The organism is Acidovorax radicis N35, from assembly GCF_000204195.1.
GTDB classification, from domain to species: Bacteria; Pseudomonadota; Gammaproteobacteria; order Burkholderiales; family Burkholderiaceae_C; genus Acidovorax; species Acidovorax radicis.
Genome location: NZ_AFBG01000021.1, coordinates 113,021 through 166,375 on the forward strand (window position 1 = coordinate 113,021; position 53,355 = coordinate 166,375).

Here is a 53,355-nt window from a genome sequence, read left to right on the forward strand (position 1 = left end):
CCTGCCAAAGTTTCAGCAACGTGATTTCGGCGCACAATTGTGAACACCGTCCACAAACCATAACAAAGAGAATGGACGGTGTCCACGTTTCCATCGTCCATGACCGTAACCAACCGCAACACGCCGACCCTCCGCAGCACCTACCGCCATGGCGACCTGCGCCGCGCCCTGCTGGAGGCCGGCATCGATCTGGCGCGCCAGGGCGGCCCCGATGCCGTGGTGCTGCGCGAGGCCACACGCCGCGCGGGCGTGGCGCCGAATGCGGCCTACCGCCATTTCGCCAACCGGGACGACCTGCTGGCCGCCGTCCGCACGGCGGCCCTGGCGGCCGTGGCCGAGGCCATGGAAGCCGAACTGGCCCAGGTGCCCACCACCGGCACACCCACCGCGCAGGCCCACGCCAAGGTGCGCGCCGTGGGCGCGGGCTACCTGCGTTTTGCGCACGCCGAGACCGGGCTGTTCCGCACCGCCTTCGGTGGCCGCTTCACCGTGCAGCACGACCCCGACCCCGCCATGGGTGGCGCCACCGGGCTCAACCCGTTCCAGCACCTGAGCGCAGCGCTCGATGACCTGGTGACCGCAGGCGCCCTGCCGCCCGCGCGCCGCCCCGGCGCCGAATACCTGGCCTGGTCCACCGTGCACGGCATGGCATTGCTTTCCATCGACGGACCATTGCGGGGCACGCCGCAGCAGATGCTGGATGGCCTGGGACAGCGGCTGCTCGATATGGTGGAGCGGGGTTTGTAAGAAAACCCGAAGCCTTTTTGCCCACTAGCGCTTATTCATAAAGCGCCTATAGCTATCAAATAAATAGCAAATGTGGTCAGGCGTCACACCACCCCCAACCCATAAAGCTGCGCTGTGGCCCTCACCCGTGCCACCAGCGCGCGGCGCAACGCAGCAGGCCGCAGCACCTCCACCTGCGGGGACAGCCGCATGAGTTGCCCGCAGGCATGCTCCACCGATTCGATGGGAATGGTCACGGCCACGCGACCGTCCTTGCGGCGGGGCGACGGGGCGGCCGCCACCGCGCGTGCCACGGCACGGCTGAGCGCGCGCAGCCCTTTGAGCCCTGATGGCGTGGCCAGCAGGGCGGCCTCGCCGGTGTAGAGCCCCGCTTCAAAGCGCTGGATCGACTGCGCCCAATAGCCGGCCAAGTCAAACCGCGCGGGGCGGCGCACCGGCGTGGCCAGCGTCGTGGCCGCCCGGATGTTCGACACGCGGTAGGTGCGTGGCCCGCCCTCCGCAGAAGCGGCCGCGCCCGCAGGCACAGCCACCAGGTACCAGACCCCTGCCTTGAGCACCAGGCCCAGCGGGCTCACCGTGCGCTCCACCGTGTCGGCCCAGCTTTCGTAGCGCATCGCAACCTGGTGCCCGCTCCACACGGCGGCGGCCACGGTAGGCAGGTGCGGCGTGGGATCGCTCTCGCGGTACCAGTCCACCGGGTCGAGGTGCAGGCGGGTGCTCACGCGCTGCGCGTCCTCGCGCCACGACGCGGGCAGCGACGACAACAGCTTGAGCCGCGCCCCCTCCACATCGCCGCCCAGGCCGAGTTCCTGCGCGGGGCCGGGCAGGCCACTCAAAAAGACGGCCTGCGCCTCCGACGGTGTGAGCCCCGTGAGCGTGGTCTTCCAGCCCGGCAGCAGCGCAAAACCGCCATGGCGCCCGCGCTCAGCGTAGATCGGCACACCGGCCGCGCTGAGCTGGTCCACATCGCGGTACAGCGTGCGCACCGAAACCTCCAGCGCCTGGGACAACGCCTGTGCGCTCATGCGGCCCTGGGTTTCGAGCAGCATCTGAAGGGAAAGCAGGCGGCTGGCGCGCATGGGGGGTCAGTTTGTGTGGTGCGGCTAAGAGTTTTTAGCCGCTTGAGGCAATGGCGAAAGATAGCGCAAATACCTGCCATAGGTTGGCAGGTATTGCGGCGCAGACTGCAGCCTGACTGTTGAAACCACCCCACCAGGAGCCCGCATGCCCTACACCGCCATGGCCACGCGCCACACATCCGTCCCCATCACTGCCGCCGCCGTCGTTGCCGACGACTGCCCCATCGTCGAACTGCGCCAGTACACGCTGCACGCGGGGCAGCGCGATGTGCTGATCGACCTGTTCGACCGCGAGTTCGTGGAGACCCAGGAGGCGCAGGGCCTGCGCGTGCTGGGCCAGTTCCGCGACCTGGACCGGCCTGATCAGTTTGTCTGGCTGCGCGGCTTTGGCAGCATGGAGGCGCGCCGCCAGGCGCTCGAAGCCTTCTACCGCGGCCCCACCTGGGCCGCGCACCGCAACGCCGCCAACGCCACCATGGTCGACTCCGACAACGTGTTGCTGCTGCGCCCCGCGTGGCCTGGTGCGGCAGGCGCGCTGCCGCAGCACGCGCGCCCCGCGGCCGGTGCCAGTGGCTCGGCCCCGGGCGTGCTGGCCGCCACGGTGTTCCACCTGCACGAGGCCGCCACACCCGCGCTGCTGGACTTCTGCCGCCACCGCATGGCCCCCACGCTGCAACGCGGTGGCGCGCGCCACGTGGCCTGGTACTGCACCGAGACCAGCGCCAACACCTTTCCCCGCCTGCCCGTGCGCGAGGGCGAACACGTGCTGCTGGGGCTGGCGCTGTTCGGCCGCGAGGCCGCGCTGGAGGCTTTCACCGACAGCGCCGCATGGGCGCGCGGTGTGGCGCCGGGCCTTGCACCCTGGTTGGCCCGCGCGCCCGAAATCCACCGCCTGCAGCCCACCGCCCGCTCTGCGCTGCATGCCTGACGTCCCCCCGCTCGCCTTGCCGATGAAAGAACCCGCCATGACCACGCCGAACCTCATCACCATTCCCTCGCCTGCCGCAGCCCCCAGCGCCGCACGCGACTTCGACTTCCTCCTGGGCCCCTGGCGCATCCGCAACACGCGCCTGGTGCACCGGCTTCAAGGCTGCAACGACTGGGAAGTGTTCGATGCCACCGGCACCGCCCACGCCCTGCCTGGCGGCATCGGCAACTGCGACGACTTCACGCCCCTGGCCTGGAAGCCCGGCTTCGTCGGCATGACGCTGCGTGTGTTCAACCCGGTATCGAAGCGCTGGAGCATCTACTGGCTCGACAACGCCACGGGCGGCCTGGACCCGGCCACCGGCCTGCTCCAGCCACCCGTGGTGGGCGGCTTCCAGGACGGCGCAGGCCTCTTTGAAGGCGAAGAAGTGTTCGAAGGCCGCCCGGTGCGCGTGCGCTTCGAATGGTCGCAAAAGCACAGCGGCGCGCCGCGCTGGCAACAGGCGTTTTCGGACGACGGCGGCACCACCTGGGAGGTGAACTGGGTGATGGAGTTTTCGCGCCCGGCGTAAGCCTCGCAGCACGCAATCAGGTCGTTCAGTGCGCGGCCGACATCACCTCGGCCAGCCAGTCCACGAACACCCGCACGCGTGGCGAAAGCTGGCGGCTGTGCGGATACAGCACGGACACCGGCATGGGCGCGGGGCGAAACGGCGCCAGCACCTCGCACAGGCTGCCATCGGCCAGCCGGGGCGCGATGTGGTAGCGCGGCACCTGGATCAGCCCCAGGCCCGCGGCGCAGCAGGCGTGGTACGCATCGGCATCGCTCACGGCCACGGGGCCCTTGAGCTGCACGCTCCTGGCCACGCCATCCACAATGAAGTCAAAAGGCAGCGGCTTGCCCGTGCGCTGCGAGAGGAAGTTGACGGCGCGGTGCCCGCGCAGCGCATCCACCGTGGTGGGCGTGCCATGGCGCGCCAGGTACTCGCGGCTCGCGCAGGTCACCTGCGGCAACAGCGCCACACGCCGCGCCACCATGGTCGAGTCGCGCAGCTCGCCGCCGCGCAGGACACAGTCCACGCCTTCGCGCACCAGATCCACCAGCCGGTCACCCATGCCGATCTCCAGTTCCACATCGGGGTAGCGCATGCAGAACTCGCCGATGCGCGGCAGCACGAAGTGCCGCGCCAGCGTGCCCTGCAGATCCACGCGCAGCTTGCCGCGCGGCGTGCTCACGGCGTTGCCGAACGCGGTTTCGGTTTCTTCCAGGTCGGCCAGCAGGCGCTGGCAGCGTTCGTAGTACGCCTGCCCGTCGGGCGTGGTGCTGACGTGGCGCGTGGTGCGCTGCAGCAGCCGTGTGCCCAGGCGCTTTTCCAGGTCCTGCACGGCCAGGGTCACGCTCGCGCGCGGCAGCTGCAGGTCTTCGGCCGCGCGCGTGAAGCTGCCCAGCTCGACGATGCGCGTGAAAAGCTGCATGGATTGAAAACGGTCCATCACGAAAGGGCTTCTGGCTGTGGGCGATTGTTGTGTTCAGCTGAACAGTGATGGCAATTTTAGGTATTTATCAATTCTGACAACAACAGAACAATGCCTCCATCCCTGGCGCCGCCCACCCGGCGCCCCAATCACCGCACCAGGAGCCTTGCCATGAACCCGATCACCACCACCCCTTTTCAGGCGTCGACCCCCGCGGGCCCGCGCGTCGCCCTCGTCACCGGTGCATCGCGTGGCATCGGCGCCGCCATTGCCCACCGGCTCGCGCGCGACGGCATTCGTGTGGTGGTCAACTACGCGGGCCGCGCCGCAGACGCACAGATGGTGGTGCAGGCGATCACGGCGGCGGGCGGAGAGGCCATCGCGGTGCAGGCCGACGTGGCCGACAGCAGCGCCGTGCGCCAGTTGTTCGATGCCGCCGAGCAGGCCTTTGGCCGCGTGGACGTGCTGGTCAACAACGCGGGCGTGATGCCATCCACCCTGCCGCACCTGGCGCAGACGGACGACGCCACCTTTGACCGCCTGGTCGCCATCAACCTCAAGGGCACGTTCCACACCCTGCGCGAGGCCACGCACCGGCTGCAGCCCGGGGGGCGCATCGTCAACTTCTCGAGCAGCCTGGTCGGCACGGCCCTGCCAGGCTATGCCGTGTACGCTGCCACCAAGAGCGCGGTGGAGACCCTGACCAGCGTGCTCGCCAAGGAACTGCGCGGCCGGAACATCACGGTGAACGCCATTGCGCCCGGCCCCACAGCCACCGCGCTGTTCCTGGACGGCAAGACGCCCGAGCTGATCGAGCGCCTGGCCCAGGCCAACCCGATGGAGCGCCTGGGCACGCCCGAGGACATCGCCAACGCGGTGGCCTTCCTGGCCGGGCCGGATGGCGGGTGGATCAACGGGCAAACGCTGCGGGCCAATGGCGGGATGGTGTGAGCGTCTGCTTTTCCATAAAAATTGCCACTACCGCCTGATCCCATTGCGGTAGAAGCTATCAAAAGAGAAGCAACTACCCATACCTACGCAGTCACTGCCTGCGCGGCCTCGTGCGCCGGGAAGTCCGTGGACGCAGCCACGGCCCGCCACTGCGCGGTTTCTTGCGCCACGAAGGCGTGTGTGTCGGCAATGGTCTGCAGCGTGTCCGTGCCCAACGGCAGGCGCAGCGGCGGCGTGGGGCTGGCCACCAGTTTCATCACCGCCTGGGCCAGGCGCACGGGGTCGCCAGGCTGGTTCAGGTTGATGCGGCGCGCCGCTTCGCGCACGGCGCCCGCGCTGGCGGCGTAGTCGTCCAGCACGCACGGTGCCACGGCAAGCGAGGCGCCGTCGAGGAACTCGGTGCGGAAATACCCGGGCTGCACGGCCGTGGCATGGATGCCCAGCGGGGCCAGCTCGGCATGCAGCGCCTCGGTCAGGCCTTCCACCGCGAACTTGGTGGCGCAGTACACGCCAAAACCTGCACTGGAACGCACCCCCCCCAGCGACGAGATGTTGATCACGTGCCCTGCGCGGCGCGCGCGCATGGCGGGCAGCACGGCCCGGGTCACATGCAGCAGGCCGAACACGTTGGTGTCGAACAGGCGCTGCACTTCGTCGGCCGTGGATTCCTCCACCGCGCCCAGCAGCCCGTAGCCCGCGTTGTTGACCAGCACGTCGATGCGGCCAAAGCGCTCCAGCGCGGCGCCCACAGCGTGGCGCGCCTGGGCTTCGTCGGTCACGTCGAGCGCCACAGACAACAGTGCGTCGCTGGGGCCCAGGCGCTTTTCAATCGACGCGGCATCGCGGGCCGTGGCGACCACAGCGTCGCCCTGTGCGAGCGCGGCCTCGGCAATGCGGGCACCAATGCCGCGCGAGGCGCCGGTGATCATCCAGACACGGGGGAAGGAGGAAGAAGGGATAGCAGTCGAAGCGGTCATGGCGGAAGTCCTTGAAAGGGATTGGGAACGGGGATCTGGCAAACGCAACACACGGAGATGCTGAGGCGCAGCCATGGAGGTGAACTTTAGGCAGACTATTGCCATCGCACTAGCCCATAATTACTGACTTTATTTACAAGCAAAGCTTGCCAATATCTCGAAACGGACACCATGGCCATCAATGAACTGCGTGCCATTGCCACGTTTGCCAAAGCCGCCGAACTGGGCAGCCTGCGGCAGGCCGCCTCGGCCCAGGGCATCACCCCGCAGGCCGCCAGCCTGGCGCTGGGGCAGCTCGAATCGCACCTGGGCGTGCGGCTGTTCCACCGCACCACGCGCAGCCTGAGCCTGACCGAAGAGGGGCGCCAGTTTCTGGAGGCCGCGCAGCCGGGCCTCTCGACCCTGCAGCGGGCGGTGCACGGCGCACGGCGCGGGCGCGAGGAGATTGCGGGGCCGCTGCGCATCGTGGCGCCGCGCTCCGTCATGCTGGAGGTGGTCTGGCCCGTGCTCGACGCGTTCTGCCGCCGCTACCCGCTGGTGGAGCCTGATGTGCAGCTGGACGATCGCATCGGCAACTGGGTGGAAGACCGGGTGGACGTGGGTTTCCGCTCAGGCTACCCCCCCGAGGGCGGGGTGATTGCGCGGCGCCTGATGGCGCTGCAGCTGGTGGCGTGCGCCACGCCGGACTACCTGGCCCGCCATGGCACGCCCACCCGCATCGAAGACCTGGCGCAGCACCGCTGCAGCGGGTTTCGCCACCCCACCACCGGCAAGCCCATGCCGTGGGAGTTTCAGGTGGGCGATGACATCGTGGCCCATGCCATACCGCCTGCGTTCTGCGTCAACGACATCGAGCTGGAAGCGCGCGCCGTGCTGGGCGGCCACGCCATCGGCCAGCTCGTTGGCGTGACGGCGGCGCCACTGGTGCGCAGCGGACAGTTGGTGCCCGTGCTGACCGAATTCGTGCCCCAGCACCTGGGCCTGTACGTGTACTACGGCAGCCGGGCGGCGCAGCCGGCCCGCGCGCGCGCCTTTATCGATCTGGCGGTGGAGATGCTGGCAGACAACCCGGCGTTCGGCCTGAGCGCGCAGGAGCTGCGGGGCACAGCCCCAAGGCCCCGGCGGCGCAAGCCCTCGGTGGCCTGAACGGGCACATGTAGCTTGCGCCGCCACATGCAACCGTGCGCCCCCCAAGCCGTGCTGGCGCACAGCGTCTTCGCCTGGGAAAGGGGCGATTGCTGGCCATTCGGCAAACAGTCCGTTGTGGAAAAGGGTATTTATCGCTTTCGCCGCGCGCCCTACATTGGCTGGACTGCCCGAGAGGGCGGAACCAACGCACCGGATTCACCCATGACCACCTTCTCTGCCACGGTCCAGACGCACATCAAGGCCTCCCCGGCACTGGCGTTCCAGCACATCGCGCCCATCGACCCGCGCGCCCTGTTCACCGGCTACGGGCCTTTGCCCGCAGTGACCGGCACGCGCGACCAGACGGGCGCCTGGGACACGCCGGGGCAGACCCGCACCGTGGCACTGTCCGACGGCAGCGTGGCCGAAGAAAGGCTCAAGCACTACCACCCGGCGCAGTACTTCAGCTACACCGTCAGCGGCTTCACCGGGGCACTGCGCTGGTTGGCCACCGGGGCCAATGGGGCCTGGTGGTTTGACCCGCAGGCGGGTGGCACGCAGACCACGGTGCGCTGGCGCCACGCGTTTCATCCCCGCTCCAAATGGGCCGCGCCGGTGCTCTGGCTGCTGGCCAACGTGCTGTGGCGCGGCTACATGCGCAAGGCGCTGCGGCTGGCCAAGATGCAGATCGAGACCCCACTGCGTGCGCCCGCAGGCCCGGCGATTTCAACCTGAGTCGGCCCCCATCCGGCCCGACGACCGCTCACCACAGCTCAGTTGCTTTTGGCTTCGAAGAACGGCGTGCCCTGGATGGCCGACGGGCTGACGGTAAAAGTTCTCAGCGGCTGCAGGGGCTGGGTCTCGCCTTGTTTCAGCGCAGGGCGTGGGGCGCCAGGGTTCAGCGCGGGCGCTATGCAACCCGTGCGCACCGTTTGCACCACTTCAGGGTCCAGCGCCCGGCGTTTGCCCAGGCGGCTGCCCGACAGAAACAACATGTCCCCTTGCAGCTCGGCCCGCTGGTTCATGAGGGGCATGGCCTGCAGCGGATCGAACCCCACGCGCACCGAATTGGCACCGTCCAGCCGGTACTGCACCACCTTCACCACCGCGGGCTTGCCCGGGGCCTCCTCCACCACGTCGCCCAGGTAGAAGTAGCGCACCGACTCCGCAGGCAAAGGGGGCAGCGGGTAGTTTTCAGACCAGTTGCTGTTGCCCTGGCCAAACAGCGGGCGCAGCGCGGCCGGGGCCTTGTCGTCCGCCGACACCGCAAACACCGGCGCGCGGGCACTGGACAGCGTGTGGCCATGAAAGTCGAACTCCACCATGGCACCCAATGCGGCCACCTTGCGGGCATAGGCCGGGAACAAGGTCTGGTCCTGCCGCACCTGTTGCAGCCGCACTCCGCTGCCTTCCGACTTCCAGCGGCCCGCCATCACCATATCCAGCGCCCCGCCGGTCAAGGCAAAACAAAAGGTGTTGTCGGCCAGCAGCGCCAGTTGCGCGATGGTGTCCACGGAGCCGCCCCGGTATTCGCCCACATAGCCCGACTCGGCGGTGGTGGCGGCGTGCAGGGTGAAGCTGGCCGTCAGTGCGGCCAATGCTGCGGCAGTGGCGCAGGCGCTGCGCAAGAGGCGAGGAGTGTGGTTCACAAACGTGGTCCCAGGTGGAAGGGTGGGCCACTATATCGCTGCGGGTGCAACCACCCGCCCTGATCCCCCTGGACGGCAAAGACATCGCACCACACACGCCCACCGACGACGGCTGCCCGCGCCGATGCGACGTAAGCGACGCGGCGGATCAGCTTGCCGCAGGGGGCCAACGCGTCCAGGGGCGCTCTGGATCAGGCCGCAAACCCGCCATCGATGAGCAGGCTGGCCCCCGTCACCATGCCCGACTCCGGCCCCGCCAGATAGGCCACCATACCCGCGATTTCGTCGGGGTGGGCGTGGCGGTTGAGCGCCATCATGCCGTGCATGTTGCTGGCCAGGGGGCCGTCGGCGGGGTTCATGTCGGTGTTGACCGGGCCGGGCTGCACGTTGTTCACCGTGATGCCACGCGGCCCCAGGTCGCGCGCCAGGCCCTTGGTGAGGCCCACGATGGCGGCCTTGCTCATGCCATACACGCTGAAGCCTGCCCATGGCACACGGTCGGAGTTGGTGCTGCCGATGGTGATGACGCGGCCATAGGCCCCGCCCTGGCCCATGTGGCGCACGGCGGCCTGCGTGGCCACGAACACCGCGCGCACGTTCACGTTGATCGTGTGGTCGAAATCGGCCAGGGCAAAGCTGTCGATCTCGCCGGCCACCGCCACGCCCGCGTTGTTGACGAGGATGTCGAGGCGGCCCAGCGTGCGCGCCGCGCCGTCGATGGCTTGCGTGAGGGCGGCGGCGTCCGCACTGTCGGCGCGCAGCGCCAGGGCCTTGCCACCGCCCGCTTCAATGGCAGCCACCAGCGCCTGCGCGGGGGCTTCGGAGCTGCTGTAGGTGAAGGCCACCGCCGCTCCGTCGCGAGCCAGGCGCTGGACGATGGCGGCGCCAATGCCACGCGCGCCGCCGGTGACAAAGGCAACCTTGCCAGCCAGCACACGTGAAGAGGCTGCGGGTCCCGCTGCCGAGGGGGATGCGTCAAGCACAGAAGACATGGTGTTTCTCCAAAAAACAGGTGATTGAAAAGGTTCGTCGCAGAACCCGGAATGCCTGCAGTGTCGGCAAACCATTGCCTCATCGGTAGCTATGAATAGGCTGGATCTATTTCAACTGCCAGTTGAAAATGCAGGCCATGCAACCTCTGAGCCACCTGGAATCGTTTGTCAAATCCGCCGAGTCCGGCAGCTTCTCGGCCGCTGCGCGGCTCATGGGCCTCACGCCCGCCGCCGTGAGCAAGAACGTGGCGCGGCTGGAGGCCAGCCTGGGCGTGCGGCTGTTCCAGCGCAGCACGCGGCGCCTCACGCTCACCGAAGGCGGGCAGCGCCTGCTGGCGCAGATCAGCCCGCCGCTGACCGCGCTGGCCGATGCGGTGGACCACGCGGCCGAGGCCGAGCAGCAGCCTGCGGGCACGCTCAAGGTGAGCATGGGCCAGGCCTTTGGCCGCGCCTACATCGTGCCGCTGCTCACCGAGTTTTTGCAGCGCTACCCAGCCATCCAGCCCGACTGGCGCTTTGAGAACCGCCAGGTCGACCTGATCGGCGAGGGTTTTGACGCCGGCATTGGCGGCGGCCTGAACCTGCACCCCGACATGGTGGCGCGCACGCTGGGGCCCATCCACTTGGTGGTGGTGGCCGCCCCCGCGCTGCTCAAGGGCCGCAAGGCCCCCCGCCACCCGGCAGACCTGGCGCAGTGGGATGGCATTGCGCGCCGCGCCATCCGCACGGGGCGTGTCCCTGTCATCACCTTGCGCAACAAGGCTGGCGAGGCGGCGCCGGCGGATTTCCGCCCCCGCATCGTGTTCGACGACCCCGAGGCCATGTGCCAGGCCGCGCTGATGGGCCTGGGCCTGGCCGTGCTGCCCATGCCATTTGCGCAGCCCTGGCTGGCGCGCGGCGACCTGGTGCGGGTGCTGCCCGGCTGGTGGGTGGACACGGGGCCGGGCTCGATTTATTACCCCAGCAAGAAGCTGCTGCCAGCGCGCACGCGGGTGTTTGTGGATTTTGTGGTGGAGCAGTTCAGGCAGCGCGGGTTTGCGCAACGGGTGCGTGGAGATGGGTGACTGCCTGCTGGGGGTCTCCAAGCGGTCAGCCCGGGCCGGGCGGCGCCTTTGGCGTGCGCAAAGCTTGCCGCTCCTACACTGCGCGCACCCGTTGACCGCTTGCTGATCGCTGGAAGGAACCCGCATGCACCCCCGCTGGCCCACCCGTTCGACCACCTGGATCACCCTCGGTCTGCTGGCCGGCCTGGCCACCGGTGCCGTGCACGCCCAGCCCGCCGATGCGCCCTGGCGCGAAACCTCGGCACCCGCCGAACAAGCGCTGGACGCCACGGCCTTTCAGGGCGTGGACGCCGCACTGGCCACCCAGTTCACCGATGTGCAAAGCGCCGTGGTGGTGCTGCGCGGCCGGGTGGTGTACCGGTTCTATCGCGATGGGGAGCCTGACAAGCTGCGCGATACGCAATCGGCCTCCAAGAGCGCGCTGTCGGCCTTGCTGGGTGCGGCCATCGCGCAGGGCCGGATCACCAGCGTGGACCAGCGTGTGGTGGAGCTGGTGCCTGAGTGGGCGCCCCTCAACACCGACCCGCGCACCGCCACCATCACGCTGCGGCACCTACTGACACTGACGGCGGGATTTGCGCAGGACAGCGGCCCGCGCACCCGCGCTGGCACCGCTGCGCCGTTGCCCGTGCGCGAGGCCTGGGCGCGGCCGCTGGCGGCAGACCCGGGCCAGGTTTTTTCCTATGACAACTCTGTCACGCCACTGCTGGTCACCGTGCTGGAAAAAACCACCGGCATGCCCCTGGCCGACTACGCGCGCCAGCAACTGGTGGGCCCGATGGGCTTGGCCGAGCCAAGCTACCGGGACAGCATCGTGCACCTGCGCACGCTGGACATGGCCAAGCTCGGTCAGCTGTACCTGCAACGCGGCCAGTGGAACGGCAAGCCGCTGGTGCCCGAAACGTTTGTGGACGCCTCGGTGCAGGCGCAGAACGCAGGAGGCCCGCTGGTGGGGTTGCACTATGGCTACCTGTGGTGGGTGGTGCCCGGCAAGGCGCCGCGCCCCACCTTCATGGCCAGTGGGTATGGCGGGCAGTTCATCTGGGTCTATCCGCCCCTGGACCTCGTCGTGGCCACCACGTCCGCCGTGTCATCCGACAGCCAGCAACGGGGCCACGCATTGCAGCTGATCCGCGGCCCGCTCTTTGCGGCGGCCCAGCGCCGCGTGGCGGGCGAGCCGAAATAGCCTTCGGCCCGGACTGCCCCAAAGAATTCGATTCTTTTTGCCCTTCAGCGCTTATCCATCCAGCGCAGGCAGCTATGCTTTTTGAAGCGCCTGATAACAAACGTGCTCAGGGCTGTTTGCCCACAAACGCGACCGACAGCCCCTTGGCCGTCACGGTGATGGGCCCCGGCTGCAGGCCCAGGCCGTCGAACACGGCGGTGTCCTGCGGGCGCAGCTGGTGCAAGGTGACTTCGCGCAACGACTGTTCGGCGAGCACGGGCGCGTAGGCGTTGAGCAGTTCGGTGACGGTCGGCTTGAGGGACGGGAAATCCAGCCGCACCAGCCGGATCTGGTGGGCGCGCAGCGTGCGGTCGCTGGCTTCGTAGCGCAGCCCAAACTCCACATCAAAACTCCCGGCATGGCTGCGGCGCAATGCAGCACCCGCCGCGTCCACCACCATGGCCGCGCCCAGGCGATTGACCTCGGGCAGCAGGCGCAGGTTGGGCGCCTGCAGGGTAAGGTCGAACAGGCCCTGCACCGGCACGCTGCGCGGGAACTTCGTGGCCACCATCTCCTGCAGCTGCGCGAGCGGCACGGTGTAGCTGGGCTGGGCCAGCGCGCCACGCCCCGCCAGCAGCAACGTGGCCCCGCCCAGGGCCAGGCCGCTGGAGGCGGTGGTCAGAAATCGTCGGCGATGCAGCATGCGTGCGCTCCTTGGGGCTGTTGTGGCAGTCGATGCAATGGTTGCCATCGTTGTGGTGATTGCGGTGTCGCGGATGCGGCGGCCGGGCAGTATGCGGGGCGGATGGGCCAGAACATGCTCCGGGCAGGCCGGCGCAATAATCGGCGCGATGACGCCACCGCCCATCCATCGATGCCAGGTTTTTGCATCTCCCTGGCAAGGTGTGTACTGCACACACGCAGAAAGTTCCCGCCACTACGGCCGGCACTGGCATGCAGTCTACGGGCTGGGCCTGCTGGACGATGGCGCGCAAAGCTCCGCCAGCGGGCGCGGCCCGGTGGATGCCTATGCGGGCGACCTCATCACCACCAATCCGGGCGAGGTGCACGATGGCCAGCCTCTGGGCAGTGCCTCGCGCCGCTGGCGCATGGTGTACCTGGAACCGGCGGCGCTGCAGGCCCTGGCGGACAACGAGGCCCCTGGGGCGGGGGCCGACATCGCGCTCACCCGCCCCGTCATCCAGGACCCTGCCCTGGCCCGCGCCCTGCACACGCTCATCACGCGCGTGTTCCAGTGGAACGCCCTGCAAGAACAGCTGGTGCACGCCCCGCCGTCGGCCGATGCCGTGGACCGCCTGGCCTGCGAGGAATCGCTGGCCCTGACCTCTGCGCTGCTCCTGGAGCGCCACGCCAGCACGGCGGCACCGCCCACTTCGCGTGCCACCGCTGCCGCCGAGGTTGTGCAACAGGTGCGCGACTGGCTGGCCGATGCGCCACTGGCTCCGCCCTCGCTCGCACAGATGGCAGCCCTTGCCGGGCTCGGCCGCTACCAGCTGCTGCGGCGCTTTGCCGAGGCCTATGGGTTGCCGCCGCACGCCTGGCTGCTTCAGCAGCGGGCCGAGCGCAGCCGCCACCTCATCCGGCGCGGTGCCAGCCTGGCCGATGCCGCGGCGGCCAGCGGCTTTGCGGACCAGAGCCACATGACCCGCATGTTTGCGCGGCAATTTGGCTTCACGCCCGGTGCATGGCAAAAGGCGCACCGCCGCCCCGGGGCGCAATAACGTTCAAGACGCAGCGCGCGGGCCCCGGGAGACTGCCGGTTGATTCATCACTTCGGCAAGGTTTCCGCTCATGTCAGATTCGCTCAAAGGCCAGCTGCTGTGCAGCCTGGGGATGGTGCTCGTGGGCAGCACGGTGGTGGCCAGCAAGGTCATCGGCCAGGACATCGAACCCTTTCTCGCCACGGTGCTGCGGCACGCGCTGGCGCTGCCCGTGTTCTTTGCGCTGATGCGCTGGCGCGGCCAGCGGCTGCCGCGCGTGGGCCGGCGCGACGCGGTGCTGCTCACGGTGCAGGCGGCAGCGGGGAGCGTGGGGTACTCGGTGTTGCTGATCCTGGGCGTCACCCTGGCCAGTGCGTCTGACGCGGGCATCGTGGCGGGCACGCTGCCGGCGGCGGCCGCGCTGTTCTCGGCCCTGCTGCTGGGCGAGCGGCCCGGCTTGCGCCTGGTGCTGGCCATCGGCCTGGCCACGGCAGGCGTGATGGCCGTGGCCTTTTCCCCCGACGCGGCTGGTGGCAGCAGCAACCCCACGCGGCTGGCAGGCATCGCGCTGGTGCTGGCCGCCGTGGCGTGCGAGGCGGTGTTCATCCTGGCCAACAAGCGCCTGTCGCGGCCCCTGCCTGCGCTGGCGATGTCCACCCTCATGTCGGCGGGCGGGCTCTTGCTGTCGGCCCTGCCCGCCGTGTGGCTGGCGCGCGAGGGCTCGGGTTCTGCCTCGGCCTTCACCGCCCCGGCAATGGCGGGGGTGCTGTACTACGCGTGGGTGCCCACGGTGGGCGGATTTCTGCTGTGGTACGCGGGCAGCGCGCGCACCAGCGGCGTGCGCGCATCGCTGGCCACCGTGTGGCTGCCGGTGTCGGCGCTGGCGCTGTCGGCCGGCGTGCTGGGCGAAGCCATCCGCCTCTGGCAGTGGGCCGGGCTGGGCTGCGTGCTGGCAGGGATGGTGCTGGCGGCCACCGCCCCCCGAGAGCGGCCATGACGGGAGGCCACAACGCCCTGTGCGGGCCCGCCAGAGGCTGTTGATCCGCCGCGCCCTTAGAGGAAGAAAAGAGGCTACCGCCCCACCACCGACCAGCCTGCTTTCTGGTTGTCCTTGTCGTTTTCATATTCCCACGCCGTGCCGCAGCGGTCGCACACATAGCGGGTGATGGTGACGGAGCCCGTCTCGCGGTCTTCCTTGCGGTTGCCGCGCTGCACCAGCTCGGCGTGGCCCGGCGCCTTGCGCCAGTTGCGCTGAATGCCCTGGCAGGGCTCGCACAGCGCCATGGGTTTGAGTTCGTTCTGTCGGGCCAGGTCTTTGGTCATGGGGTGTCAGCCGTCGTGGGCCGGTGTGGGTGGGTTTGTCTGCTGCGGGGCGGCTACTGTAAGGCACCTGCGGAGGCAAAGACACAGCACGGCGGCTGAATTTGAAGCCGAATTGGCCTCCAGCGCTTGATGGGTAAGCGCAATCAGCTATCAAATATGGAGCTATCCCTTAGAACCTGTTCAAGATCTTGTCGGGGTGGCACAAGTACCTTGCCCGAAGGGTTGGAGTGAAATCCCCGAAAAGATTTTGAACAGGCTCTCAGCCCAACACCAGCGCCTTGGCCATGCGCGCATTGCGCAGCACCACGCCCGCGCGCTGCACCTGCTGGCGCTCTTCCACCACAAAGCCCTGCGCGGCAAAAAAAGGCTCGGCGGTCAGGCTCACGTGGGCGTGCAAGTGGGTGATGCCGCGCTGCGCCGCCTGCGTGTGGATGTGTGCCATCAGCGCACGGGCCACGCCCTGGCCTGCAAACGCCGGGCCCACAAAAAACATGTCGATGGTGCCGCTGGCCTGCAAATCGGCAAACCCGGCAATGGCGCCACCGCCCTGCGCCTGCGCGATGAAGGGCTGGTTGGCCTGCATGCGCCCGGCCCACTGCGCGGCGTCATGGTGCGGCGGCGCCCAGGCAGCGAGTTGTTCGGCGGTGTAGTCCTTGCAGGCCAGGCCATGCACCGAAGCGTGGAAAACGGCGCGCAAGGCGGGTTCGTCGCCAGAGCGAAAGTTGCGGATGTGGATGGACGGCATGGCGAGCAAGCTGCAGAGAAAAAGGGGCGCGATTGTGCCGCAAGGCCTTGGCGCCACCCTGCCACCTGCGCATCTCCCGCACGCGGCGGGCTGGACGAGAGGCGTCAGCCCGCCGCCATGCGCAGCCTGCGCGCCGCGTCTTCGTCGCGCGCGTCGTCGATCTCGCGCAGCACGGCCTGCATGTCCACATCGACGTGCTGCGGCGCGTAGCGGCCGGTCAACGGGGTCTCGTTGCTCAGCAGCCCGCTCTGGTACAGGCTCCAGATTTCGGGGCCATATTGGGTGGTGCGCAGCTCGGGCGCGAACTGGCCGAAGAAATCGCGCAGGTTGGCCACGTCGCGCAGCAGCATGCGCTGGGCGTGGTTGTTGCCCGCAGCGTCCACGGCCTGGGGCAGGTCGATGATGACGGGGCCGTCGGCGCCGGGTTCACCCTCGGCGCCGGGCAAGTGCGCCAGCAAGATGTTGAATTCCGACAGGTCGCCGTGCACGACGCCCGCACACAGCATGCGCACCACCTCGGCCACCAGCGTGGCGTGGTGGGTGCGCGCGTCTTCGGGCGTGAAGCTCACATCGTTCAGGCGCGGGGCGGCATCGCCGTGGGCGTCGGTCACCAGCTCCATAAGCAGCACGCCGTCGTGAAAGTTGTAGGGCTGCGGCACGCGCACGCCCGCAGCGGCCAGGCGATAGAGCGCATCGACCTCGGCGCTTTGCCACGCGGCCTCTTGTTCTTGCCGGCCAAACTTGCTGCCCTTGGCCATGGCGCGGGCCGAGCGAGAGTTCTTGACCTTGCGGTTCTCGGTGTAATCCACCGCCTGCCGAAAGCTGCGGTTGTTGGCCTCTTTGTAGATCTTGGCGCAGCGCGTTTCATCACCACAGCGCACCACGTAGACCATGGCCTCCTTGCCACTCATGAGTTGTCGGACCACGGTGTCGATCAGGCCTTCCTCAATGAGGGACTGCAGGCGGGGGGGAGCTTTCATCGGGGCTGTGCGGTAGAGGGGAACCGCCCATTGTCGCTGTAAGAGCCTGTTCAAAGTCTTTTTGGAGATCGCATTGGAGTGCAATCGGGATGAGTGGAAGCTTCGGATGTGCCGCATGGGCTCGTGCCCATGCAAGCAGCCGAGGCTTCCAATCGCCCGATTTCACTCCAACCCTGCGGGCAAGTGCCTTGCCGGGCGGTCTGCGGCGTTGCGGCGCTTGTGGATAGCGGGGCTATCCACTGCACCCCGCGCCTTGCATCCCATCCCGGCAAGGTACTTGTGCGACTCCAAAAAGACTTTGAACAAGCTCTGAGGCCGTTGCGGGGCTTTCGGCGGCCGCCAGCGAGACCAAGGCCGCCGAGGCGCTGAACGACAATCCGACACGGCCCGTGGATGCCTGTTGCGCCTGGGCCCGGCCCCTTTCACACGGCCATCCGCCTGCCGTACAGACCGCAGCACTTCACGGACCGCTGCTGCGTCCCCCCAAACACCCATCGCCCGCCTTCGCGCCGCGAAAACCCAGGAGACTTCCCCCATGCCCTTTACCACTGCGCACCCAGCCCCTGCCCTGCGCTCTGCTTCGTTGGCGGGCCTGCTGGTCTCGTGCGCCCTGGCTGCGCAGCCAGCGGCGGCTGCCGGGTTCCGCCAGGGTGCCTATGCAGACTCGCTCGGCGGCACGGCGGCGGTGTGCGTGACCTCGCAGCACATGGCCAACCTGACAGCCACCGCCTGGAAACAGTCCATGCAGCAGCGCGGGATGGACTGCACGGTCAGCGAGTCCACCCGCCCCCTGCCCGGCCACGAGACCTGGAAAGCCAGTTGCATCGCCAAGGCCCCGGGCGCGAGCGCAGGTGCCACCGCAGCGCACCTGTACCAGTTCACCGTGCATGCCGACGGCGAGCAGCTCATCATCGACAGCGGCATGAAGACCTCTGCGGGACAGCAGGTGATGAAGAATGCTTTTTCTGGCACCTACCAGGGTGCCTGCGCGCCCGGCACCCCGCCCCTGGACGTGTGGGCCTACCTGGACGGCACGTACGGGATGGGGACGCCCGCGCAGAGCGAGGCACGCAAGGCGGTGGCCACCGACCTCATCCGCTGCGCCAACGTGTTCAACGGCCTTTCGCTCAGCGTCGCAAAACCACGGCAGGAAGGCATGCGCGCTGCTGCGGCCGCGGTGATGGCAGCAGCGGTGGAGCTGCACCCGGGCGAGGGCGACTTCCACCTGGACGCGCTCAAGAAGTCGGCACCCGAGGTGTCGGCCGAGCTGGTCGGGACGTCGGCAGAGAGGAAGTTTGCGCTGTACCAGTCCTGCAGCCCGTATCTGGAGCCGGACGGCATCGCCAAGGCCGTGCAAAGCCGCGCGGCAGCGGGCGCCACCCCACGCTAGAACGGCGATTCGTTCACGGCTGCCGCATGCCGGTTCAGCCGCCTGACGGTGCCCACACGCACGAACGCCCCGCACCCCGCGAAGTGGTGCCGGGGCGTTGGCTGGGCCATGGTGACCGAACGGGTCTTCTTATTTGTCCAGCTCGGCGGCCAGCATGTCCCAGCTGGGGTAGGAGCTTTCGTCCAGGGTGATCGCACCCTTGCCTGCGGCAAACTTGAAAGCGGTGGTGCCCGTGCGGGCAAATTCCAGCGTCTTGAGTTTGCACACTGCGGCCTTGGAAGGGGCATCGTTGCAGTAGCGCGGCGCGTTGTCGACGATGGTGCCGGCCGCGTAGCGCACCTGGCGCAGGTGGTCCACGGTCTGAAAGCTGTCCTGCTTCACGTCCATCTTCACATCGCAGCCGCACGACTGCTTGAGGGTGCCGGCGGCAGCCTTCAAGGCCGGGGTCACCTCAGCGGCAAAAAAGTCGCGCTCGGCCTTGCCCGCGTGGGCCAAAGATGCGGCGACAAGGCTCAGGGATGCAATCACCAGCGTGTGTTTTTTCATAGTTCCTTAAAGAGATGGGCTCCAGAAATACGGGCCCTTGCTCCTCCCTCGCAAGTGGCCCGCGCCGCCATGGGCGGCTGGAGCGCCGCGGATTGTGCAGCGTGCCGGGCCCCGCAGCTGTAACCATGCGCTAACGGCGCGATGCCTTTTTCGCAACAGGTCATGCAAGCCCTGCGGGCTGCCTTACCCGGCCCCGCCTATGGATGCGTTGCGCAGCGCCTGGTGTGCCTCGCCGGCCCAATCGGGCGGCAGCTGGTGCTTCGCCTGCAGGTAGTGGTGGGTGAACACGTCTAGATACGCCTCCAGCGTCTGCGCGGCCTGCAGCTCGCCCGCCAGCGCGAGGCACAGCGCGCCCACCTCGGAGGTGCAGAAGTGGTCCGTGCGTGTGGAGCGGCGCAGGTGGTAGCGCGAGAGCTGCTCGGGCTGCAGACTCAGAACCGGAAAGCGGTCCAGGTAAGGGCTTTTGCGGAACATCTTGCGCGCCTCGGGCCAGGTGGCGTCGAGCAGCACAAACAGCGGGCGCTTGCCGTCCGATGGTGCTCCCAACCCTATCTGCGTGACCACCCGCTCGGGCGCCACGAACTCGCCGGGGAACACCACATATGGCTGCCACTGCGGGTCGGCCAGCAGCGCCAGCAGGCCGGGGTGCACCTCGGTGCGCGCCCAGCCGAAGGCATGGGTGTCGGCCACCACGTCGGCGATCAGCCAGCCGGTGTTGCTGGGCTTGAGCGGCTCGATGTCGGCCATCAGCAGACACATGCCCGCGCGCGTGGGCAGCACGGGGCGCAGCGCGCAGATGCAGTGGCTGGGCACCAGGCGGCAGCCCGCGCAGCGCTCGCCCTTGGGACCGCCCCGGGCCAGAAAGGGCTTGGCGCTGCGGGCCAGGCGCTCAGTGCGCAGGCGCGAAACAGCGTGCGGTGTGGCGGGGGTGGCCACCCCAGTCGCCGAGGGGTCCACGGGCTGCGTCACCGGCCGCCCGCACGTTCCAGCGCAAACAGCGGCAGTTCGGCCTGCGGGCTCAGCCACACGCCGCCCCCCAGCTCGGTAAAGCCCTCGCCCAGCGTGCGGCGGTACAGCTGCGCGGGGTGGCGGAACATGCGCGGGTCGGTCACCTGTTCGTCCACCACGTCCTGCTCCCAGTCCTCTCGCGCCACGGCCTCCACGTAAAGCGCGCCCCGGCTCAGGCGCGCCAGGTTGCGCATGGCCTTTTGTACGTCGGCCTCGCTCAGGTAGGGCAGCACGCCCTGGCAGATCACCAGGTCATACGGCGTGCGGGCCTTGTAGTCCACCACCGAGCCACGCTCCCACCCAAACCGCTCACACAGGTATTCGCTGAACTCCACGCCGTGGAACTGCGCCTGCGGAAAATGTCGCGCGATCACATCGCGCCACAGGCCAATGCCGCAACCCACATCCAGCACACGCCGCACGGGCACGCGCAGGTACTGCAGGTAGCTGCACACAAACGCACCCAGCCGCTCGGTGTGCGCCGGGTCCACCACGCTGGTCTTCTTGTCGAAGTAAAAGCGCTGGTAGTACGCCTCGTCAAAGATGGCCGCGTCCGCGCTGCCGCTCACTGGTTTCACTGCTGGGTCCTTCCGCCACGGGCCACCCTGCAGGGGCGGGCGCCGGGCACCTGTTCATGGCGGGGAGTATCGCCCACCCGGTGGCCCTGGCCGATGTCGGTGTAGTCTGTGGCCATGGATTCGCTGATCTCCGCCGCAGCCCGCGCGCTGGCTGCAGGCGATGCCCTTGCCGCCCTGCAGCGGGTGGCCCTGCGCGACGACCCACCGGCCCTGGCCCTGCGTGGCATTGCCATGGCCCAGCTGGGCGAGCACCCACGCGCCCGCGAACTGCTGCGCCGCGCTGCACGCGGCTTTGGTGCGCACGAGCCCGTGGCCCGCGCGCGCTGCGTCGTGGCCGAGGCCGAGGTGGCCCTGGCCCTGCGCGACCTGGGCGGGCAAACACACGCGCTGATGACTGCCGCAGCCATCCTGCAGGCCCACGGTGACACGGCCAACGCACTGCAGGCGCGGCTGGTGGCGGCACGCAAGCTGATCTTGCTGGGCAGGCTGGACGAAGCATCGGCTGCGCTGGAGAGCGCGCTGCCAAGTGCCCGCGCCACCGGCTCGGCAGCCCGCCTGCCCGCATCCCTGGCCGCAGTGGCCGAACTTGCCGCCGCAGAGCTGGCCCTGCGTTCGCTGCACATCGGCGCGGCACGCGCGGCCCTGCAGCGCGCACACGAGGCGGCGGGCCAATCGGGCGTGCCCGCCCTGGGGGCGGAGGTGGCCCACGCCCACACGCTGCTCCACCAGCCTGCAGCCCGCCGCCTGGCCCAAGGCGCCGAGCAGATGCTGCGGCTGGAGGACGTGGCGGCGCTGCTCGCATCCCCCACGCTGGTGGTGGATGCCTGCCGCCATGGCGTGCGCGCGGGCGACGTGTGGCACCCGCTGGCGCGCCGCCCCGTGCTGTTTGCACTGGTGCGTGCGCTGGCCACAGCCTGGCCGGGCAGCGTGGACCGCGAAGCCTTGATTGCCGACGTGTTCCGCACCCGCCACCCCGATGAAACCCACCGCGCCCGGCTGCGGGTGGAAATCGGCCGCCTGCGCGCCCTGATCGCACCGCTGGCCGGGGTGGAGCCCACACCGCGCGGCTTTGTGCTGCAGCCCCACGGCGGGCGCGATGTGGCCGTGCTGGCCCCGCCCGTGGATGGCGAGCAGGGCGCGCTGGTGGCCTTGCTGTCTGACGGCGCGGCCTGGTCCACATCGGCCCTGGCGCTGGCCCTGGGCGACAGCCAGCGCACCGTGCAGCGCGCGCTGGTCGATCTGGAGGGCAGCGGCCGCGTACGCGCCATCGGCCAGGCGCGAGCCCGCCGCTGGCTGGCCGCGCCGCTGGTGGGATTCACGACGATCTTGTTACTCCCCACCGTGCAGCCGATTCAATAAAGTGACTTCACCGCCCAACGCACACACCCTCCGCCGTGCACCGGGCACCCACCAGGAGCCACAGATGACCAACGCCACCACCCGCGACACCGCCTGCAACAGCGACATCGCCGACACCCCGCCGTCTCGCACACACGTGCCGATTGCCTCGCGCCAACCCGCCGAGGTCGTGCGCGAATACGGCCCCTTTGCGGGCGCCAGCGCCATCCACGGCGTGACCCACGACGGCCAGCGCGTGTGGGCCGCCACGGGCGAACAGCTGGTGGGTTTCGACCCCACCAGCGGCGCCACCACCCGCACGCTGGACGTGACCTGCGACGCAGGCACGGCGTTTGACGGAACCCACCTCTACCAGATTGCCGAGTCGCGCATCGACAAGATCGACCCCGCCACGGGCCAGGTGGTGGCCACGATTCCCGCGCCGGGCGGCGGCAACGATTCAGGTCTGACCTGGGCCGAAGGCAGCCTGTGGGTGGGCCAGTACCGCGACCGCAAGATCCACCAGATCGACCCCGCCACGGGTGCCATCCGCCGCACCATCGAATCCAACCGCTTCGTCACGGGCGTGACCTGGGTGGACGGTGAGCTATGGCACGGCACCTGGGAGGGCGACGAAAGCACACTGCGCCACATCGACCCCGCCAGCGGCGCGGTGCTGCAGCAGCTGGACCTGCCGCCCGGCGTGGGCGTGAGCGGGCTCGAGTCCGACGGAGCCGGGTTGTTCTACTGCGGTGGTGGCGGCAGCGGCAAGGTGCGCGCCGTGCGGCGGCCACAGGCCCACACGGCGGCTTAAAGAAGGGAACGAGGCGGAGCCCAAGAGCGGCTCACAAAACTCAGCGAAGCGGTTCTGGCTAGGCGCTGCGTCGCAGGCAGTCCGGCCAGTACGACAAGACGCAGCAACGACGCCAGAAGAGTTTTGTGAGTCGCTCTACGCCGCGGCGGGGTTGGGCGGGCGGTGCAGCGCGCAAATCTTGTTGCCATCCGGGTCGCGCAGATACGCCAGGTACAGCGGACCCGACGGGCCTTCACGGTAGCCCGGCGGGTCTTCGCAGGTGGTGCCGCCGTGGGCCACGCCCGCCGCGTGGAACGCATCGGCCTGCTCCGGCGACTGCATGGCAAAACCGATGGTGCCGCCATTGGCAAAAGTGGCCGCCTCGCCATTGATGGGCGTGCTGATGCAGAACGTGCCAGTGGGGCCCCGGTAGAAGTAGCGGTTCTTGTTGGCAACGCCCGGGGGTACACCGATGGTGCCAAGCAGCGCGTCGTAAAACTTCTTCGACACCTCCAGGTCGTTCACACCGACCATCACATGACTGAACATATTTCTTGTCTCCGTTGAAGCCCCGGTGGGGCGGGTTGTGGGCGGGAAGAATGTTACTTGCTGGTAGGTAGCCCGGGCCGGGCCTTGGTCGTTTGGCCTCCGCACCTCGCCGCGCCACACTGCGCTGCCGCGTGCCCCATAGGTCGCTATCCGTTTGGGCTGAGCCGGTCGAAGTCAGGGCGCTTCTTGCGAACAGCCCTTCAGCCCTTTGGCGAATCCAGGGGCGAACGGCCTGTCGGAGCCAGCAGGCGTGCCATCAAAAATTCAAGCAAAATTGGCCTCCAGCGCTTATCCATCCATCGCGATCAGCTATTAAATGCAGAGCATCCACAGCCGACTGCTCCGCTACCCACACCGCCTGCCATGCCGCCGCCCACACCCCCCGCATATTTCACCCCCGTCCCGCTCGACAAGGCCTACCGCCTGCTCAACCACGGCCCCACGGTGCTGGTGTCGGCTGCACACGCAGGCCAGCGCAACGTGATGGCCGCCGCCTGGGCCTGTGCGCTGGACTTTTCACCGCCCAAGGTGACGGTGGTGCTCGACAAGGCCACCCGCACGCGCGAGCTGGTGGAGGCCAGCGGCGAATTTGCGCTGCAGCTGCCCACCGTGGCCATGGCCGCGATGACCGTGGCGATTGGCACCGACAGCGCCAAGACCCACCCCGACAAACTGCAGCAACATGGCGTGCAGCTGTTCCACGCGCCCGGCCACGCCGACACCCCGCTGGTGCAAGGCTGCGCCGCCTGGCTGCTGTGCCGCGTGATCCCCGAGCCCCACAACCAGCAGACCTACGACCTGTTCATCGGCGAAGTGGTGGCCGCCTGGGCAGACGAGCGCGTGTTCCGCAATGGGCACTGGGAGTTCGACAGCGCACCCGATGAACTGCGCACGCTGCACTACGTGGCGGGCGGGCAGTTTTATGCGACAGGGGCTTCGGTGCGGACGTAGGGACCCGTTCCGAAGCCGGGGAGCAGCGGCGATGCAGCAGCGGCTGCAGTCATGGGGCAGCGGGTACCGTTGAGACTGACTCCGCAACAAGCTGCGCCTTATCAAGACAAAGTGACCTCTAGCGCACCGCACGGCCCTCCCCCTCATTCCCCATCCGAAATCCCCAGTTGCTTGAGGTCCGCAAATTTGGCCGCCATCGTCGGGTTGCCGCGTGTGAGCTTCTTGATCGTGAGATCTTCGGCCTTGTCGTTGGCCAGGCGCAGATTGTTGGCCGACTTGTGCAGCGCTTCCTTGGTTTTCTCCAGGTCCTTGATGGCCTCGTCAATGCGCTTGATGGCCTCCTCGAACCCGTCCGACGCCAGGCGCCAGTTGCGCCCAAACGCGCCCTTGAACTCCTCCAGCTGCGACTCGAACTTGGTGATGTCCAGGTTCTGCGCTTTCACCAGCGCCAGCTCGGACTTGTACTGCAGCGACTTCATCGACGCATTGCGCAGCAGCGTGATGATGGGGATGAAGAACTGTGGCCGCACCACGTACATCTTGGGGTAGCGGTAGAACATGTCCACGATGCCGGTGTTGTACAGCTCGCTCTCGGGCTCCAGCAGCGACACCAGCACCGCGTATTCGCAGCCTTTTTCGTTGCGGTCCTTGTCCAGCTCTTTCAAGAAGTCTTCGTTGCGCTTTTTGGTGACGGTCTCGTCGTTCTCGTTCTTCATCTCGAACATGATCGAGACGATCTCGTTGCCCGACTCATCCAGGTCGCGAAAGATGTAGTCGCCCTTGCTGCCGCTGCGTGCGTCGTTGTCCTTCTCAAAGTACGCGCGGGGAAACGCCGTGGCGCGGATGCGGTTGAACTCCGTCTCGCAGTGCTGCTCCAGCGTCTCGCCCACCATCTTGGTGGACAGGCGCGCCTTCATGTCCCGCAGCCGCGCAATCTCGCCGTCGCGGTCACGCAACTGCAAGGCGTACTGTTCCTTGATGGCGTTCTCCTCCAGCTGCTTTTTCATCACCACCAGGTTCAGATCGTTCTTGAATTCATCGCGCTCCCGGGCCACCACCGTGACCGCCTCGGACACTGCCAGCCTGCGCACCACCTCGCCCGCCTCCAGCTGCGATTTCAGCTGCTGGATCTCGGCGTCCTTTCTGGCGGCCACGCCTTGCAGCTCCTGCGCCAGCCGGGCTTCTGCCAGCTGGGCCGCTGTTTGCTGCGCTTGCCGCACGCGCTCCAGCTCATTCGCCATGGCATCGCGCTGCTTTTCCACCGCGCTCAGGGCCTGTGCCACCGCCAGATCGCGCTCCACCGCGCCCGCACCCAGCTGGGCCTTCAGGGCTTGAATCTCGGAGTCCTTGGCGGCCGCCGACTTCTGCAGCTCATTGGCCACCTGGGCCTGCGCCAGCGCCACCGCATTGCGCTTGTCCTGCTCGGCCAGCTCCAGCCGCTCGTGCAACTGCGCGCTGAAATCCGCGTCGCGCACCTGCTTGAGGATGTCGGCATACCCGGTTTCGTCGACCTTGAACGCCTTGTTGCAGTGGGGGCAGATGATGTCGTGCATGGCGGTCACCGTGTGTCTTGTTCGTGTTTAGTGGGTAGGGGAGCATAGCGGGCAGGAGCGTGCGCGGACGGAGCCTGTCGCAGCCTCGCGCAGCGCTTCAGCAGGCTCAGCGAGAACGGCTCCAGTGGATTCATGCCGCCTCAGCCGCAGGCCTGCGGCGGCAGTTCTTGTATCGCGCCCATCTTGCGGATCACGAGGTCAATGAACGCAGACACCGCCAGGGGCAGGTAGCGCCGGCTGGGGTAGACCATGTGCACGCCGTGCCCCCGCCGGTGGTACTGCGGAAGCACGGGCACCAGCAGGCCAGCGCGCAGATCGCGGTGCGTCAGCGTGGAGGGCAGCAACGCAATCCCCAAGCCCGCCAGCGCGGCCTTGCGCAGGGCCTGCGCCGTGTTGCCGCTGAAGCGGCCAGCCACCTGCACCTCGGCCGGCGCGCCCTCCGGCCCCGTCACGCGCCAGGTGGCCTTGCCGCTGGGGTGGCTGAACACCAGGCAATCATGGCCCGCCAGGTCTTGCAGCGTGGCCGGAACACCCTGGCGGGCGATGTAGGCCGGGCTGGCCACCAGGCCGTCGTTGCCCGCATCCAGCACCTTGCGCGCAAAGAGGCCCGAGTCCTCCAGGATGCCGCCCCGAAGGGCCACATCAATCCGGTCTGCAATCAGGTCGGCGCGCCCGTCACTCAGCACAAAGTCCACCCGCACCTTGGGGTGCGTGACCAGGAACTCGGTCAGCCACTCCATCGCAAAGAAATCAAAAAAATCAGCCGGTGCCGCCACCCGCACCAGGCCGCTGGGCTCCTGGTTCACCGCCAGCAGCTCCTCGCCCGCGTCCATCAGCCCCTCTACCGCGCCGCTGCAGCGCTCCAGAAACACCTGGCCCGCGCTGGTGAGCGTGAGATGGCGGGTCGAGCGCTGCATCAGCCGGGTGCCCAGCTGCGCTTCCAGCTGCTGCACCCGGCGGCTCAGGGTGTTGGGCGGCACGCCCAGGCGGCGCGATGCCTCGGCAAAGCTGCCGCAGCGCACCACCTGCACAAAGATGGCCACGTCGTTCAGATCCAGCATGGTTGCGCGCCCTCACTCACTGATTCATTCGATTAATGGACGAGTGCAATCATATTGCGCTATCTAGTCAATCAATCGATGAATTTTTAAGCTACAGGCATCAGTTCAACACCTCCAAGGTTCTCTGTATGTCTGCACCCGCCACCGCCCCCCGCGCCATCGCCCACCGCACCCGGGGCACCCCGCACGGCCCCATCACCCGCCTCATGAGCCCTGGGGATCTGGGCCAGGTGCTCAAGCCCTTTGTCTTTCTGGACCTGGTCCACTTTCAGCCCGGCGCAGCGCAGCAGGGCTTTGGCATGCACCCCCACTCGGGCATCGCCACGGTCACGTTCTTGTCGGAAGGCGATGTGCGCTACGAAGACAGCACCGGCCAAGCTGGCCTGCTGCCTGCGGGCGGCGTCGAATGGATGCGTGCTGGCAACGGCGTGTGGCACACCGGTGCCCCCGTGGGCGACACGCCGGGCCGGGGCTTTCAGCTGTGGGTGGCCCTGCCCGCCGCGCTGGAAAACGCCCCCGCCCACAGCCAGTACCTCGCCCCCGAGCTGGTGCCCCAGGTCGGCCCGGTGCGGGTGCTGCTGGGCGAGTACGGCGCAGCGCACAGCCCCGTGGCGGCGCCTGAGGGCATGACCTATTTGTCCGTGCAGTTGGCCCAGGGCGAACGCTGGACCTACGCGCCGCCCCAGGGCCACACCGTGGCGTGGGCGGCGGTGGCTACCGGCGCACTCACTGCAGGCGAAGCCATTGACGCAGGCGATCTGGTGGCGTTTGAGCCCAGCAGCCAGAGCATCGACTTTGTGGCCACCCAGGCCACCAGCTTCGTGCTGGGCTCTGCCGTGCCGCACCCCCACGACCTGGTCATGGGCCGCTACTCGGTGCACACCAGCCCGGCCGCCCTGGCACAGGGCGCCACAGAAATCCGGCGCATTGCCACACAACTGCGCCAGGCCGGGCGGCTGGCATAGCGCTACTCACTTCCCATCACGTTCTTTCAACCCACTTCACTCATCCAAGGAAAACATCATGAACATCGGCATCATCGGTTCTGGCGGTCTCGGCTCCAACGTGGCCCGCGCATTGGCCAACAAGGGACTGTCGGCCACCCTCTCTACCCGGCGCGGTCCGGAATCATTGGCCGCTCTGGTGGCCGAACTGGGCCCCACCATCAAGGCGGGCACCGTGGCAGAAGCTGCAGCCGCAGACATCGTGCTCATCGCCGTGCGCTGGGAAGACCTGGGCCAGGCGCTGGGCAGCCTGCCTGCGTGGAACGGGCGCATCGTCATCGACGGCACCAACCCCGTGGCGTTTCTGGACCCCAACTCGCCCGACGCCCAAGACCCCACCAACCCGCTGGCGGCCTACGGCATCAAGGCCATCGACCTGGGCGGGCGCTCGTCCAGCGAAGTGTTCAGCGAATTCGTGCCCGGCGCCCGCGTGGTCAAGGCGTTCAACCATCTGGATGTGAACGTGCTGGCCCAGCCCCAAGTGTCGGGCGGCCAGCGCGCCATGTTCTATGCGGGCGACGACGCCGCCGCCAAGGCCGAAGTGCGCAAGGTGCTGGACGCCATCGGCTACTTCCCGGTGGACCTGGGCACGCTGGCGGTGGGCGGGCGTTTGTCGGAGCTGCCGTTTGGTGCGTTGTCGAGCACGCAGTTCATCAAGATCTGAAGGTGGCGTGAAGTGCGACTCGCCACAAGGCAAGGTGCGCTTCGCGCTTGCTGCAGCATGCGCTGCGCTTTATCTTTGTGTTTCCGCAGCTGTGGCCTGAGGCGGATGCGGATGCGGATGCGGATGCGGATGCGGATTCAGCCCATATTCAATGGTTAAATTGGCCTCTAGCGCTTATCCAATAAGCGCTAAAAGCTATCAATTTATGAGTATCACCGCACACCATACCTTTGAAACGCCCGAGCAGCTCCACGCGTGGCTGCGGGTGAACCACGCCAGTGAGACTGAGCTTTGGGTGCGCATCTTCAAAAAGGCCATCGGCCAGCCCTCTGTCACCTGGGACGACTGCGTGGTGGTCGCCATTGCCTGGGGCTGGATCGACGGGATACGCAAGAGCTTGGACGACACCTCGTTTCTGCAACGTCTGACGCCACGCCGCGCGCGCTCCAACTGGTCTCAGAAAAACGTGCAGCATGCCGAGCGGCTGATAGAGCAAGGGCGCATGCAAGCCGCCGGTCTGGCGCAAGTAGAGGCCGCGCGCAGCGATGGGCGCTGGGCCACCGCCTACGCCGGCAGCGCCACCATGGAGATGCCCGAAGACTTTTTGGCGGCGCTGCAACAAGACCCCGCTGCCCACGCTTTCTACGCCACGCTCAAACGCCAGAGCCTGTTCACCATCTATCACCAGCTGCACAGCGCCAAGCGGCCGGAAACCCGGCAAAAGCGCATGGCGGAGCTGTTGGCGAAGTTGGCGTGCGGTGAAAGCCCTTAAATTTTCTGCCATTGTCGGGGCGCCCCGCTTCAGCTTCTTGATCGTTACATCCTGCGCCTTATCGTTCGCAAGACGGAGGTTCCGATCAGTGCCAAGCAGAGCGTCCTTAGTTTTTTGCAGCCATTTCGTTGCGGCTTGCTACGGTTTTAACGGCGACCAGTTTCCAAAGTGTCAAAGCCAATATGCGTCTCCGGTCAGCGAGTTTTTCGCGACGTACGCATCACGCTTCGTATCAAAGGATGCGGCATCCGTAGTGAGGACGGACGGATCTCTAGCCAATGCCTTTGCGTAGGTATCGCATACGGTGCTGTATTCGGGTGTCGTCGAATCAGACAAAAATTCCAATACGCGGTCTACCTTACCTCCGCTTAGGTCTTCGCCAAGGAACTCCCCTTCAAAATGAGGGAATTGTGTGAATATCGCGCCGCCATTTGATTGCGAAACGATGCTGCGAATACTCTGATTCATTGTCCACATGGCAGCACCAATAATTTTTGACTTGCGTTTGACTTTTGGAGTATCCGAATCATGAATCACGAGATACGGCACTTTGAATTGATTGAGAATCGCGGCGAACAGTGGAATATTGGCCTTACCCAAACAATCAATGACATGAATGTCGATCCCATTTTTTTCTGCGACATGCTTAATTGCAATGTGCTCTGTCGGCCCCTCTACCAAAACGATGTTGTCGTAAAAGAAAAACTCATTGACCACAGGATGGCATCGTCGAACCATCTGAAGTCTCTGGCGCTCCGGTTCGTCAAAGGAAAACTTGTCAGTTGACACATAGCGTTGCTCAGACGAGCTTGCGTCGACGCGAACAATCGTTGTGTGATCCTTCGAGAGATCAATAAATATTGGAGAGTGCGTGGTCGCGATAACCTGCCAATCAGGATTATTGAGCGCAAAGTTGTAAAGCGCTTCCCTAGCGCCGCGTATCGTAGGTGGGTGGAGAAATGCTTCTGGTTCGTCGATTAGCAGTATGCGACTCGCCGCTGCGGTATCACCAGCTTTCTTTTTACTCCCTGTTGAGTCGGACATCACAGAAAGAGCAGACCAAAGTAGGGCGCGTTGAATACCAGTGCCCTGAAGCAGTAATGGAGTCGTACCTCCGCCGGTCGTGCCAATTTTCAAATACGATTCAGCACCTACGACTTTTTCGTCAATAGCGTCTTTTGATCGAGGGACTAACTCGATAGTCGTGCCAGGGAAGATTTGAGAAACGTTGCTCGTGATCTTTGCTGCGACGTCATCAAAAACACTTTTCGACTCATCAAAAAGTTTTTGCGCAAGTAGTTCAATTTGAGCTACTACTTCCTTGGTACTGCTTGAATCCGCTTTGAGTCGCATTTTTACATGATCCTTGAGCATCCCTACTATTTTTATCTGCGTTTGCTCTATTGGATCAGTTGGTCTGAGGCGCACGGGCTGAGGGATACGGCTTTGAAATAGTGAATCCCATCCACCGACCCCTCCATCTTCAAACTGACTTGCAACTGGGTTATAGGACTGTTTTTGCCCTTTTTCGTTTGGTTTTTTCCAAATCCAGCGCACCTTGACACAATCACCAAAATTAGCATCCGTTAATGTCCATTTTTTCCCTATCATTACCTCGTCCTCAGGTGTCAGCTGATCGAAGACCCCAGTAATCTCTACTGGCTTAGACGTATCACCATTGTGGAAATGGCTTTCTTCCAGCGCTTTCCCAGTTGAAGCAAAGGCTTCGTAAGCATCAAGTACGGTTGACTTGCCCGCATTATTTTGGCCAATCAGTACAACGATTTCGTCTATCCGAATTGCACATTCATGATCGCCAACACGCTTGAAATTCTTGATTAATAGACCTGCTAAACGCATATCTGTTTTCCTTTTCTGTTCTAAAAATAAACCAGATCACCCCAGTTGCAGCCCAAATCCGCAATCCCCACCTCCCCCTAACACCAACCTCTACATCGCCCGAGTAGCCGCCACATAAAACACCCGCGCCGCCTCCTTCTCGTCCTCCCCAGGCGCAGGCATATGCCCCACTCCGGGTAGAGCCACCACGGGAAATTCCAAGCCTTTGCTGACCTTCATCGTCATGACCGGAATAGCGTCGGCGCTGGGTCGGTACTCACCACTCTTCTTGCGCACGCGGTGCGGCAGCTTGCGTTGAGCCAGGGCGCTGGCGCACAGGTCCATGTGTGGCCCAGTCGGCACACACCGCCGCCGTGTCGCCCCACGCAAAGCCTTCTTTATGGGCGCTGGCCAGATGGTCGGCAATTGCAAAAGCTTCGTCGCGCAGGGTGGGCAACTTGATGACCACGGGGGCTTGCCCCTCGCGCCCGCAGCTCATGGGTTTGAGCAGGGGGATGCCGTCGTCGTCTTTGTCGTCAGCCGTGAGCAGGTCTGCGGCGACTAGGCTGGCGGTGTGCAATATCTGCCGCGTGTTGCGGTAGTTGATCTTCAGGATGGTGGTGCGCCCCTGGGCCTGAACGGCTACGCCTTTGAGCAGGTAATCGGTATCGAGCTTCTGCTCTAGCCGCTCGGGAAGGCGTAGCTCGCCAGTTGAATCAAAGACGGACGAGCCTATCGCCGGTAACAATGTCGCCATGCCTTCAGATCCCTGCCCGTGTCAGGCTGCTTGTGTATGTATTTGTTACTGCACTGTAGGGGGCGCGGCGGCGGGGAGCAACCTTTGAATGTCAAGGTCAGTGGACGAAGCGAATGCCGTGGACAGAAGGGCGCGGCATATCTTCACTGAATGAAATCGAGCCAAATTAGCCTCTAGCGCATACCCATAAAGCGCTAACAGCTATCAAAACCATATCAGCCGATACCGAGCACTGCAGCAGCCTGCATCGGGTAGCAGCACCTAGGCAGACCTTGCAGCCCCTTCAGTTAAATTGCCCCGCATGCCCAACACCCCCGCCTCCTCCACATCCGCCGCCGCCTCGGCCTCCCTCATCGACTCCCCCCAAGCCGCCTGGCGCCTGCTGACCACGCTGGGCCTGGTCGTGCTGGGCAACAGCAGCATGTACGTGGTCTCCGTGGTGCTGCCCGCCGTGCAGGCCGAGTTCGGGGTGGGCCGTGCAGACGCATCGCTGCCCTACACGCTGATGATGGTGTGCCTGGGGCTGGGCGGGCTGTGGACGGGGCGGATGGCGGACCGGCATGGGCTGATGCCGGTGCTGTGCGTGGGGGCGGTGGCGGTGTGTGGCGGCTTTGTGTGGGCGGGGCTGTCCGGCAGCATCTGGATCTTTGGGCTGGCCCATGGGCTGATGGGGCTGATTGGCAGCTCGGCCACGTTTGCGCCGTTGATGGCCGACACGGCGCTGTGGTGGAACAAGCGGCGGGGCATTGCGGTGGCTATTTGCGCCAGCGGCAACTACATCGCCGGTGCGCTGTGGCCGCCCATCGTGCAGCACGGCATCGAGGCCATTGGCTGGCGCCAGACCTATGTGCTGATGGGGCTGGTGTGTGGCGCGGGCATGCTGCTGCTGGCGCTGCGCATGCGGCAGCGGGCGCCGATGGTGTTGATGGATGTGGCTGCGGCTGCGGCTGCGACGGCGGTGCCTGCATCGTCTGCGTCGTTACCTTCGGCAGTGGGCGCTGCGGCGGGTGCTGCCTCTTCTACAGCGACTGCGGCACCCGCTCCATTGGTTCCTTCCGCCGTAGACCGCAGCCGCCCGTTTGGCTTGCGCCCGGTGCACGCGCAATTGCTGCTGTGTGTGGCGGGCGTGGCGTGCTGCGTGGCCATGGCGATGCCGCAGGTGCACATCGTGGCCTATTGCACCGACCTGGGTTTTGGCGCGGCGCGGGGGGCTGAGATGCTGTCGCTGATGCTGGCGTGCGGCATTGTGAGCCGCCTGGTTTCGGGCGTGATCTGCGACCGCATTGGCGGTGTGCGCACGCTGCTGCTGGGTTCGGCGTTGCAGGGGGTGGGGCTGGCGCTGTTTCTGCCGTTTGACGGGCTGGTGCCGCTGTATGTGATCTCGGCGATGTTCGGGCTGTTTCAGGGCGGCATCGTGCCTGCCTACGCGATCATCATCCGCGAGTATTTCGCGCCGCAAGAGGCGGGCGCCCGGGTGGGCGCGGTGATCATGGCCACGCTGATCGGCATGGCGCTGGGGGGCTGGATGTCGGGCTGGATTTTTGACGTGACGGGCAGCTACCAGGCGGCGTTCATCAACGGCATGGGGTGGAATCTGCTGAACCTGTCGATCATGGGCTGGCTGTACTGGCGGGTGCGGCGCCAGGGTGCCGTGGTAGGGCGGGTGCAACCCAGTGCGGGGTGAGTGCGGCAAGCGCTGGCGGCTTGCTGATCATGCAGCGCCACCATGCCGCTGAAATTTGGCTCAAATGAGCCTCTAGCGCTTAATGGACAAGCGTTAGAAGCTATTTATTTGTGAGCAATTGAGCGCCACAGCATTCGCTCAACAGGCCCCGGCAGGTGCAACCCGATTTTTGGATCGGCCTGCACCTGCCGGGGCCCCACGGGAACGCAGTAGCAGCTGCGGTCCCTGAGCAGGTCGTCGTTGCCTTCGACCCCGTGTTCGGGCAGCTCAGCAAGGCGCTTCTCACCGGGCGCATGCCTTCATCCAGAAGGCATGCGCCCCGCGCTAGTAGCAACTACGTCGCCTTTGCTGTCAGCCTCTCCTCCCTGTTCCCGACCTTGTATGCATTTGTTACTTCAACTTCACTGTAGGGGGTGAGGGGGCACGGCGCAACCTGCGAAAGTTGGTAGGTACGGCTGGTTGTGTGGGGCGTGGATACGGCAAGAAGAAACAGCTAAAAATTGATCCGCCGCTTTGCTGTATTGCGCCAATAGCTCCCGTTTTGATAGCAAATGGCATTTACACGGCGCAAGCCCGCGCGCAATGCGCTGCGCGTTTCTTCGGGGTCTTTGTGCGGATTGGCTACACCACCGCCTGCAGATACCGCTTGGCAAGCTCTTTCTGCGCAGCGGCATCCACCCCCAGCACGTCCACCAGATACGGCTGCAGGCCGCCGAACTCGGTGTCTACCTTGTGCAGGGCGGCGTCCAGAAATTCTTCTTGCACGCGCCACAGCACGGCCAGCACTTCCTCGGGCGCGTGGCTGCCCATGCCTTCGGGGCGGCGGTAGAGGGTGTTGGTGAGCAGGTAGTCGTGCATGACCACGTCGCGCGGCACGCCGAGGGTGAGCAGGATGAGGGCGGCGGCAAAGCCGGTGCGGTCTTTGCCAGCGGTGCAGTGGAAGACGGTGGGGGTGTCGCTGGCCAGCAGCAGCTTGAACAGTTCGGCAAAGCGCGGGGCGTTGTCGTGCACAAAGCCCCGGTAGGTGTCTTGCATGAGCCCCACGGCGTCTTGCGCGGTGAGCTGGCGGCCGGTGCGCTGCAGCTCTAGCGCGCGCTGCACCACGGTGGGCTCGATGGCCAGCGGGTGGTAGCTGATGCCGGGCAGCGCGTAGGCATAGGCAGCGCTTTCGGCCTTGCCGCGAAAGTCCACCGCGCGGGCCACGCCCAGTTCGGCCAGCAGGGCCTGGTCCTCGGGGGTCAGGGCCGCCAGATGGTCAGAGCGAAAGATGCGCCGCCACTTCACGGGCCGCCCGCCCTGGCCGGTGTAGCCGCCCAGGTCCCGAAAGTTGGTGGCGCCTGCGAGGGGGAGAGATCGGGTAGGTGCTTGCTCTTGCTGCATGGTGCGTGGCACAGGTGTGCGGTGGATAGGGATGCTGAAGCAACAAGGATAGTCGGGTGGTGCGGCTGGCGCATGTCGCACGGGTGGCTGGTGCAATGCGTGGGGCGCGACCGTGTGCAGAATCCGGGCATGCAGCGTTTTGTGCCCGTGCCCTCTGATTTGCAGCCCTGGTTGATGGCGGGGGTGGTGGTCGATGCCCCTGCGGAGCTGGTGCAGTCGCAATTCCCGGCCATGGTGTCGAGCATGCTGGTGGTGCGGCTGGCGGGGCAGGTGTGTTGCCAAGGAGCGCTGGTGCCGCCAGCGGCCTGGATCAGCGCCAGCACCACGGCCACGGTGTACGAACACGGCGGGCCGGTGAAGGCCGTGGGGCTGGTGCTGCAGCCTGAAGCCGCGGCGGCACTGTTTGCCAGCGCGCGCGGGCTGGTGAACACACTGCGGCCGTTGGCGGAACTGGTGGGGCCTGGGTGGACCGAGGTGGAGCACGGCGTGCATGCGGCGCCGGATGATGGCGCGCGGATCGCGGTGCTGTGCCAGTTCGTCCGGCAGCTGGTCGCGCCGCCGTCACCGTGTGAAGCCCGGCGGCAACAGGCGCTGGCCTTGCTGCATGCGGCCAGCGACGATGCAACAGACGCGGACCAGCGTCTGGGCCTGAGCCAGCGGCAGTTTGAACGGCGCTTTGTGGCGCACTGGGGCATGGCGCCCAAGCAGTTTCAGGTGATTGCGCGGCTGAACAGCACGCTGGGCAACGCCCTCGCCGCGCCCGGCGGCCCGGTGGTGGACCTGGCCGCCGACCAGGGCTATTACGACCAGTCGCACATGGCGCGCGATGTGCGCAGGCTGGCGGGCCACCCGCTGCAGGCCCTGGTGCAAGGCACGCGCAGCCCGCTCACCGCGCACTGGCCCTTGCAGATCGGCGCGCAGGCCCTGCCGAATCAGCCTGCCCCACCCTTGGAGCCCACGCGCAAGCGCTGAGCCAGGTACAGCGGCATCACAAACGCGAGGCCAATGCCAAAGCAGGCGGCGATGTAAGCCCAGCGCCATGCGCCCAGGCTGCGGTCTACCGCCACCCAGGCCGAGAACGCCACGGCGGCCAGGTACACGTCGCAGGTGATGCCGGTGGTCAATGCATTGGCAAAGGCATCGCGCCAGAAAACGTCGGGCATCACGCTGCCACCCGCCAAAAAGTACACGGTGTTGAAGTACCAGGGAACGGCCAGGCCCAGGAGGGCCAGCAGAAGAAAAAAAGCGCGCAGGTGGGTGTGGTTTTGCATCGGTGCATGCGGCCCTCCAAAGAGAAAGAGAGAGGCCTTGGGTAGTGAATCAACGCACCGATTGAATCCGCGCAGCCCCTGGCGGGCTAGGAAAAAAACGACATGCCTCACACCGGCGGGCCAGCCGCTGCACGCCATCTTCATGAACTTACTGCGCGCGCGGCAGCGAGGTCACGGCGCCATCCACCGGCAGCTCCTGCGTGCCCTTGGGGCAGGGCTGGTCGGTGTAGGTGGTGCGGCCGTCCTTCACGCACTTGCGCGGCTGCGGGGCCACTGGCTCGGACGCGCCGCCACTCGCAGCGCGGGCTTGTGCGGCGGGCTGCTGCTTGCCGGGCGGCAAGGTGTCGGGGCCGGGGCGGGTGATCTTCTTCCAGGCCTGCTCGGTCCACGGCCCGGCGTGGGGCAGCCACTGGTCGGCCGTCCACCATGCGGCAGCCGCGGAGGCCAGCAGCAGTGCCGCCAGGATGGACCAGAGGGCTCGTTCGCGGGTGCTGCGCATGGGGTGGGCCTGGGGTGTGGTGGGTATGACCACCAAGCTTAAAACATCAGGGCGCCCACCGCTCACGTGGTATCACCGCTGCGTGCCCTTGGCCGCAGGGCGCCCATAGCGCGCCGTGAGCGTGGCCTTGTCCAGGCTGTTGGCGTTGATCATGTAGCCGGCCAGCGCAGCGGTGGCGTCGGCAGGCAAGTCCAGGCGCGGCACCTTGAGGGCATGCACGGTAAAGATGTAGCGGTGCGGCGCATCACCTTCGGGCGGGCAGGCGCCGCCCCAGGCGGCCACGCCGTAGTCGATGCGCACGTGGCTGGCACCTGCGGGCAGTTGCGCACCGCCCACCGCGCCCGCATCCGCGCGCAGCTCGGTGACGCCGGCGGGGATGTTCACCACCGACCAGTGCCACCAGCCCGAGCCCGTGGGCGCGTCGGGGTCGTACACGGTGACGGCAAAACTCTGTGTGCCCGCAGGCGCGCCGCTCCAGCGCAGGGCGGGCGACTGGTTGTCGCCCGCGCAGCCAAAACCTTTGAACTCGAAGCGCTGGGGCAGTGTGCCGCCCGCCGCAAAGTCGGGGCTGCTGAGGGTGAATGCCTGGGCGTGGGCAGCTGGGGCCAAGCCGATGGTGGCGAGTGCCGCGATGGCGGCGCCAACGCGAAGGGGGCGTGAAAGTGGGTGGGTCATCTGAAAAGCTCCTTGCAGTAGCGGTGTGAGACAAGGGCTTGATGGTGCTGCGCGCCGCGCCTTCGCATTGGCCCGGCAGCGTCAATGGCTGTGCGCTGCGCGTCAGCCGCAGGAATCAGGGCCGCAGCTGCGAGGGCGGAAAGCCAAAGCGTTCGCGGAAGGCCGCGCTGAAGCGGCTGTGCGACTCGTAGCCGCAGCGCGCAGCGATCTCGGACACCTGCAGCGCGGAGCTTTGCAGCAGCACCAGCGCCGTCTCCAGCCGCACGTCGCGCAGGCACTGGCTCACGGTTTCGCCCTCTTGCGCCAGGCGGCGCTGCAGGGTGCTGGCACTGGTGGCAAAGGCGCTGGCGATGCGCTCCACCGTCCAGTCCGCCTGCGGGCTGGGGCCCACAAGGCGGCGCACGCGTTCGGCCCAGCCCAGCTCACCGGGCGGGGCGAAGACGATGCCCGCCTCGGCCAGCATCAGCAGCACCTCCAGCGCGCGGTGTTCGCGCAGCGCCTGGGAGCTGGCATCGCTCTCCAGCGCGGCCACGGCACGCACGTAGCTGTCTTCAAACGCGCCGTCGGCCGCGAGGCCCGCGCAGCCTTGCACCGATGCAACGGCTGCGAACTGGCCGAACTGCCGGTGGAACTGCTCCACCAGCTCGGGCGCAAAACACAGCAGCCGCGCCACATAGCGGCCTTGGGGTGCCGGGTCGTTGACCACCTCCCACTGCGCGCCGCGCGGCAGCACGAACACCCGCCCGCTGGGGTAGCGGTGCCCACCGCCGGGCGTGACCAGGTGCTTGGTGCCCGAGACCACCCAGCCCACCGAATCCATGCGCACCGTGACGGTGTGGATGCGGTGGTGCACCGTGGTGGCGATCTGCAAGGACAGTGCGGGTTCGCCCATCATTCTTTCCCCTGCGGCTCTGGGTCCATCATCAATCGTTGGGGCTGGAAGGCTGGCTCCACGCAGGTACGGCAGGGTTCCATGGAGATGGCCTGTAAGGCAGCACACCCCACGTCAGCGGGTGCGCTCCCGCGATACGCCCACATCGATATCGCCAAACACGGTGACGCCGCTGGCACCCTGCGATGGCTGCGGGCTGGCGGGGTCGCTGGAGCGCGCAGCACCTGGCGTGCTGGTGCAACCGCCCAGCGCACCAACAACTGCGAGGGCCACCAGCGCGGAGCGCCAGAAGCCCCGCACAGGCGACGCGGCAGATTCATCAGCGTGTTGCGTCATCCTTCGCCACCCAGGTGGTTGCCCAGAATGCCCGCCAGCTCGAACATGCCCGCGCTGTCTTTGCCAAACACCGCACGCAGCTTGTCGTCGGCGACGATGGTGCGCTTGTCCTTGGGGTCTTGCAGGTTGTGGGCCTTGATGTATTCCCACATCTTCTTGACCGCCTCGGGACGGGCCACGGGCTCGGTGCCGATCACGGCGGCCAGGGCGGCGCTGGGGGCCTTGCCTGCGGCGGCCTTGCGCGGTGCCTTGGCGGCAGCGGTCTTGGTGGCCGGGGCTTTCTTGGCAGCGGCAGGTTTGGCGGCTTTTTTGGCCGCAGCGCTTGTCTTTCCTGCCTTGGCTGCTATTGCTTTTGCAGCAGCACCTGGGCGCGGCGGGAACTTGCTGGGCGCAAACTCGAAGTTGACCTTGCCCGCCTCCTTGTCCCACGCCAGGTGGGCCTTGAAGGCGCGGCGGGTGCGCATGCTCACGAACTTGTCGAGCAGGTCGGTCTTGCCGGTCTCCAGCAGCTTGTGCATCTGCTCGCGCTCCACAGGCTGCTGCAGGATGATCTTGCCGCTCTTGAAGGTGCAGCTGGGCGTGGGCTGCGCGGCAGTGGGCACAGCCTTGCTGCACACATAGTTGCTGCCGTGCTCGTGCACTTCCGATCCGCAGATGGGGCAGGGGCCGAGCGCGGCGTCTTCAAACTCCACCAGCTCGCCCGACTCCTCGCCCTTCTTGTCGTCGCCAAAGTCGAATTCGAGCTTGTAGTTGTGCGCCTCGTCGTCGTACTTGATGATGATTTCGGACGTGAAGGGCCAGCCCGCCTTGGAGCGGAAACCCTCCAGCGGGCCGATCTTCTTGTCGCGCAGGAGCGCGTTGGCCTCGGCCGTCTCGAAGGTGCGGCCCGCGGGCGACTTGCCAAAGCTGAAGCCGCAGCCTTCCGCACCGGGCTTGCCCACGCAGGCAAAGCGGCGGTAGTTTTCCTTCACCACGCCGCCACAGTTGGGGCACGGCGATTCGAGCGTGGCGTAGTCGCCGGGGATGGTGTCGCGGTCGTATTCCTTGGCCTTCTTGACCATGCGCTCGGTCATGGTGGCGATGCCGGCCATGAAGTCTTCGCGGCTGAGCAGGCCCTTTTCCATTTGCGAGAGCTTGAACTCCCATTCACCGGTCAGGTCGGCACGGCAGAGCTCTTCGACCTCCAGCCCGCGCAGCAGCGTCATCAGCTGGAAGGCCTTGGCCGTGGGGATGATCTCGCGGCCTTCGCGCAGCATGTACTTTTCGGTCAGCAAACCTTCGATGGTGGCCGCGCGCGTGGCAGGCGTGCCCAGGCCTTTTTCCTGCATGGCTTCGCGCAGCTCTTCGTCGTCGATCTGCTTGCCGGCGCTTTCCATGGCGCCGAGCAGCGTGGCTTCGGAATAACGCGCGGGCGGCTTGGTCTTGAGGCCCTTGGGGTCCACTTGCAGGGTGTTGACGCTTTCGCCAGGCTTCACCGGCACCAGGTTCTGGCCCTTGTCGCCGTCCTTGCCACCTTCCACCTCATCGGCGGCTTCCTTGCCGTAGATGGCCAGCCAACCGGGCTTGACCAGCACCTTGCCCTCGGTCTTGAAGCTGTGGGGGGCCACGGTAGAAATGCGGGTGGTCACGGTGTATTCCGCGCTCGGGAAAAACACGGCCATGAAGCGGCGCACGACCAGGTCGTACAGCTTCTGCTCGGCTTCACTCAGGCCGCTGGGCGCCTGCAGTGTGGGGATGATGGCAAAGTGATCGCTCACCTTGCTGTTGTCGAAGATGCGCTTGGACGGGCGCACGTAGTTGTTGTTCAGCGCTGTGAGCGCGTGCGGCGCCAGGTGCCGCATGCCGCTGTCGGCCAGCATCTCGAAGGTCTGCTTGGCCACCGGCAGGTAGTCCTCGGGCAGCGCGCGCGAGTCGGTACGTGGGTAGGTCAGGGCCTTGTGGCGCTCGTACAGGCTTTGCGCCAGCGCCAGCGTGGTCTTGGCCGAGAAGCCGAACTTGCCGTTGGCCTCGCGCTGCAGGCTGGTCAGATCGAACAGCAGGGGCGATGCCTGCGTGGTGGGCTTGCTCTCTTCGGTGACCGTGGCCTGCTTGCCGCGCACGGCGTCGGCGATGGCCGTGGCTTCTGCAGCCGACCACACGCGGTCCGCGCGGGCTTCGACGTCTTCGCTTTTCTTCCACTTGGGGTCGAACCACTTGGCGGGGTACTCGCCGGCTTCGGCGCCGAAGGTGGCATGGATTTCCCAGTAGTCGCGGCTGATGAACTTGCGGATCTTTTCTTCGCGTTCCACCACCAGCGACAGGGTGGGCGTCTGCACCCGGCCCACGGTGGTCAGGAAGAACCCGCCATCGCGCGAGTTGAACGCCGTCATGGCGCGGGTGCCGTTGATGCCCACCAGCCAGTCGGCCTCGCTGCGGCTGCGGGCGGCGTGGGCCAGGCCCGCCATCTGCTGCTCGGTGCGCAGTGCGTCAAAGCCGTCGCGGATGGCCTGGGGCGTCATGGACTGCAGCCACAGGCGCTTGACGGGCTTGCCCAGCGGCTTGGCGCCGCCGGCGTACTGCTCGATCAGGCGGAAGATCAGCTCACCCTCGCGGCCCGCGTCACAGGCGTTGATGAGTTGCGTCACGTCCTTGCGCTTGGCCTGCTTGACCACGGCGTTCAGGCGCGTCTTGGTCTTGTCCACAGGCTTGAGGTCAAAGTACGGCGGGATCACGGGCAGGTGGGCAAAGCTCCACTTGCCGCGCTTCACGTCAAACTCTTCGGGCGCCTGGATCTCCACCAGGTGGCCCACGGCGCTGGTGACTACATAGCGGTCGTTCTCGAAGTGTTCTTCGTGTTTCTCGAACTTGCCGGCCACGGGGGTCAGTGCGCGCACGATGTCTTGCGCGACGGAAGGTTTTTCTGCAATTACCAGGGTCTTGGTCATTTTGGGGCTCTCGCCAGTCATTCTGGTTGCCCGGGTTCCGGGCGCTTCTACAATTCGGGTCTCACGCGCATGCACACGCATACACGCGCACGCACACATGTGTGCACTATCAAGTTAACAGAGTTTTTGCCATGCCCCGCTCCGCATCGCCTGCCGCCCCCACCCTTGCACCGGGCCGCCGCATCCAGACCCGGCGCTCGGGCGTCCATGGCAAGGGCGTGTTTGCCGTGCAGGATATTGCAGAGGGCGAAGTCCTTGTGGAGTACACGGGCGAAGTGATTGGCTGGCAGGAAGCGCAGGACCGGCACCCCCACGACCCCCAGCAACCCAACCACACGTTTTACTTTCACGTGGATGAAGACCACGTGATCGACGCAAAGTTCGGCGGCAACTCCTCGCGCTGGATCAACCACAGCTGCAACCCCAATTGCTACGCCGACGAACGGGACGGCCGCATTTTCATCACTGCGCTGCGCAATATCCAGGCAGGCGAAGAGTTGAACTACGACTATGGCCTGATCATTGAAGAGCGCTACACACCCAAGCTCAAGGCCGAATACCCCTGCTGGTGTGGCAGCACCAACTGCCGGGGCACGCTGCTGGCGCCCAAACGCGGCTGGGCACCGCCCGTGCCGTTGCCGCCGTCCAAGCCATCTGCCTCCAAAAGCAGCAAGACGCCCCAAAAGGCCCAGCCACGGGGCCGCAGCCAGTGACCACATCCCCGATCCGCTGGCCCGCCGAGGCCATCTGGGAAGCAGTGTCACCGCTGTTACCGGGTTTTACCGTCGAAGTGCTGCCCAGCATCGACTCGACCAACACCGAACTCATGCGCCGCGCGCGCACCGGCCAGTGCGAGCCCACGCTGCTGGTGGCCGAGCAGCAGACCGCCGGGCGCGGGCGGCTGGGGCGCGTGTGGCAAAGCGATGCCGGTGCGTCGTTGATGATGTCGCTGGGCCTGCCGCTGGCGCCCCAGGACTGGTCCGGCCTGTCGCTGGCCGTGGGGGTGAGCGTGGCCGAAAGCCTGCAGCCCGTGCTGCCTCCACTCGGCCCAGGCCAGCCAGCGCGCGTGGGCCTCAAGTGGCCCAACGACCTGTGGCTGGGCGGCGCAGCGGGTGACCGCAAGCTGGGCGGCATTCTGGTGGAGACCGCCAGTTTTGTCGCGCCACAAGATGCACAGGCAGTGCCACAGGGCACCAGCGCCGGCACTGCACGTTATGTGGTGGTGGGCATCGGCATCAACGTGCTGCCACGCAGCGCCGAAGGCATGAGCATGCCCCCCGGTTGCCTGCAGGACGTGGAACCCGGGCTGGACGCCCCCAACGCCTTGCTGCGCATCGTGCCACCGCTGGTGGCCATGCTGCGCTCGTTCGAAGGCTACGGGTTTGGCCCCATGCAACCCCGTTTTGCAGCCCGCGACGTGCTGCAGGGCCGCGCCGTGACGCTGAGCGATGGCCACACCGGCACCGCGCACGGCGTGGGCGACGATGGTGCGCTGCTGGTGCACACGGCCGGAGGCATGCAGGCCATCACGAGTTCCGAAATCAGTGTCCGGCCGACTACGGTGCCTCCGGTGTGACAAAGTTTCCCTTGAAAGGCCACGCTCCATGCTCCGTCTTGCCGTGATCGCACTGCTGCTGGCCAACGCGGGCTACTACGCGTGGTCGCAGGGGCTGCTCAAGGACTGGGGGTTTGCCCCCGAGGAACAGGCCGAGCCGCAGCGAATGAACCACCAGATCCGGCCTGAAACGCTGCAGATCCTGCGGGTGAACCCCAGCAAGACCTCTTCCTCTTCTTCGTTCTCCCCCCCTCCCGGCACGGCCACCGCTTCGGCCGACGGCGCGTCTTCCGCAGCATCCCCCCCTCCCCCTGCCGATACCGCCGAATGCCTGCAGGCGGGCGTGTTTGACGAGCGCCAGGCCGACGCCCTGCGCACCGCCGCCGCCAACCTGCCGCCAGGCAGCTGGCTGCTGGAGCCCACGCCTGTCCCGGGCCGCTGGATGGTCTACATGGGCCGCTTTGAAGACGTGGAAACACTGGACAGGAAACGCGCCGAGCTGCGTGCCCGCAAGGTGGACCACGACCGTGCGGGCGGAACACTCGAATTCGGCCTCTCGCTGGGCCGCTTTGCCACCAAAGATGCGGCCGAGCGCGAACTGGCCAACCTGGGCAACAAGGGCGTGCGCACAGCCCGCGTGATCCAGGAGCGGCCGGACACGGCCGGCTTCACGCTGCGCCTGCCTGCAGTGACCGACGCACTGCGCCCGCAGTTCGATGCCCTGCGCACCGCCATGGCGGGCAAGACGCTGCGCAACTGCGCGTAGCCGCAGTGCGGCACAGGGCTCAGCAGCCGGATGGCAGCCACCGCGCCCGTCCCCCTTCCTTTCCCCCACTGATTTCTCCATGACTGAAGAAAACCCGCCTGTCCACTGCGATACCCACGGCGAGGCGGTGGCAACCTACGTGTGTGGGCATCTGTGCAGGAATTCAGCGCAAAGGTGGTTTTGCGATATGCCGTCGACCGATTGCCGGTACCCGGATGCCTGGTGCGCCAGCTGCCATGCCGAACTCCTGAAAGAAGGCGAGTGGAATGAGCGCAACGAGGCCTGCCTGGACCTCCAGATCATTTGCCACCACTGCTACCAGGCTTCCATGGCTGCCAGCGTCGATGCCCTGGACGGCCCCGTGAAGAAGGCCTGGATCGACACCGTGGCAACCGCCCACCAGGCACTGTACGAAAAGCAGCGGGTGCTGGAGTCGGACTACGGCATCTCTCGCTTCTCGCGGTGGGACTATGACCAGCCCACAGGAACGCTGACCTTCTCCGACAACGGCGTGGCGCGTGTGGTCGCAGACATCGAGTTCATCGGCTCCGTCTCTGAAACCACCCACACCTGGCTGTGGGCCTGGGCCAATTTCCACAACCAAGCCAAAGTGATCTCCCGCATTCCGGACGTGTGGGAATTTGGTGAAGACAAAGGTTTTCGGCACCTGACCGTGCCCCTGTGGAAAGGCGACGCCACGGATGGCTGGGAAGTATCGGGCGTGGCCGCCGACGTGCTGGGGGCGCAAGGGGTGTACCGAGCGCCCACGGCCCACGGTTTTCTCTACATGGCACTGATGTCCGTGCAAACGGTGGGCTGACGGGCCCCCGCTGCCGACGCGTGCTGCACGCCAGACACGCAACACGGCCACCCGGTGGTCACACCGCGATGGCCCGCGTCTCCCCGTGCCGCATGAGCCATACGCGCTCCGCCGCAATGCCACGCTGCGCCAGTGCGGCCGCCAGGTCGCGCGGCGGGTGGTCAAACGCCTCCTGCGTCAGCATGAACGTGCCCCAGTGCACGCCCATGGACTGCTTGGCCTCCACATCCAGCATCAACTGCACGGCGTCTTCGGGGTTCACGTGCATGGGCTTCATGAAGTCGCGCGGCAGGTAGGCGCCGATGGGCAGGGCCAGGAAATCGACTGCGCCAAGGCGCTGGCGGATGGCCTTGAAATCATCGCTGTAGCCCGTGTCGCCCGGGAACAGAAAACGCCAGGGGCCTGCCGCCTCCGGGCGCGCCCATTCAAGCAGGTAGCCGCCCCACAGCGAGGCATTGGTGTCCCACGGGGTGCGGCGGCTCCAGTGCTGGGCGGGGGTGAAGTGCACCCGCACACCGGGGGCGATGTCGGTGTGTTCCCACCAGTTCAGCTCGGTCACGGGGCCCATGCCGCGTTGGGTAAACCAGTGGCCCAACCCTTGCGGCACCACAAAACGCGGTGACTGGCCTGCGTCCCGCAAGCGGCGCAAGGTGCCGTAGCAGAGGTGGTCGTAGTGGTTGTGCGAGATCAGCACCACATCGATGGGCGGCAGCTGCTCGGGCGCCAGGGGTGCAGGCACGCGGCGCGGCGCGCCAAAGCGGCCCAGTGGTCCGGCAAAGCCGCACAGCGTCGGGTCCATGAGCACGTTCAAGCCGGCCACCTGCAGGAGGATGGACACATGGCCCAGCCAGGTGACCACCGGCGCCTGTTGGCGTTGCGCCAGGCGCGCGTGGTCCACGGGCACGCTCCACTGCTGGGCGAAGGCCGCATAGCCCCCTGTGGGCTCCGAGCGGGGTTTGAAGTCACCGCGCAGCGAGCGCCAGACCATTTCGTACCAGGGGAAATTGCCAATGACGACGCCGGGGCGGGTGTTGGCAAAACGGCGGGGTGGTGGGGACATGGTGGGGCATCAGGCTGGTGGAATGCAAATGATGCCGCAGACACCGGCACGCCGCCGCCCGATGGCTCCCGTCAGCTGCCCGCCACCACATCCCGCGCCGCAAAACGCACGCTGAAGCATGCGCCGGGCGGATGGTGGCCGGGGCGCGCGTCTTCGAGCGTGACCTCGGCGCCGTGCTTGCGCGCGATCTCCAGCACGATGGGCAGGCCCAGGCCGGAGCCGTCGGCCTCGCTGCCCAGCGCCCGGTAGAACGGCTGAAAGACCAGCTCGCGCTCGGCCTCGGGCACGCCGGGGCCGGAGTCTTCGACCTGCAGCAGCAGCACATGGCCAAAGGTGTCGGCCAGCACGCGGGCAGTGACTACGCCGGGTTTGTCGGGCGTGGAGGGCGTGTAGTTGATGGCGTTGTCCACCAGGTTGCGCACCAGTTCCTTGAGCAGCGTGGGGTTGCCGTCGATCAGCACACCGGGCGAGCCGGGCTCGGCACCGTCGTAGCCCAGGTCGATCTTTTTGTCGAGCGCGCGGGGCACCGAGTCGCGCACGACCTCGATGACCAGGCGGGCGAGGTCACACGGCTGGCGCGCAAAACCCACGCCGCTGCCCTCGGCCCGCGCCAGCGCCAGCAGCTGGTTGACGGTGTGCGTGGCGCGGATGCTGGAGCGGCCGATCTGCTGCAGCGAGCGTTTGAGTTCTTCGGTGCTGGTGCCTTCGCGCTGGGCCAGGTCGGCCTGCATGCGCAGGCCCGCCAGCGGTGTCTTGAGCTGGTGGGCGGCGTCGGCCAGAAAGCGCTTTTGCGTGGCCAGCGAATCGTTCAGGCGCGTGAGCAGGTCGTTGACGGACGACACCAGCGGCGCCACTTCCAGCGGCACCGTGCGGTCGTCCAAGGGCGAGAGGTCGTCGGGGTTGCGCGCGCGGATGCGCTGCTCGAGCTGGTTGAGCGGCTGGATGCCCCGCGCCAGCGCCAGCCACACCAGCAGCACCGCCAGCGGCAGGATGACGAACTGCGGCAGCATCACGCCCTTGATGATTTCGGTGGCCAGCACGCTGCGCTTTTCGCGCGTCTCGGCCACCTGCACCAGGGCCACGGGCGTGTCGGGCAACGGCAGCCGCACCCAGATGTAGGCCACCCGGATGTCGATGCCACGCATCTCACCGTCGCGCAGGCGCACCTCGCCGGACATGGGCACCTCGTCGGCCGGCGGCTCGGGCAGCTCGCGTTCGCCCGAGAGGAACTCGCCGCCCGGGCCCACCACCTGGTAGTAGACGATGTCGGACTCATCGGCCCGCAGGATCTCGCTGGCGGGCTGGGGCAGGTTGAACTGCACCTTGCCGCCTGCCACGCTCACCAGCTGGGCCAGGGCGTGGGCGTTGTATTCGAGCGCGCGGTCGAACGGCTTGTTGGCCAGGCCCTGGGCCACGAGCCAGGTCAGCGCCAGGCTGACGGGCCACAGCAGCAGCAGCGGCGTGAGCATCCAGTCGAGGATTTCGCCAAACAGGGAGCGCTGCTCTCGCTGGAAGATTTTCAAGGTTTTAAGCCTTTTTGGCCTCTAGCGCTTATCCAGTAAGCGTTAGTAGCTAACATTTTTATATCATCGGTCCACATGGTGCACTGGCTCGCAGCGGACAAAACTGGCGCCGCTCCAAGCCAGTGCACCCGTGGAACTGGCTCCGCCAGCCCACCGGGTGCGTCCCCCTTGGGGGAAGGCGCGAAGCGACTCAGGGGGGCCTCCTAGCTCGCAATCTTTTCAAGGCAGTAGCCCAGGCCGCGCACCGTGGCGATGCGGATGGGCCCGCCCTCGATCTTCTTGCGCAGGCGGTGGATGTAGACCTCGATGGCGTTGTTGCTGACCTCTTCGCCCCACTCGCACAGGCGCTCCACCAGCTGTTCCTTGCTCACCAGGCGGCCGGCGCGCTGCAGCAGCACTTCGAGCAAACCCAGCTCGCGCGCCGACAGCTCGATCATCTTGCCGTCGATGGTGGCCACGCGGCCGGCCTGGTCGTACACCAGCGGACCGTGTTTGATGGCGCTGCTGGTGCCGCCCATGCCCCGGCGCGTGAGGGCCCGCACGCGCGCCTCCAGCTCTTGCAGCGAAAAAGGCTTGGCCATGTAGTCGTCGGCCCCGAAGTCCAGGCCCTTCACACGTTCTTCCACGCTGTCGGCGGCAGTGAGGATGAGCACGGGCAGCGCCGAGCCCCGGCCACGCAGCTTTTTCAGCACCTCCAGCCCGTGCATCTTGGGCAGGCCCAGATCCAGGATGAGCAGGTCGAACTCGTTGTTGGTCATGAGGGCCGCATCGGCCTCGGTGCCGCTGGCCACGTGGTCCACCACGGCGCCCGAGGCGCGCAGGGTGCGCAGCAGTCCATCGGCCAGCACCTGGTCGTCTTCGGCAATGAGGATGCGCATGCGGGTGTCTCCTTGGGCGGTACGCCCCAGGGGGGCGGGCCTGTTGTCTGGCTATGCGACGATTTTAGGCGCGTGCTACCCGGTCTGGTCTTTGGTTTCGCGCAAGCTGGGGCAGAGACAATCGCCGCCATGCACATCCTGCTCATCGAAGACGATCTGGACCTGGGACAAGCGCTGCTGCAGGCCCTGCAGCTGGACGGGTTCACCGTGCAATGGCTGCGCAGCGCGGCCGCCACGCCGCCCGTGCCCGACGCCAATGAGGTCGCCGCCGTGCTGCTGGACCTGACCCTGCCCGACGGCCAGGGCATGGCACTGCTGCGCCGTTGGCGGCGCGCGGGCATTGCGGTGCCCGTGATCGTCATCACCGCCCGCACGGCGCTGCAGGACCGGCTGGACGGCCTGGACGGCGGCGCGGACGACTATGTCCTCAAGCCCTTTCACGTGCCCGAGCTGCTGTCGCGCCTGCATGCGGTGCTGCGGCGCAGCGCCCGCCAGGCCTGCGAGGAATGGACGCTGGGCACACTGCGGATTGCGCCCCGGCGGCATGAGGCCTGGCAGGGCGACGCCCCGCTGGCCCTGTCGCCGCGTGAGTTCCGCCTGTTGGTAGAGCTGGCCCGCGAGCCCGGAACCGTGGTCGCCAAGAACGTGCTTGCCCAGCGGCTCGAACCGCTGGGCGACGCGCTGGACGCCGCCACGCTGGAGGTGCATGTCTCCAACCTGCGCAAGAAGATCGGTGCCCAACGTGTGGTCACGGTGCGCGGCGTGGGCTACCGGCTGCAGCCATGAGGTGGCTTGCCCGGGCACACGGCGCTGGGAACGGCTGGTGGGGCCCCAGCCTCATGCGGCGCACCCTGCTGGCGCTGCTTGCAGCCATGGGGCTGGTGTGGCTGGTCCTGCTGGCGCAGATGGCCTACACCCACTACGAAACCATGGGCACCAACCCGGGCGTGCGCCAGCTGGCGCAGGGGCTGGCGCGGCCACTGGCCTCCATGCCCGACCCGGTGGAAGCCCGCGCGCTGGTGCATGGCATGGCGCAAACATTCAACGCCATGCGCCTGGATGTGGAGCTGCTGCAGGGTGAAAAGGTCCTGCTGCAGTTGCAGGACACACGCGGGCAGCTGTTTCACAGCAGCGCCGCCGACCTTCCCGCCGTGGCCCTGGCCGGCCCGTCCGGCCACGCCAAGGTGGTGATTGCGGGGCGCCCGCACTGGGCCGCGTGGGAAACCTCGGGCGCGTGGCGCGTGCTGGTGGCCGAGCCCCTGTTGTCCGACGCGCGGCTGCTCAGCTTCATGGGCGAGGACCTCGCGGCTTCGGTGCTGCTGGCGCTGCCCCTGGTGGGCCTGCCGCTGTGGCTGGCCGTGCGCACGGGCCTGCGCCCCCTGGCGCGGCTGGGCGCCCAGATCGCGGCGCGCTCTGCCCACGACCTGCGCCCCCTGCAGGACCTGCCGCCCGAACGCGAACTGCGCGGGCTGGCCCAGGCATTCGACCATTTGCTCACCCGCCTGCGCGCCCATCTGGCGCGCGAGAAGGCGCTGGTGCACGACGCGGCCCACGAGCTGCGCACGCCCATGGCGGTCATCGCCACCCAGGCCCACGTACTCCTCCAGGCCCCTGAAGGCCCAGCGCGGGCGCGGGCGTCCGAGGCGCTGATGCACGCGGTTGAGCGCGCGGCCCACCTGAGCGAGCAATTGCTCACGCTGGCCGCGCTGGAGGAAGCCCCGCCCCCCAGCGCCGAACGGCAGGACCTGATGGCCTTGTTGCAGGACTGCCTGGCGCAGCGCATGCGCTGGGCGGACGAGATGGGCGTGGAGCTGTCGCTCGAAGGGCCTGACGCCTGGGTGCTGGCCTTTGACCGCCAGCTGCTGTGGTCGGCGCTGGGCAATGTGCTGGACAACGCCCTCAAGCATGGCTGCGGACCGGGCGCCGGGCACGAGGTGCAGCTGCGCGTGGGCCAGGAGGGAGGCGAGGTGGTGGTCTGGATTGCCGATGACGGCCCAGGCATCGAGGCCGGCGAGCAGACACGGGTCTTCGAGCGGTTCTGGCGTTCGCCACGCGCGCGCAGCAGCGGCTCCGGCCTGGGGCTCACCATCGCGCAGCAGGCCATGGGACACCTGGGCGGGCGGGTCACTGTCGGCGTGGGCCTGCAGGGCCGGGGCGTGGGCTTCACGCTGCGCTGGCCAGCTGAGACCTTTGGGTAGGCCCAAGGTTCGCGTTCCAACAATCGGGCATCTTTTCTTTGCGAGATGCCATGAACTACCTGAATTTCCTTGCGGCGCGCGGCGCCATCCTCTCCCGTCGCCGCTGGCTCGCCGCAGCTGGCCTGGGCACCCTGATGACCGCCTGTGGCGGCGGTAGCGACGATGGCGCTGACCCCTTGCTGGAGCGCCTGCAGTCCCAGGCCGGCAAGCTGGTGTCCCAGGGCGTCGTGGGTGCGGCCACGGGCTGGACGGATTCCACGCGCGCCCGTGTGGCGGTGGCCGGGCTGCGCCGGTTGGGCGGCACCGCCGCGCTGGAGCGCGGCGACCTGATGGCAATTGGCTCCAACACCAAGGCCATGACGGCGTGTGTGGCCGCCAGCGTGGTGGACCAGGGCCTGCTGCGCTGGGACAGCACGCTGGCGCAGACGCTGCCCGGCCTGGCCCGCGAGGCCCTGCCCGCCTATCAGGGCGTCACGCTGCGGCAGCTGCTGGACCACCGCACGGGCGTGATGGCATTCACCGCACCGGAAGATGTGGCCAAATTCCTCGGCGAAGTGGGGGCGGACGTGATCACCCGGCTGCAACAGCCTGCCGAGGTGGAGGAGTTCTTCCTGCAGTGGCTGTTGCGCCAGGCCCCTGTCCGGGGCACGGGGGCCGACCCGGATTTTGCGTACTCCAACGCTGGCTACGCGCTGGCGGCCCGCATGCTGCGCGCCGCCACGGGCCAGGACTGGGAAGACCTGCTGCGCCAGCGTGTGGCCCAGCCGCTGGGCATCTCCCTGTTCGTTGGCGAGCCTTTGCGAAAGGGCAGCGACCAGCCCGCAGGCCATGCCCTGGAAGGCGGGCAATTGCAGCCCCAAGGCCTGCCCGGGGCGCCCGAGCGGGTATGGCTGGAAATCCTGAGCCCTGCCGGCGCCGTGAGCCTAGCCGCGCGGGACGACGCCCTGTGGCTGCAATGGCACCTGCGCGCCCTGCGCGGCGATGCCACGCCCCTGCCCCGCAGCTACGTGCAGGGGCTGCAAGACCTGACACGCGCTCCCGCCAACCGCTATGCGCTGGGATGGATCTCGCACGCCATGCAAGGCGCAGGCTGGCTGTTGCACACGGGCGAAACCGGCGGGTTTCAGGCGTTGTCGCTCGTGGCCATGGACGGGTCGCGCGCCGCCTTTGCGCACGGCAACATCGCCACCGAGGACAGCATCGCGCTGCTGTACGAAAGCGTTTCGGCGCTGCTGGCCTGAGAAGCGGTTCTGAAAGCGGTGCGCGCCCGTCAGCGCGGATCGTGCGCGAGCAGCCTGCGCACCAGCACCTGCAGATCTGCCTGCAGCCGCGCCATGCCCTCGGGCACCTGCGCCAGCGTGCGCTCGTCCATATAGAGCTTGCGGTTGATCTCAACCTGGATGCTGTGGCGGTGCTCTGCGGGGTTGCCGTAGCGGCGCACCAGCTCCACGCCTTTGTAGGGGTGGTTGTATTCCACGCTGTAGCCACAGCCGCGCAGATGCTCACAGATCAGAGCGGACAGCGCCGGGCTGGCCGTGGTGCCATCGCGGTCGCCCACCACGAAGTCGGCGTGCTCCAGGCCCGGAAAGTCGGTGGCAAACCGCCCCGCCACGGCGGGCATCGAGTGGCAGTTGAGGTGAATGCTGTAGCCGTGGCGCGCGTGGGCGGCATCGATGGCCTGGGCCACCGCCGCGTGGTACGGGCGCCAGCACTGGTCGATGCGCGCGCGCACCTCGGCCACGGTGAGCTGGCGGTTGTAGATGGGCTCGCCTTCGTCGGTGAACTTCCAGATCAGGCCTTTGCCCAGGCGCACCTTGCTGAGCACCTGGGGGTCGGTGGAGATGGGGTCGGTCCACTCGCCATCGAGCAAGCTGGTGTCGAGCTCGGTGGTGTCGCGGTTGGCATCCAGATAGATGCGCGGGAAATGGGCCTCGACCCAGGCGGCACCCAGCGCAGGGGCAAAGGCGTAGATTTTTTCGACATGGGTGTCTTCGGCACGGCGCAGCGTGGGCAGGTCGCAGGCCGAGCCGAAGTCGGCGGGGTACTGCGTGCCGCTGTGGGGCGAGTCGAGCACCAGCGGGGTGTTGCCGGGCATGACCGTCACCCTGCGGGAAGCGGGGGGGTGGGTGGCCTGTCCGGGTGACCCGGTGGCGCCCGGCTGGGCGTGCTGGAAGCGGTGGTGGATCAGTTTCAAGGCTGAATGCATAGGCAGAGTGTGCGCAAAGTGGGGCGGCTGGCCTGGCCGTCCAGACCGGGTGAAGACCATGGTTATATCCCTGCAAGGGTCTTCCCCGACTATGGCCGCCGGGCCCGCAGGCCCGGTGTGGGTTCAATCCAGCGCCACCTTGGCGTAGGTGGCAATACCCTTCATTTTGTCGATCTCATGGGCAATCTGTGCGGTGAATTCCTTGGAGGTCGTGCCCGAGGGATACAGCCCCTGCCCCGCCAGGCGCTCGCGCACGGCAGGCTCCTTGAGGGCCTGTGCCACGGCCTGCTGGATGCGGTCTATCGCCGCCGGGGGCGTCCCTGCCGGGGCCACCAGACCGAACCAGGAGGGCTCGTTGGCCTGTTTGTAGCCCAGCGCGGCATAGGTGGGCACATCGGGCAGCACATCCAACCGTACTGGCCAGGAAACGGCCAACGCCTTGAGTTTTCCAGCCTTGATGTAGGGCAGCGAGGAGGCCACCTGGTCAAAGTACACCCCCACCTGACCAGCCAGCACATCGTTGATGGCCGGGCCTGCACCCCGGTAGGGGATATGAACCATGGCGGTGCCTGCGCTGCGCTTGAACAGCTCGCCCCACATGTGGCCGATGGTGCCGTTGCCCGGGGTGGCGTAGGACACCTTGCCGGGGTTGGCCTTGAGGTGCCTCACCAGATCCGCAAGGTCCTTGACGGGCAGGACGGCCGGGTTGACCACCACCACGCCGGGCGCCTTCACGATCTCGGTCACGCCCACAAAGTCCTTGGTGGGGTCATAGGGCAGCTTGCTGTAGACGGCGGGGTTCACACCATGGGTGGACAGCGTGGCCACCCCCAACGTCAAACCGTCCGCAGGGGCCCGGGCCACTTCGGCCATGCCGATGGAGCCACCCGCGCCGCCACGGTTTTCCAGCACCACGGGCTGCTTGAGGATGCGGGCCAGCGGCTCCTGCAGGCTGCGGGCC

56 protein-coding genes (1 of these 56 running past the window's edge) are annotated in these 53,355 nt (G+C 66.9%); 26 read left to right on the top strand and 30 right to left on the bottom strand.

The window, feature by feature from the left end; translation table 11 throughout:
- The first annotated feature begins 99 nt into the window (after positions 1-99).
- Positions 100-747: a TetR/AcrR family transcriptional regulator gene (locus ARADN35_RS0117540; protein ID WP_029414135.1), complete on the top strand. Its 648-nt coding sequence runs from the start codon at positions 100-102 to the stop codon at positions 745-747.
- A gap of 83 nt (positions 748-830) precedes the next feature.
- Here the strand turns inward: ARADN35_RS0117540 and ARADN35_RS0117545 are convergent, their stop codons facing one another.
- The gene (locus ARADN35_RS0117545; RefSeq protein WP_010464410.1) at positions 831-1,826 is read right to left on the bottom strand and encodes a helix-turn-helix transcriptional regulator; all 996 of its coding nucleotides are present in this window, start codon (positions 1,824-1,826) and stop codon (positions 831-833) included.
- Between the two features lie 145 nt (positions 1,827-1,971).
- On the opposite strand from ARADN35_RS0117545, the gene ARADN35_RS0117550 reads away from it, so the two are divergent.
- Both ARADN35_RS0117550 and ARADN35_RS0117555 read left to right on the top strand, forming a co-directional pair.
- Positions 1,972-2,754 carry an NIPSNAP family protein gene (locus ARADN35_RS0117550; RefSeq protein WP_010464412.1) on the top strand — a complete coding sequence of 261 codons (783 nt, stop codon included), beginning with the start codon at positions 1,972-1,974 and terminating at the stop codon, positions 2,752-2,754.
- Positions 2,755-2,791: 37 nt separating this feature from the next.
- Positions 2,792-3,325: a hypothetical protein gene (locus ARADN35_RS0117555; protein WP_010464414.1), complete on the top strand. Its 534-nt coding sequence runs from the start codon at positions 2,792-2,794 to the stop codon at positions 3,323-3,325.
- A gap of 25 nt (positions 3,326-3,350) precedes the next feature.
- On the opposite strand, the gene ARADN35_RS0117560 is transcribed toward ARADN35_RS0117555, so the two are convergent.
- Positions 3,351-4,247 carry a LysR family transcriptional regulator gene (locus tag ARADN35_RS0117560; protein ID WP_010464416.1) on the bottom strand — a complete coding sequence of 299 codons (897 nt, stop codon included), beginning with the start codon at positions 4,245-4,247 and terminating at the stop codon, positions 3,351-3,353.
- Between the two features lie 153 nt (positions 4,248-4,400).
- On the opposite strand from ARADN35_RS0117560, the gene ARADN35_RS0117565 reads away from it, so the two are divergent.
- On the top strand, positions 4,401-5,180 hold the full coding sequence (locus tag ARADN35_RS0117565; protein ID WP_010464418.1) for an SDR family oxidoreductase: 780 nt from the start codon (positions 4,401-4,403) through the stop codon (positions 5,178-5,180).
- An 83-nt stretch (positions 5,181-5,263) separates the two neighbouring features.
- Here ARADN35_RS0117565 and ARADN35_RS0117570 read toward each other — a convergent pair whose 3' ends face one another.
- Positions 5,264-6,157: an oxidoreductase gene (locus ARADN35_RS0117570; protein ID WP_029414137.1), complete on the bottom strand. Its 894-nt coding sequence runs from the start codon at positions 6,155-6,157 to the stop codon at positions 5,264-5,266.
- Between the two features lie 171 nt (positions 6,158-6,328).
- Between ARADN35_RS0117570 and ARADN35_RS26540 the strand changes: the two genes are divergently transcribed.
- Together ARADN35_RS26540 and ARADN35_RS26545 are read left to right on the top strand one after the other, a co-directional pair.
- Positions 6,329-7,303, top strand: coding sequence for a LysR family transcriptional regulator (locus tag ARADN35_RS26540; RefSeq protein WP_010464422.1), 975 nt, complete (start codon positions 6,329-6,331; stop codon positions 7,301-7,303).
- A gap of 204 nt (positions 7,304-7,507) precedes the next feature.
- A complete protein-coding gene (locus ARADN35_RS26545; RefSeq protein WP_010464424.1) occupies positions 7,508-8,020 on the top strand; it encodes an SRPBCC family protein in 513 nt (170 codons plus the stop codon).
- 38 nt (positions 8,021-8,058) lie between these two features.
- On the opposite strand, the gene ARADN35_RS0117585 is transcribed toward ARADN35_RS26545, so the two are convergent.
- Both ARADN35_RS0117585 and ARADN35_RS0117590 read right to left on the bottom strand, forming a co-directional pair.
- Positions 8,059-8,934 carry a hypothetical protein gene (locus ARADN35_RS0117585; protein ID WP_029414138.1) on the bottom strand — a complete coding sequence of 292 codons (876 nt, stop codon included), beginning with the start codon at positions 8,932-8,934 and terminating at the stop codon, positions 8,059-8,061.
- 191 nt (positions 8,935-9,125) lie between these two features.
- Positions 9,126-9,926 (bottom strand): SDR family oxidoreductase, encoded by an 801-nt coding sequence (locus tag ARADN35_RS0117590; protein WP_050812547.1) that lies wholly within the window; start codon positions 9,924-9,926, stop codon positions 9,126-9,128.
- A 137-nt stretch (positions 9,927-10,063) separates the two neighbouring features.
- On the opposite strand from ARADN35_RS0117590, the gene ARADN35_RS0117595 reads away from it, so the two are divergent.
- Together ARADN35_RS0117595 and ARADN35_RS0117600 are read left to right on the top strand one after the other, a co-directional pair.
- Positions 10,064-10,990: a LysR family transcriptional regulator gene (locus ARADN35_RS0117595; protein WP_029414139.1), complete on the top strand. Its 927-nt coding sequence runs from the start codon at positions 10,064-10,066 to the stop codon at positions 10,988-10,990.
- A 124-nt stretch (positions 10,991-11,114) separates the two neighbouring features.
- Positions 11,115-12,176 (top strand): serine hydrolase domain-containing protein, encoded by a 1,062-nt coding sequence (locus tag ARADN35_RS0117600; RefSeq protein WP_010464431.1) that lies wholly within the window; start codon positions 11,115-11,117, stop codon positions 12,174-12,176.
- A 106-nt stretch (positions 12,177-12,282) separates the two neighbouring features.
- Here ARADN35_RS0117600 and ARADN35_RS0117605 read toward each other — a convergent pair whose 3' ends face one another.
- Positions 12,283-12,858, bottom strand: coding sequence for a hypothetical protein (locus ARADN35_RS0117605; RefSeq protein ID WP_010464434.1), 576 nt, complete (start codon positions 12,856-12,858; stop codon positions 12,283-12,285).
- 148 nt (positions 12,859-13,006) lie between these two features.
- On the opposite strand from ARADN35_RS0117605, the gene ARADN35_RS0117610 reads away from it, so the two are divergent.
- Together ARADN35_RS0117610 and ARADN35_RS0117615 are read left to right on the top strand one after the other, a co-directional pair.
- Positions 13,007-13,897 (top strand): AraC family transcriptional regulator, encoded by an 891-nt coding sequence (locus tag ARADN35_RS0117610; protein WP_010464436.1) that lies wholly within the window; start codon positions 13,007-13,009, stop codon positions 13,895-13,897.
- Positions 13,898-13,967: 70 nt separating this feature from the next.
- On the top strand, positions 13,968-14,873 hold the full coding sequence (locus tag ARADN35_RS0117615) for a DMT family transporter (RefSeq protein ID WP_010464437.1): 906 nt from the start codon (positions 13,968-13,970) through the stop codon (positions 14,871-14,873).
- Between the two features lie 74 nt (positions 14,874-14,947).
- On the opposite strand, the gene ARADN35_RS0117620 is transcribed toward ARADN35_RS0117615, so the two are convergent.
- The 3 genes from ARADN35_RS0117620 to ARADN35_RS0117630 form a co-directional block, all read right to left on the bottom strand.
- Positions 14,948-15,199, bottom strand: coding sequence for a hypothetical protein (locus ARADN35_RS0117620; protein ID WP_010464440.1), 252 nt, complete (start codon positions 15,197-15,199; stop codon positions 14,948-14,950).
- 259 nt (positions 15,200-15,458) lie between these two features.
- The gene (locus ARADN35_RS0117625; protein ID WP_010464442.1) at positions 15,459-15,944 is read right to left on the bottom strand and encodes a GNAT family N-acetyltransferase; all 486 of its coding nucleotides are present in this window, start codon (positions 15,942-15,944) and stop codon (positions 15,459-15,461) included.
- 104 nt (positions 15,945-16,048) lie between these two features.
- Positions 16,049-16,924, bottom strand: a complete 876-nt coding sequence (locus ARADN35_RS0117630) for a PA4780 family RIO1-like protein kinase (RefSeq protein WP_010464444.1) — start codon at positions 16,922-16,924, stop codon at positions 16,049-16,051.
- A gap of 535 nt (positions 16,925-17,459) precedes the next feature.
- Here ARADN35_RS0117630 and ARADN35_RS0117635 point away from each other — a divergent pair.
- Positions 17,460-18,314 (top strand): hypothetical protein, encoded by an 855-nt coding sequence (locus ARADN35_RS0117635; protein ID WP_010464445.1) that lies wholly within the window; start codon positions 17,460-17,462, stop codon positions 18,312-18,314.
- A gap of 129 nt (positions 18,315-18,443) precedes the next feature.
- On the opposite strand, the gene ARADN35_RS0117640 is transcribed toward ARADN35_RS0117635, so the two are convergent.
- The 3 genes from ARADN35_RS0117640 to ARADN35_RS0117650 form a co-directional block, all read right to left on the bottom strand.
- Positions 18,444-18,860 (bottom strand): hypothetical protein, encoded by a 417-nt coding sequence (locus tag ARADN35_RS0117640; RefSeq protein ID WP_010464447.1) that lies wholly within the window; start codon positions 18,858-18,860, stop codon positions 18,444-18,446.
- A gap of 183 nt (positions 18,861-19,043) precedes the next feature.
- The gene (locus tag ARADN35_RS0117645) at positions 19,044-19,829 is read right to left on the bottom strand and encodes a tRNA-uridine aminocarboxypropyltransferase (protein WP_010464448.1); all 786 of its coding nucleotides are present in this window, start codon (positions 19,827-19,829) and stop codon (positions 19,044-19,046) included.
- Entirely contained in the window at positions 19,826-20,446 is a 621-nt protein-coding gene (locus ARADN35_RS0117650) for a class I SAM-dependent methyltransferase (protein ID WP_010464449.1), read from the bottom strand. Before ARADN35_RS0117650 ends, ARADN35_RS0117645 begins: the two co-directional genes overlap by 4 nt.
- A gap of 114 nt (positions 20,447-20,560) precedes the next feature.
- On the opposite strand from ARADN35_RS0117650, the gene ARADN35_RS0117655 reads away from it, so the two are divergent.
- Positions 20,561-21,805, top strand: a complete 1,245-nt coding sequence (locus ARADN35_RS0117655) for a hypothetical protein (protein WP_010464450.1) — start codon at positions 20,561-20,563, stop codon at positions 21,803-21,805.
- A 64-nt stretch (positions 21,806-21,869) separates the two neighbouring features.
- Positions 21,870-22,598, top strand: a complete 729-nt coding sequence (locus ARADN35_RS0117660; RefSeq protein ID WP_010464451.1) for a Vgb family protein — start codon at positions 21,870-21,872, stop codon at positions 22,596-22,598.
- A 135-nt stretch (positions 22,599-22,733) separates the two neighbouring features.
- Here the strand turns inward: ARADN35_RS0117660 and ARADN35_RS0117665 are convergent, their stop codons facing one another.
- Positions 22,734-23,126 (bottom strand): VOC family protein, encoded by a 393-nt coding sequence (locus tag ARADN35_RS0117665; protein ID WP_010464453.1) that lies wholly within the window; start codon positions 23,124-23,126, stop codon positions 22,734-22,736.
- Between the two features lie 363 nt (positions 23,127-23,489).
- On the opposite strand from ARADN35_RS0117665, the gene ARADN35_RS0117670 reads away from it, so the two are divergent.
- Entirely contained in the window at positions 23,490-24,077 is a 588-nt protein-coding gene (locus ARADN35_RS0117670) for a flavin reductase family protein (RefSeq protein ID WP_010464455.1), read from the top strand.
- Between the two features lie 143 nt (positions 24,078-24,220).
- Here the strand turns inward: ARADN35_RS0117670 and ARADN35_RS0117675 are convergent, their stop codons facing one another.
- Positions 24,221-25,630 carry a DUF2130 domain-containing protein gene (locus ARADN35_RS0117675; protein WP_010464457.1) on the bottom strand — a complete coding sequence of 470 codons (1,410 nt, stop codon included), beginning with the start codon at positions 25,628-25,630 and terminating at the stop codon, positions 24,221-24,223.
- Positions 25,631-25,770: 140 nt separating this feature from the next.
- A complete protein-coding gene (locus tag ARADN35_RS0117680) occupies positions 25,771-26,691 on the bottom strand; it encodes a LysR family transcriptional regulator (protein ID WP_010464459.1) in 921 nt (306 codons plus the stop codon).
- 128 nt (positions 26,692-26,819) lie between these two features.
- Here ARADN35_RS0117680 and ARADN35_RS0117685 point away from each other — a divergent pair, with 128 nt between their 5' ends.
- From ARADN35_RS0117685 to ARADN35_RS0117695, 3 genes are all read left to right on the top strand, one after another.
- Entirely contained in the window at positions 26,820-27,656 is an 837-nt protein-coding gene (locus ARADN35_RS0117685; protein ID WP_010464461.1) for a pirin family protein, read from the top strand.
- A gap of 58 nt (positions 27,657-27,714) precedes the next feature.
- Positions 27,715-28,359 carry an NADPH-dependent F420 reductase gene (locus ARADN35_RS0117690; RefSeq protein WP_010464463.1) on the top strand — a complete coding sequence of 215 codons (645 nt, stop codon included), beginning with the start codon at positions 27,715-27,717 and terminating at the stop codon, positions 28,357-28,359.
- A 205-nt stretch (positions 28,360-28,564) separates the two neighbouring features.
- On the top strand, positions 28,565-29,131 hold the full coding sequence (locus ARADN35_RS0117695; protein WP_010464465.1) for a YdeI/OmpD-associated family protein: 567 nt from the start codon (positions 28,565-28,567) through the stop codon (positions 29,129-29,131).
- 171 nt (positions 29,132-29,302) lie between these two features.
- Here the strand turns inward: ARADN35_RS0117695 and ARADN35_RS27450 are convergent, their stop codons facing one another.
- The 3 genes from ARADN35_RS27450 to ARADN35_RS28820 form a co-directional block, all read right to left on the bottom strand.
- Complete coding sequence (locus ARADN35_RS27450; RefSeq protein ID WP_010464466.1) at positions 29,303-30,991, bottom strand: ATP-dependent nuclease; 1,689 nt, start codon at positions 30,989-30,991, stop codon at positions 29,303-29,305.
- Between the two features lie 90 nt (positions 30,992-31,081).
- The gene (locus tag ARADN35_RS28815; protein ID WP_425265717.1) at positions 31,082-31,315 is read right to left on the bottom strand and encodes a 3'-5' exonuclease; all 234 of its coding nucleotides are present in this window, start codon (positions 31,313-31,315) and stop codon (positions 31,082-31,084) included.
- Positions 31,248-31,727, bottom strand: a complete 480-nt coding sequence (locus tag ARADN35_RS28820; RefSeq protein WP_373404734.1) for a hypothetical protein — start codon at positions 31,725-31,727, stop codon at positions 31,248-31,250. Before ARADN35_RS28820 ends, ARADN35_RS28815 begins: the two co-directional genes overlap by 68 nt.
- Before the next feature lie 301 nt (positions 31,728-32,028).
- Here ARADN35_RS28820 and ARADN35_RS0117715 point away from each other — a divergent pair, with 301 nt between their 5' ends.
- Complete coding sequence (locus ARADN35_RS0117715) at positions 32,029-33,411, top strand: MFS transporter (RefSeq protein WP_010464469.1); 1,383 nt, start codon at positions 32,029-32,031, stop codon at positions 33,409-33,411.
- Between the two features lie 621 nt (positions 33,412-34,032).
- Here the strand turns inward: ARADN35_RS0117715 and ARADN35_RS0117720 are convergent.
- On the bottom strand, positions 34,033-34,791 hold the full coding sequence (locus ARADN35_RS0117720) for a tyrosine-protein phosphatase (RefSeq protein ID WP_010464470.1): 759 nt from the start codon (positions 34,789-34,791) through the stop codon (positions 34,033-34,035).
- A 72-nt stretch (positions 34,792-34,863) separates the two neighbouring features.
- Between ARADN35_RS0117720 and ARADN35_RS0117725 the strand changes: the two genes are divergently transcribed.
- Positions 34,864-35,763 carry an AraC family transcriptional regulator gene (locus ARADN35_RS0117725; protein WP_010464471.1) on the top strand — a complete coding sequence of 300 codons (900 nt, stop codon included), beginning with the start codon at positions 34,864-34,866 and terminating at the stop codon, positions 35,761-35,763.
- On the opposite strand, the gene ARADN35_RS0117730 is transcribed toward ARADN35_RS0117725, so the two are convergent.
- From ARADN35_RS0117730 to ARADN35_RS0117755, 6 genes are all read right to left on the bottom strand, one after another.
- Positions 35,724-36,062 (bottom strand): DUF2834 domain-containing protein, encoded by a 339-nt coding sequence (locus ARADN35_RS0117730; protein ID WP_010464472.1) that lies wholly within the window; start codon positions 36,060-36,062, stop codon positions 35,724-35,726. The genes ARADN35_RS0117725 and ARADN35_RS0117730 overlap by 40 nt on opposite strands.
- A 148-nt stretch (positions 36,063-36,210) precedes the next feature.
- Positions 36,211-36,561: a DUF4124 domain-containing protein gene (locus ARADN35_RS0117735; RefSeq protein ID WP_010464474.1), complete on the bottom strand. Its 351-nt coding sequence runs from the start codon at positions 36,559-36,561 to the stop codon at positions 36,211-36,213.
- 72 nt (positions 36,562-36,633) lie between these two features.
- Positions 36,634-37,236, bottom strand: a complete 603-nt coding sequence (locus ARADN35_RS0117740) for a YbhB/YbcL family Raf kinase inhibitor-like protein (RefSeq protein ID WP_010464475.1) — start codon at positions 37,234-37,236, stop codon at positions 36,634-36,636.
- A gap of 115 nt (positions 37,237-37,351) precedes the next feature.
- Entirely contained in the window at positions 37,352-38,128 is a 777-nt protein-coding gene (locus ARADN35_RS0117745; RefSeq protein WP_208856826.1) for a helix-turn-helix transcriptional regulator, read from the bottom strand.
- A gap of 114 nt (positions 38,129-38,242) precedes the next feature.
- Positions 38,243-38,464: a hypothetical protein gene (locus ARADN35_RS0117750; protein ID WP_010464479.1), complete on the bottom strand. Its 222-nt coding sequence runs from the start codon at positions 38,462-38,464 to the stop codon at positions 38,243-38,245.
- Positions 38,461-41,388, bottom strand: a complete 2,928-nt coding sequence (locus ARADN35_RS0117755) for a DNA topoisomerase III (protein WP_010464480.1) — start codon at positions 41,386-41,388, stop codon at positions 38,461-38,463. The genes ARADN35_RS0117750 and ARADN35_RS0117755 overlap by 4 nt, the downstream gene beginning before the upstream one ends.
- Positions 41,389-41,519: 131 nt before the next feature.
- Between ARADN35_RS0117755 and ARADN35_RS0117760 the strand changes: the two genes are divergently transcribed.
- From ARADN35_RS0117760 to ARADN35_RS26550, 4 genes are all read left to right on the top strand, one after another.
- The gene (locus ARADN35_RS0117760; RefSeq protein WP_010464481.1) at positions 41,520-42,101 is read left to right on the top strand and encodes an SET domain-containing protein; all 582 of its coding nucleotides are present in this window, start codon (positions 41,520-41,522) and stop codon (positions 42,099-42,101) included.
- Positions 42,098-42,964, top strand: coding sequence for a biotin--[acetyl-CoA-carboxylase] ligase (locus tag ARADN35_RS0117765; protein WP_010464482.1), 867 nt, complete (start codon positions 42,098-42,100; stop codon positions 42,962-42,964). The genes ARADN35_RS0117760 and ARADN35_RS0117765 overlap by 4 nt, the downstream gene beginning before the upstream one ends.
- A 28-nt stretch (positions 42,965-42,992) precedes the next feature.
- Positions 42,993-43,709, top strand: coding sequence for an SPOR domain-containing protein (locus tag ARADN35_RS0117770; RefSeq protein ID WP_010464484.1), 717 nt, complete (start codon positions 42,993-42,995; stop codon positions 43,707-43,709).
- 187 nt (positions 43,710-43,896) lie between these two features.
- Positions 43,897-44,529, top strand: a complete 633-nt coding sequence (locus tag ARADN35_RS26550) for a DUF6882 domain-containing protein (protein WP_010464486.1) — start codon at positions 43,897-43,899, stop codon at positions 44,527-44,529.
- Positions 44,530-44,587: 58 nt separating this feature from the next.
- Here the strand turns inward: ARADN35_RS26550 and ARADN35_RS0117780 are convergent, their stop codons facing one another.
- The 3 genes from ARADN35_RS0117780 to ARADN35_RS0117790 form a co-directional block, all read right to left on the bottom strand.
- Complete coding sequence (locus tag ARADN35_RS0117780) at positions 44,588-45,589, bottom strand: MBL fold metallo-hydrolase (protein WP_010464488.1); 1,002 nt, start codon at positions 45,587-45,589, stop codon at positions 44,588-44,590.
- 71 nt (positions 45,590-45,660) lie between these two features.
- On the bottom strand, positions 45,661-47,112 hold the full coding sequence (locus ARADN35_RS0117785; RefSeq protein ID WP_010464489.1) for a sensor histidine kinase: 1,452 nt from the start codon (positions 47,110-47,112) through the stop codon (positions 45,661-45,663).
- Positions 47,113-47,315: 203 nt separating this feature from the next.
- Entirely contained in the window at positions 47,316-47,990 is a 675-nt protein-coding gene (locus ARADN35_RS0117790) for a response regulator (RefSeq protein ID WP_010464491.1), read from the bottom strand.
- Positions 47,991-48,119: 129 nt separating this feature from the next.
- Here ARADN35_RS0117790 and ARADN35_RS0117795 point away from each other — a divergent pair, with 129 nt between their 5' ends.
- From ARADN35_RS0117795 to ARADN35_RS0117805, 3 genes are read left to right on the top strand one after another with little or no spacing between them, the layout of a single operon-like run.
- Positions 48,120-48,776, top strand: a complete 657-nt coding sequence (locus ARADN35_RS0117795) for a response regulator (RefSeq protein WP_010464493.1) — start codon at positions 48,120-48,122, stop codon at positions 48,774-48,776.
- Positions 48,773-50,188 (top strand): sensor histidine kinase, encoded by a 1,416-nt coding sequence (locus tag ARADN35_RS0117800; RefSeq protein WP_100199451.1) that lies wholly within the window; start codon positions 48,773-48,775, stop codon positions 50,186-50,188. Before ARADN35_RS0117795 ends, ARADN35_RS0117800 begins: the two co-directional genes overlap by 4 nt.
- Positions 50,189-50,238: 50 nt before the next feature.
- Positions 50,239-51,429: a serine hydrolase domain-containing protein gene (locus tag ARADN35_RS0117805; RefSeq protein WP_010464498.1), complete on the top strand. Its 1,191-nt coding sequence runs from the start codon at positions 50,239-50,241 to the stop codon at positions 51,427-51,429.
- Between the two features lie 29 nt (positions 51,430-51,458).
- Here the strand turns inward: ARADN35_RS0117805 and ARADN35_RS0117810 are convergent, their stop codons facing one another.
- A complete protein-coding gene (locus ARADN35_RS0117810) occupies positions 51,459-52,394 on the bottom strand; it encodes an N-formylglutamate amidohydrolase (RefSeq protein ID WP_029414144.1) in 936 nt (311 codons plus the stop codon).
- 123 nt (positions 52,395-52,517) lie between these two features.
- Positions 52,518-53,355: the 3' portion of a Bug family tripartite tricarboxylate transporter substrate binding protein gene (locus ARADN35_RS0117815; protein ID WP_029414145.1), read on the bottom strand. It continues 128 nt past the right edge of the window; the window shows 838 of its 966 coding nt (coding positions 129-966); the start codon falls outside the window, past its right edge; its stop codon occupies positions 52,518-52,520.

Excerpts from the sequence above, each read along its gene's own strand:
- ARADN35_RS0117590 (WP_050812547.1), bottom strand. The coding sequence starts at position 9,926 with ATGTCTTCTGTGCTTGACGCATCCCCCTCGGCAGCGGGACCCGCAGCC.
- ARADN35_RS0117790 (WP_010464491.1), bottom strand. The coding sequence starts at position 47,990 with ATGCGCATCCTCATTGCCGAAGACGACCAGGTGCTGGCCGATGGACTG.
- ARADN35_RS0117760 (WP_010464481.1), top strand. The coding sequence starts at position 41,520 with ATGCCCCGCTCCGCATCGCCTGCCGCCCCCACCCTTGCACCGGGCCGC.
- ARADN35_RS26545 (WP_010464424.1), top strand. The coding sequence starts at position 7,508 with ATGACCACCTTCTCTGCCACGGTCCAGACGCACATCAAGGCCTCCCCG.
- ARADN35_RS0117665 (WP_010464453.1), bottom strand. The coding sequence starts at position 23,126 with ATGTTCAGTCATGTGATGGTCGGTGTGAACGACCTGGAGGTGTCGAAG.
- ARADN35_RS0117540 (WP_029414135.1), top strand. The coding sequence starts at position 100 with ATGACCGTAACCAACCGCAACACGCCGACCCTCCGCAGCACCTACCGC.
- ARADN35_RS0117660 (WP_010464451.1), top strand. The coding sequence starts at position 21,870 with ATGACCAACGCCACCACCCGCGACACCGCCTGCAACAGCGACATCGCC.
- ARADN35_RS0117735 (WP_010464474.1), bottom strand. The coding sequence starts at position 36,561 with ATGCGCAGCACCCGCGAACGAGCCCTCTGGTCCATCCTGGCGGCACTG.
- ARADN35_RS0117805 (WP_010464498.1), top strand. The coding sequence starts at position 50,239 with ATGAACTACCTGAATTTCCTTGCGGCGCGCGGCGCCATCCTCTCCCGT.
- ARADN35_RS0117625 (WP_010464442.1), bottom strand. The coding sequence starts at position 15,944 with ATGCCGTCCATCCACATCCGCAACTTTCGCTCTGGCGACGAACCCGCC.
- ARADN35_RS26540 (WP_010464422.1), top strand. The coding sequence starts at position 6,329 with ATGGCCATCAATGAACTGCGTGCCATTGCCACGTTTGCCAAAGCCGCC.
- ARADN35_RS27450 (WP_010464466.1), bottom strand. The coding sequence starts at position 30,991 with ATGCGTTTAGCAGGTCTATTAATCAAGAATTTCAAGCGTGTTGGCGAT.
- ARADN35_RS0117555 (WP_010464414.1), top strand. The coding sequence starts at position 2,792 with ATGACCACGCCGAACCTCATCACCATTCCCTCGCCTGCCGCAGCCCCC.
- ARADN35_RS0117655 (WP_010464450.1), top strand. The coding sequence starts at position 20,561 with ATGGATTCGCTGATCTCCGCCGCAGCCCGCGCGCTGGCTGCAGGCGAT.
- ARADN35_RS0117755 (WP_010464480.1), bottom strand. The coding sequence starts at position 41,388 with ATGACCAAGACCCTGGTAATTGCAGAAAAACCTTCCGTCGCGCAAGAC.
- ARADN35_RS0117670 (WP_010464455.1), top strand. The coding sequence starts at position 23,490 with ATGCCGCCGCCCACACCCCCCGCATATTTCACCCCCGTCCCGCTCGAC.
- ARADN35_RS0117545 (WP_010464410.1), bottom strand. The coding sequence starts at position 1,826 with ATGCGCGCCAGCCGCCTGCTTTCCCTTCAGATGCTGCTCGAAACCCAG.
- ARADN35_RS0117750 (WP_010464479.1), bottom strand. The coding sequence starts at position 38,464 with ATGACGCAACACGCTGATGAATCTGCCGCGTCGCCTGTGCGGGGCTTC.
- ARADN35_RS0117600 (WP_010464431.1), top strand. The coding sequence starts at position 11,115 with ATGCACCCCCGCTGGCCCACCCGTTCGACCACCTGGATCACCCTCGGT.
- ARADN35_RS28820 (WP_373404734.1), bottom strand. The coding sequence starts at position 31,727 with ATGGCGACATTGTTACCGGCGATAGGCTCGTCCGTCTTTGATTCAACT.
- ARADN35_RS0117690 (WP_010464463.1), top strand. The coding sequence starts at position 27,715 with ATGAACATCGGCATCATCGGTTCTGGCGGTCTCGGCTCCAACGTGGCC.
- ARADN35_RS0117745 (WP_208856826.1), bottom strand. The coding sequence starts at position 38,128 with ATGGGCGAACCCGCACTGTCCTTGCAGATCGCCACCACGGTGCACCAC.
- ARADN35_RS0117610 (WP_010464436.1), top strand. The coding sequence starts at position 13,007 with ATGACGCCACCGCCCATCCATCGATGCCAGGTTTTTGCATCTCCCTGG.
- ARADN35_RS0117800 (WP_100199451.1), top strand. The coding sequence starts at position 48,773 with ATGAGGTGGCTTGCCCGGGCACACGGCGCTGGGAACGGCTGGTGGGGC.
- ARADN35_RS0117675 (WP_010464457.1), bottom strand. The coding sequence starts at position 25,630 with ATGCACGACATCATCTGCCCCCACTGCAACAAGGCGTTCAAGGTCGAC.
- ARADN35_RS26550 (WP_010464486.1), top strand. The coding sequence starts at position 43,897 with ATGCCGTCGACCGATTGCCGGTACCCGGATGCCTGGTGCGCCAGCTGC.
- ARADN35_RS0117780 (WP_010464488.1), bottom strand. The coding sequence starts at position 45,589 with ATGTCCCCACCACCCCGCCGTTTTGCCAACACCCGCCCCGGCGTCGTC.
- ARADN35_RS0117685 (WP_010464461.1), top strand. The coding sequence starts at position 26,820 with ATGTCTGCACCCGCCACCGCCCCCCGCGCCATCGCCCACCGCACCCGG.
- ARADN35_RS0117615 (WP_010464437.1), top strand. The coding sequence starts at position 13,968 with ATGTCAGATTCGCTCAAAGGCCAGCTGCTGTGCAGCCTGGGGATGGTG.
- ARADN35_RS0117565 (WP_010464418.1), top strand. The coding sequence starts at position 4,401 with ATGAACCCGATCACCACCACCCCTTTTCAGGCGTCGACCCCCGCGGGC.
- ARADN35_RS0117740 (WP_010464475.1), bottom strand. The coding sequence starts at position 37,236 with ATGACCCACCCACTTTCACGCCCCCTTCGCGTTGGCGCCGCCATCGCG.
- ARADN35_RS0117795 (WP_010464493.1), top strand. The coding sequence starts at position 48,120 with ATGCACATCCTGCTCATCGAAGACGATCTGGACCTGGGACAAGCGCTG.
- ARADN35_RS0117635 (WP_010464445.1), top strand. The coding sequence starts at position 17,460 with ATGCCCTTTACCACTGCGCACCCAGCCCCTGCCCTGCGCTCTGCTTCG.
- ARADN35_RS0117810 (WP_029414144.1), bottom strand. The coding sequence starts at position 52,394 with ATGCATTCAGCCTTGAAACTGATCCACCACCGCTTCCAGCACGCCCAG.
- ARADN35_RS0117595 (WP_029414139.1), top strand. The coding sequence starts at position 10,064 with ATGCAACCTCTGAGCCACCTGGAATCGTTTGTCAAATCCGCCGAGTCC.
- ARADN35_RS0117770 (WP_010464484.1), top strand. The coding sequence starts at position 42,993 with ATGCTCCGTCTTGCCGTGATCGCACTGCTGCTGGCCAACGCGGGCTAC.
- ARADN35_RS0117715 (WP_010464469.1), top strand. The coding sequence starts at position 32,029 with ATGCCCAACACCCCCGCCTCCTCCACATCCGCCGCCGCCTCGGCCTCC.
- ARADN35_RS0117695 (WP_010464465.1), top strand. The coding sequence starts at position 28,565 with ATGAGTATCACCGCACACCATACCTTTGAAACGCCCGAGCAGCTCCAC.
- ARADN35_RS0117720 (WP_010464470.1), bottom strand. The coding sequence starts at position 34,791 with ATGCAGCAAGAGCAAGCACCTACCCGATCTCTCCCCCTCGCAGGCGCC.
- ARADN35_RS0117560 (WP_010464416.1), bottom strand. The coding sequence starts at position 4,247 with ATGGACCGTTTTCAATCCATGCAGCTTTTCACGCGCATCGTCGAGCTG.
- ARADN35_RS0117730 (WP_010464472.1), bottom strand. The coding sequence starts at position 36,062 with ATGCAAAACCACACCCACCTGCGCGCTTTTTTTCTTCTGCTGGCCCTC.
- ARADN35_RS28815 (WP_425265717.1), bottom strand. The coding sequence starts at position 31,315 with ATGGACCTGTGCGCCAGCGCCCTGGCTCAACGCAAGCTGCCGCACCGC.
- ARADN35_RS0117640 (WP_010464447.1), bottom strand. The coding sequence starts at position 18,860 with ATGAAAAAACACACGCTGGTGATTGCATCCCTGAGCCTTGTCGCCGCA.
- ARADN35_RS0117680 (WP_010464459.1), bottom strand. The coding sequence starts at position 26,691 with ATGCTGGATCTGAACGACGTGGCCATCTTTGTGCAGGTGGTGCGCTGC.
- ARADN35_RS0117725 (WP_010464471.1), top strand. The coding sequence starts at position 34,864 with ATGTCGCACGGGTGGCTGGTGCAATGCGTGGGGCGCGACCGTGTGCAG.
- ARADN35_RS0117630 (WP_010464444.1), bottom strand. The coding sequence starts at position 16,924 with ATGAAAGCTCCCCCCCGCCTGCAGTCCCTCATTGAGGAAGGCCTGATC.
- ARADN35_RS0117620 (WP_010464440.1), bottom strand. The coding sequence starts at position 15,199 with ATGACCAAAGACCTGGCCCGACAGAACGAACTCAAACCCATGGCGCTG.
- ARADN35_RS0117550 (WP_010464412.1), top strand. The coding sequence starts at position 1,972 with ATGCCCTACACCGCCATGGCCACGCGCCACACATCCGTCCCCATCACT.
- ARADN35_RS0117605 (WP_010464434.1), bottom strand. The coding sequence starts at position 12,858 with ATGCTGCATCGCCGACGATTTCTGACCACCGCCTCCAGCGGCCTGGCC.
- ARADN35_RS0117570 (WP_029414137.1), bottom strand. The coding sequence starts at position 6,157 with ATGACCGCTTCGACTGCTATCCCTTCTTCCTCCTTCCCCCGTGTCTGG.